The 56,333-nt window shown below is 73.3% G+C and carries 50 protein-coding genes and 1 pseudogene (2 of these 51 running past the window's edge); 24 read left to right on the forward strand and 27 right to left on the reverse strand.

What is annotated here, in order from left to right:
• Nucleotides 1-2,049 carry the 5' portion of a glycoside hydrolase family 127 protein gene (locus PV410_RS29755; RefSeq protein WP_500328854.1) on the reverse strand. 549 nt of this gene lie to the left of the window's left edge, so the window shows 2,049 of its 2,598 coding nt (coding positions 1-2,049); it begins with the start codon at nt 2,047-2,049; its stop codon lies beyond the left edge, outside the window.
• Nucleotides 2,050-2,502: 453 nt separating this feature from the next.
• Here PV410_RS29755 and PV410_RS29760 point away from each other — a divergent pair, with 453 nt between their 5' ends.
• Nucleotides 2,503-3,408, forward strand: coding sequence for an oxidoreductase (locus PV410_RS29760; RefSeq protein WP_500328855.1), 906 nt, complete (start codon nt 2,503-2,505; stop codon nt 3,406-3,408).
• A gap of 34 nt (nt 3,409-3,442) precedes the next feature.
• On the opposite strand, the gene PV410_RS29765 is transcribed toward PV410_RS29760, so the two are convergent.
• Nucleotides 3,443-4,369, reverse strand: a complete 927-nt coding sequence (locus PV410_RS29765) for a universal stress protein (protein ID WP_500328856.1) — start codon at nt 4,367-4,369, stop codon at nt 3,443-3,445.
• A gap of 320 nt (nt 4,370-4,689) precedes the next feature.
• Here PV410_RS29765 and PV410_RS29770 point away from each other — a divergent pair, with 320 nt between their 5' ends.
• Nucleotides 4,690-5,352 carry a helix-turn-helix domain-containing protein gene (locus PV410_RS29770; RefSeq protein ID WP_500328857.1) on the forward strand — a complete coding sequence of 221 codons (663 nt, stop codon included), beginning with the start codon at nt 4,690-4,692 and terminating at the stop codon, nt 5,350-5,352.
• A 230-nt stretch (nt 5,353-5,582) separates the two neighbouring features.
• Here the strand turns inward: PV410_RS29770 and PV410_RS29775 are convergent, their stop codons facing one another.
• Both PV410_RS29775 and PV410_RS29780 read right to left on the reverse strand, forming a co-directional pair.
• Complete coding sequence (locus PV410_RS29775; protein WP_500328858.1) at nt 5,583-6,470, reverse strand: universal stress protein; 888 nt, start codon at nt 6,468-6,470, stop codon at nt 5,583-5,585.
• Nucleotides 6,471-6,569: 99 nt separating this feature from the next.
• The gene (locus PV410_RS29780) at nt 6,570-7,142 is read right to left on the reverse strand and encodes an Rv1733c family protein (protein WP_500328859.1); all 573 of its coding nucleotides are present in this window, start codon (nt 7,140-7,142) and stop codon (nt 6,570-6,572) included.
• A 225-nt stretch (nt 7,143-7,367) separates the two neighbouring features.
• Between PV410_RS29780 and PV410_RS29785 the strand changes: the two genes are divergently transcribed.
• A complete protein-coding gene (locus PV410_RS29785; protein WP_500328860.1) occupies nt 7,368-8,276 on the forward strand; it encodes an alpha/beta fold hydrolase in 909 nt (302 codons plus the stop codon).
• 184 nt (nt 8,277-8,460) lie between these two features.
• Here PV410_RS29785 and PV410_RS29790 read toward each other — a convergent pair whose 3' ends face one another.
• The 3 genes from PV410_RS29790 to PV410_RS29800 all read right to left on the reverse strand — a co-directional run bounded on the left by PV410_RS29790 (nt 8,461) and on the right by PV410_RS29800 (nt 11,471).
• On the reverse strand, nt 8,461-9,567 hold the full coding sequence (locus PV410_RS29790) for a type III polyketide synthase (protein WP_499509193.1): 1,107 nt from the start codon (nt 9,565-9,567) through the stop codon (nt 8,461-8,463).
• 380 nt (nt 9,568-9,947) lie between these two features.
• Nucleotides 9,948-11,153: a cytochrome P450 gene (locus tag PV410_RS29795; RefSeq protein ID WP_500328861.1), complete on the reverse strand. Its 1,206-nt coding sequence runs from the start codon at nt 11,151-11,153 to the stop codon at nt 9,948-9,950.
• Between the two features lie 162 nt (nt 11,154-11,315).
• On the reverse strand, nt 11,316-11,471 hold the full coding sequence (locus PV410_RS29800; RefSeq protein WP_499509195.1) for a DUF6131 family protein: 156 nt from the start codon (nt 11,469-11,471) through the stop codon (nt 11,316-11,318).
• A gap of 634 nt (nt 11,472-12,105) precedes the next feature.
• On the opposite strand from PV410_RS29800, the gene PV410_RS29805 reads away from it, so the two are divergent.
• The 3 genes from PV410_RS29805 to PV410_RS29815 all read left to right on the forward strand — a co-directional run bounded on the left by PV410_RS29805 (nt 12,106) and on the right by PV410_RS29815 (nt 15,504).
• Nucleotides 12,106-13,467, forward strand: coding sequence for a glycoside hydrolase family 16 protein (locus PV410_RS29805; RefSeq protein ID WP_500328914.1), 1,362 nt, complete (start codon nt 12,106-12,108; stop codon nt 13,465-13,467).
• Nucleotides 13,468-13,885: 418 nt separating this feature from the next.
• Nucleotides 13,886-15,163: an MFS transporter gene (locus tag PV410_RS29810; protein ID WP_500328862.1), complete on the forward strand. Its 1,278-nt coding sequence runs from the start codon at nt 13,886-13,888 to the stop codon at nt 15,161-15,163.
• Nucleotides 15,164-15,279: 116 nt separating this feature from the next.
• On the forward strand, nt 15,280-15,504 hold the full coding sequence (locus PV410_RS29815) for a hypothetical protein (protein ID WP_500328863.1): 225 nt from the start codon (nt 15,280-15,282) through the stop codon (nt 15,502-15,504).
• A gap of 103 nt (nt 15,505-15,607) precedes the next feature.
• On the opposite strand, the gene PV410_RS29820 is transcribed toward PV410_RS29815, so the two are convergent.
• Both PV410_RS29820 and PV410_RS29825 read right to left on the reverse strand, forming a co-directional pair.
• Nucleotides 15,608-16,108 (reverse strand): DinB family protein, encoded by a 501-nt coding sequence (locus PV410_RS29820; protein WP_500328864.1) that lies wholly within the window; start codon nt 16,106-16,108, stop codon nt 15,608-15,610.
• A gap of 542 nt (nt 16,109-16,650) precedes the next feature.
• Complete coding sequence (locus PV410_RS29825) at nt 16,651-18,720, reverse strand: SpoIIE family protein phosphatase (RefSeq protein ID WP_500328865.1); 2,070 nt, start codon at nt 18,718-18,720, stop codon at nt 16,651-16,653.
• A 190-nt stretch (nt 18,721-18,910) separates the two neighbouring features.
• On the opposite strand from PV410_RS29825, the gene PV410_RS29830 reads away from it, so the two are divergent.
• Nucleotides 18,911-19,486, forward strand: a complete 576-nt coding sequence (locus PV410_RS29830) for a type 1 glutamine amidotransferase domain-containing protein (protein WP_500328866.1) — start codon at nt 18,911-18,913, stop codon at nt 19,484-19,486.
• A 12-nt stretch (nt 19,487-19,498) separates the two neighbouring features.
• Here the strand turns inward: PV410_RS29830 and PV410_RS29835 are convergent, their stop codons facing one another.
• Together PV410_RS29835 and PV410_RS29840 are read right to left on the reverse strand one after the other, a co-directional pair.
• A complete protein-coding gene (locus tag PV410_RS29835) occupies nt 19,499-20,158 on the reverse strand; it encodes a response regulator (protein WP_500328867.1) in 660 nt (219 codons plus the stop codon).
• Nucleotides 20,155-21,111: a HAMP domain-containing sensor histidine kinase gene (locus PV410_RS29840; protein ID WP_500328868.1), complete on the reverse strand. Its 957-nt coding sequence runs from the start codon at nt 21,109-21,111 to the stop codon at nt 20,155-20,157. The genes PV410_RS29835 and PV410_RS29840 overlap by 4 nt, the downstream gene beginning before the upstream one ends.
• 264 nt (nt 21,112-21,375) lie before the next feature.
• On the opposite strand from PV410_RS29840, the gene PV410_RS29845 reads away from it, so the two are divergent.
• Entirely contained in the window at nt 21,376-21,657 is a 282-nt protein-coding gene (locus tag PV410_RS29845; protein ID WP_500328869.1) for a DUF3040 domain-containing protein, read from the forward strand.
• Between the two features lie 160 nt (nt 21,658-21,817).
• Nucleotides 21,818-23,398 carry a multicopper oxidase family protein gene (locus tag PV410_RS29850; protein WP_500328870.1) on the forward strand — a complete coding sequence of 527 codons (1,581 nt, stop codon included), beginning with the start codon at nt 21,818-21,820 and terminating at the stop codon, nt 23,396-23,398.
• Between the two features lie 28 nt (nt 23,399-23,426).
• On the opposite strand, the gene PV410_RS29855 is transcribed toward PV410_RS29850, so the two are convergent.
• Nucleotides 23,427-24,686 (reverse strand): DUF6777 domain-containing protein, encoded by a 1,260-nt coding sequence (locus tag PV410_RS29855; RefSeq protein ID WP_500328871.1) that lies wholly within the window; start codon nt 24,684-24,686, stop codon nt 23,427-23,429.
• Nucleotides 24,687-24,959: 273 nt separating this feature from the next.
• Between PV410_RS29855 and PV410_RS29860 the strand changes: the two genes are divergently transcribed.
• The 4 genes from PV410_RS29860 (at nt 24,960) to PV410_RS29875 (ending at nt 29,893) form a co-directional block, all read left to right on the forward strand.
• Nucleotides 24,960-27,053 carry a SpoIIE family protein phosphatase gene (locus PV410_RS29860; protein ID WP_500328872.1) on the forward strand — a complete coding sequence of 698 codons (2,094 nt, stop codon included), beginning with the start codon at nt 24,960-24,962 and terminating at the stop codon, nt 27,051-27,053.
• A gap of 125 nt (nt 27,054-27,178) precedes the next feature.
• Nucleotides 27,179-27,739, forward strand: a complete 561-nt coding sequence (locus PV410_RS29865) for a hemerythrin domain-containing protein (protein WP_500328873.1) — start codon at nt 27,179-27,181, stop codon at nt 27,737-27,739.
• Nucleotides 27,740-27,918: 179 nt separating this feature from the next.
• Nucleotides 27,919-28,455 (forward strand): hypothetical protein, encoded by a 537-nt coding sequence (locus tag PV410_RS29870; RefSeq protein WP_500328874.1) that lies wholly within the window; start codon nt 27,919-27,921, stop codon nt 28,453-28,455.
• Nucleotides 28,456-28,546: 91 nt separating this feature from the next.
• Nucleotides 28,547-29,893: an FUSC family protein gene (locus PV410_RS29875; protein ID WP_500328875.1), complete on the forward strand. Its 1,347-nt coding sequence runs from the start codon at nt 28,547-28,549 to the stop codon at nt 29,891-29,893.
• A gap of 36 nt (nt 29,894-29,929) precedes the next feature.
• Here the strand turns inward: PV410_RS29875 and PV410_RS29880 are convergent, their stop codons facing one another.
• Together PV410_RS29880 and PV410_RS29885 are read right to left on the reverse strand one after the other, a co-directional pair.
• Nucleotides 29,930-30,757 (reverse strand): alpha/beta fold hydrolase, encoded by an 828-nt coding sequence (locus tag PV410_RS29880; protein ID WP_500328876.1) that lies wholly within the window; start codon nt 30,755-30,757, stop codon nt 29,930-29,932.
• 136 nt (nt 30,758-30,893) lie between these two features.
• On the reverse strand, nt 30,894-31,490 hold the full coding sequence (locus PV410_RS29885) for a TetR/AcrR family transcriptional regulator (protein ID WP_500328877.1): 597 nt from the start codon (nt 31,488-31,490) through the stop codon (nt 30,894-30,896).
• A gap of 205 nt (nt 31,491-31,695) precedes the next feature.
• Here PV410_RS29885 and PV410_RS29890 point away from each other — a divergent pair, with 205 nt between their 5' ends.
• Nucleotides 31,696-32,610 (forward strand): NAD(P)-dependent oxidoreductase, encoded by a 915-nt coding sequence (locus PV410_RS29890; RefSeq protein ID WP_500328878.1) that lies wholly within the window; start codon nt 31,696-31,698, stop codon nt 32,608-32,610.
• Nucleotides 32,607-33,473, forward strand: a complete 867-nt coding sequence (locus PV410_RS29895; protein ID WP_500328879.1) for an SCO6745 family protein — start codon at nt 32,607-32,609, stop codon at nt 33,471-33,473. The genes PV410_RS29890 and PV410_RS29895 overlap by 4 nt, the downstream gene beginning before the upstream one ends.
• Before the next feature lie 8 nt (nt 33,474-33,481).
• On the opposite strand, the gene PV410_RS29900 is transcribed toward PV410_RS29895, so the two are convergent.
• On the reverse strand, nt 33,482-33,883 hold the full coding sequence (locus PV410_RS29900; protein ID WP_500328880.1) for an SsgA family sporulation/cell division regulator: 402 nt from the start codon (nt 33,881-33,883) through the stop codon (nt 33,482-33,484).
• A gap of 473 nt (nt 33,884-34,356) precedes the next feature.
• Here PV410_RS29900 and PV410_RS29905 point away from each other — a divergent pair.
• A pseudogene (locus PV410_RS29905) lies at nt 34,357-34,428 on the forward strand (hypothetical protein); the annotation flags it as partial.
• A gap of 884 nt (nt 34,429-35,312) precedes the next feature.
• Here PV410_RS29905 and PV410_RS29910 read toward each other — a convergent pair.
• Complete coding sequence (locus PV410_RS29910; protein ID WP_500328881.1) at nt 35,313-35,900, reverse strand: TetR/AcrR family transcriptional regulator; 588 nt, start codon at nt 35,898-35,900, stop codon at nt 35,313-35,315.
• A 221-nt stretch (nt 35,901-36,121) separates the two neighbouring features.
• On the opposite strand from PV410_RS29910, the gene PV410_RS29915 reads away from it, so the two are divergent.
• Nucleotides 36,122-37,396 carry an MFS transporter gene (locus PV410_RS29915; RefSeq protein WP_500328882.1) on the forward strand — a complete coding sequence of 425 codons (1,275 nt, stop codon included), beginning with the start codon at nt 36,122-36,124 and terminating at the stop codon, nt 37,394-37,396.
• 66 nt (nt 37,397-37,462) lie between these two features.
• On the opposite strand, the gene PV410_RS29920 is transcribed toward PV410_RS29915, so the two are convergent.
• Entirely contained in the window at nt 37,463-37,915 is a 453-nt protein-coding gene (locus tag PV410_RS29920) for a lipocalin-like domain-containing protein (RefSeq protein WP_500328883.1), read from the reverse strand.
• A 121-nt stretch (nt 37,916-38,036) separates the two neighbouring features.
• Between PV410_RS29920 and PV410_RS29925 the strand changes: the two genes are divergently transcribed.
• Entirely contained in the window at nt 38,037-38,666 is a 630-nt protein-coding gene (locus PV410_RS29925; RefSeq protein ID WP_500328884.1) for a cysteine hydrolase family protein, read from the forward strand.
• Between the two features lies 1 nt (nt 38,667).
• Nucleotides 38,668-40,245 (forward strand): aldehyde dehydrogenase (NADP(+)), encoded by a 1,578-nt coding sequence (locus tag PV410_RS29930; protein WP_500328885.1) that lies wholly within the window; start codon nt 38,668-38,670, stop codon nt 40,243-40,245.
• 23 nt (nt 40,246-40,268) lie between these two features.
• On the opposite strand, the gene PV410_RS29935 is transcribed toward PV410_RS29930, so the two are convergent.
• The gene (locus PV410_RS29935; RefSeq protein WP_500328886.1) at nt 40,269-42,917 is read right to left on the reverse strand and encodes a tetratricopeptide repeat protein; all 2,649 of its coding nucleotides are present in this window, start codon (nt 42,915-42,917) and stop codon (nt 40,269-40,271) included.
• Nucleotides 42,918-42,980: 63 nt separating this feature from the next.
• On the reverse strand, nt 42,981-44,006 hold the full coding sequence (locus PV410_RS29940; RefSeq protein WP_500328887.1) for a terpene synthase family protein: 1,026 nt from the start codon (nt 44,004-44,006) through the stop codon (nt 42,981-42,983).
• A gap of 262 nt (nt 44,007-44,268) precedes the next feature.
• On the opposite strand from PV410_RS29940, the gene PV410_RS29945 reads away from it, so the two are divergent.
• The 3 genes from PV410_RS29945 (at nt 44,269) to PV410_RS29955 (ending at nt 46,648) form a co-directional block, all read left to right on the forward strand.
• Nucleotides 44,269-44,811 carry a hypothetical protein gene (locus PV410_RS29945; protein WP_500328888.1) on the forward strand — a complete coding sequence of 181 codons (543 nt, stop codon included), beginning with the start codon at nt 44,269-44,271 and terminating at the stop codon, nt 44,809-44,811.
• A 77-nt stretch (nt 44,812-44,888) separates the two neighbouring features.
• Nucleotides 44,889-45,668 (forward strand): class I SAM-dependent methyltransferase, encoded by a 780-nt coding sequence (locus PV410_RS29950; protein WP_500328889.1) that lies wholly within the window; start codon nt 44,889-44,891, stop codon nt 45,666-45,668.
• 20 nt (nt 45,669-45,688) lie between these two features.
• Nucleotides 45,689-46,648, forward strand: a complete 960-nt coding sequence (locus tag PV410_RS29955) for a GNAT family N-acetyltransferase (RefSeq protein ID WP_500328890.1) — start codon at nt 45,689-45,691, stop codon at nt 46,646-46,648.
• Between the two features lie 40 nt (nt 46,649-46,688).
• On the opposite strand, the gene PV410_RS29960 is transcribed toward PV410_RS29955, so the two are convergent.
• The gene (locus PV410_RS29960) at nt 46,689-46,955 is read right to left on the reverse strand and encodes a hypothetical protein (protein WP_499509228.1); all 267 of its coding nucleotides are present in this window, start codon (nt 46,953-46,955) and stop codon (nt 46,689-46,691) included.
• Complete coding sequence (locus PV410_RS29965) at nt 46,934-47,788, reverse strand: NAD-dependent epimerase/dehydratase family protein (RefSeq protein ID WP_500328891.1); 855 nt, start codon at nt 47,786-47,788, stop codon at nt 46,934-46,936. Before PV410_RS29965 ends, PV410_RS29960 begins: the two co-directional genes overlap by 22 nt.
• 305 nt (nt 47,789-48,093) lie before the next feature.
• Between PV410_RS29965 and PV410_RS29970 the strand changes: the two genes are divergently transcribed.
• On the forward strand, nt 48,094-49,224 hold the full coding sequence (locus tag PV410_RS29970) for a hypothetical protein (protein WP_500328892.1): 1,131 nt from the start codon (nt 48,094-48,096) through the stop codon (nt 49,222-49,224).
• 80 nt (nt 49,225-49,304) lie between these two features.
• Complete coding sequence (locus PV410_RS29975; RefSeq protein ID WP_500328893.1) at nt 49,305-51,377, forward strand: GNAT family N-acetyltransferase; 2,073 nt, start codon at nt 49,305-49,307, stop codon at nt 51,375-51,377.
• 49 nt (nt 51,378-51,426) lie between these two features.
• On the opposite strand, the gene PV410_RS29980 is transcribed toward PV410_RS29975, so the two are convergent.
• From PV410_RS29980 to PV410_RS30005, 6 genes are all read right to left on the reverse strand, one after another.
• Complete coding sequence (locus PV410_RS29980; protein WP_500328894.1) at nt 51,427-52,449, reverse strand: LLM class flavin-dependent oxidoreductase; 1,023 nt, start codon at nt 52,447-52,449, stop codon at nt 51,427-51,429.
• Nucleotides 52,450-52,539: 90 nt separating this feature from the next.
• Nucleotides 52,540-53,784, reverse strand: a complete 1,245-nt coding sequence (locus tag PV410_RS29985) for a cytochrome P450 family protein (RefSeq protein WP_500328895.1) — start codon at nt 53,782-53,784, stop codon at nt 52,540-52,542.
• Entirely contained in the window at nt 53,784-55,037 is a 1,254-nt protein-coding gene (locus PV410_RS29990) for a cytochrome P450 (protein WP_500328896.1), read from the reverse strand. The genes PV410_RS29985 and PV410_RS29990 overlap by 1 nt, the downstream gene beginning before the upstream one ends.
• Nucleotides 55,034-55,678 (reverse strand): GTP-binding protein, encoded by a 645-nt coding sequence (locus PV410_RS29995; protein ID WP_499509236.1) that lies wholly within the window; start codon nt 55,676-55,678, stop codon nt 55,034-55,036. Before PV410_RS29995 ends, PV410_RS29990 begins: the two co-directional genes overlap by 4 nt.
• Nucleotides 55,659-56,018 carry a DUF742 domain-containing protein gene (locus tag PV410_RS30000; RefSeq protein ID WP_499509237.1) on the reverse strand — a complete coding sequence of 120 codons (360 nt, stop codon included), beginning with the start codon at nt 56,016-56,018 and terminating at the stop codon, nt 55,659-55,661. The genes PV410_RS29995 and PV410_RS30000 overlap by 20 nt, the downstream gene beginning before the upstream one ends.
• Nucleotides 56,015-56,333, reverse strand: the 3' portion of a protein-coding gene (locus PV410_RS30005) for a roadblock/LC7 domain-containing protein (RefSeq protein ID WP_500328897.1). 125 nt of this gene lie beyond the right edge of the window; only the last 319 of its 444 coding nucleotides appear in the window; its start codon lies beyond the right edge, outside the window; the stop codon is at nt 56,015-56,017. Before PV410_RS30005 ends, PV410_RS30000 begins: the two co-directional genes overlap by 4 nt.

Below are 56,333 nucleotides of genomic sequence, written 5' to 3' on the forward strand. Positions count from 1 at the left end.
GAGCGTCGCGGGGGCGAACGTCCGGGTGGCGTCGGCGGCGCTGGTGCCCGTGCCCTCGTCGAGGGGGTAGCGGGCGACGTCGCGCTCGCGGCCGGCGCGGGGGGCGACCGCCCAGTAGACCGTGTAGTTCTCGTGGTGGACCTGGTGGAACGGCTTCAGGGTGACCGCGCCGCCGGCCGCCTCGGCGGTGAACGCGCCGTCGCCGCCGCGCACGGGCCGCAGGGACTCCGGCCGGATCCCGGGGATGGTGGTCAGTTCCTTCGGGCCGTAGGCGCCGGCCAGCACGAGCGGACCGTACGACACCGAGCGCACCTGCGGGTTGTCGGGCGCGGGGCGCCACACGGGTTCGCGGGGCAGGGTGAGTTCGACGGTGTCCCCGGCCCGCCAGCACCGGTCGAGGGTGAGGTGGGTGCCGGGCTCGACGCGGCCGGAGTAGGGGTGTCCGGCCACGCGTACCCGGGCCCGCCCCCGGCCGTCCGCCAGCCAGCCCGGTATCCGGACCTTGAGCGCGAAGCGGCCGCCGCCCTCGGCGACGGTGATGCGCACGGTGTCCTCGGAGACGGTGTGCTGCCGGATGGTCACCCCGTCCGGCGCCCCGTGGGGCCGCCAGTCCGCCTCGGAGGGGATGAAGAGGTTGACGTAGAGCGCGTCGCGGGACCGGAAGTAGATGCTGTCCGCGAACTTGGTGTGGGTCTCCAGACCGGTGCCGTGGTCGCAGGAGAAGTTGTCGTAGTCGCCGCTGTAGCTGCCGGGCTCCGCGCCGAGCCCGCCCTTGGGCTGCCGGTGGGAGCCGGCCCACAGCCCGGTGTAGTACGTGACGAATCCGTGCTCGGAGTCGGGGTCCTGCTCGCCCAGCATCTGGTTGTACAGGGTCCACTCGTAGTGGTCCATGTAGGCGGTGCGGGACGGCTCGTGCAGGAAGAGCTGCCGGCCGAGCTTGAGCATGTTGTAGCTGTTGCAGTTCTCGCAGGTGTTCTCCGACAGACGGCTGACGATCTCGTCCGGGGGCCCGAAGAACTCCAGGTTGGAGTTGCCGCCGATGGCGTAGGTGTGGTGCTCCACGACGGTGCGCCAGAAGGTGCGCGCGATGTCGAGGTAGCGGCGCTCCCCGGTGGCCTCGTAGCCGAACGGCGCGCCGACGACCTTGGCGATCTCGGTGTTGGCGTGACGACCGGCCAGTTCGTCGCGGCCGGCGGCGAGCGGCGCGTAGAGCTCCTCGTGGTCGAAGCGGCGGGCGGTGCGCAGATGTGCGGGGTCGCCGCTGACGAGGTGGAGACGGGTCAGCACGTCGTTCATCCCGCCGAACTCGACCTTGAGCACGGACTGCATGCGCTCGTGCGGCAGCGGCGCGGTCCGCGCGTCCGCCCAGGCGGCCATCCCCAGCAGCACGGTCATGGCCTGCCGGTTGCCGCTGAGGGTGTACTGGTCGAGCAGCCCGGCCATGATCTTGTGGAGGGTGTAGTACGGCGCCCAGGGCTTGCCGCCCGCCTCCAGGCTGTCGAAGACCGACTCGGGGAAGGCCGACAGGTAGCCGTCGTGGAACCCGGCGGCGGGCGCGGCCGCCTGGCACTCGGCGAGTGCGGCGACGAGGACGCGGGCCTTGTCGGCGTGGTCCGCCTCGCCGGTCTGGGCGTGGGCCTGGGCGAGCGCGGACAGCAGGTGCCCGGTGGTGTGGCCGCGCAGCTGGACGTCCGGGGCCTCCCAGCCGCCGCAGGGCTCGGCGGACGAGGGAAGTCCGACGTTGCGGCGGAAGGTGTGCAGGAGCCGGTCGACGTCGACGAAGCGCAGGTAGGCGCAGGTGCGCCGCATGTTGTCGAGGAACGGGCTGTCCAGCAGGCGCACGGCGGACAGCGGCAGCGGGTCGAGCTTCGGACGCGCCGCGGGCACCGGCCGGCTCCCGACGGCGCCCGTCGGCTCGGGGGCGCTCGGCGCGGCGGCGGCGGGGGTCGCCTGGACGGCCTGCGTGGCAGCCGTAAGGGTCGCGGCCGCTGCGACGCCGGCGGTCAGCACGTTCCGGCGGGACGGCCGTGACGGAGGTGGTGCGGACATTCTCGGAACTCCTTCCGGGCGCGGAGGAGTACCACCGGTCGGCGGTTGGCCGGCGGCATGCGGCCGTGGAACGCGGTTGCCGGGCAGCCCGATGCCCGGCCACTGGCCTGAGAGCGAATGAATCGTTTTTAGAGCCATCGGCAACCTAGGATGACTCCGCAGAGACCGTCAAGAGCGGCAGCCCAAACCATGGCCTGTGCGGGCCACGCTGTCGACGGACCGCCACAAACCCCTGCACAAGGGACGATAGTGCGATGACGAGCCGCCCCCCGGGAGCGGGAAAGCGGCTTCCGGTGTCTGGCGCCTTGTCGCGGTGCCCGCCGCCGCGTATCTTCCTGCCCGTCACATACTGAATCGTTCAAGTAATGGAGAGGGGCGGTGGCCATCCCGGCCGCTCACCGGCGACGGAAAGCGCTGGGGGATACTCCAGGCCGGCGAAAGGAAAAGTCACCCATGACCACTGGCAGGATCTCCGCGGCCGCCGCCGGCACCTGGCTCCTCGGCGACATGAAGGTGAACCGGATCGGCTTCGGCGCGATGCGGCTGACTGGCAGCGCCGCCTTCCACCTCGGCACGCCCAGCGACCGGGAGCGCGCGATCGGCGTGCTGCGCCGCGCCGTCGAGCTCGGCGTCGACCACATCGACACCGCCGCCTTCTACTTCTCACGGCTGCGTTCGGCCAACGAGCTCATCAACTCGGCCCTGGCGCCGTACCCGCAGGACCTGGTCATCGCCACCAAGGTGGGGCCCGCACGGGACGCCTCCGGGGAGTGGGCCACCGCCGCCCGCCCCGACCAGCTGCGCGGCCAGGTCGAGGAGAACCTGCGGCAGCTCGGCCGCGACCACCTCGACCTGGTCAACCTCCGCTTCATGGGCGGCACTTCCGTCGCCGAGCACTTCGGCGCCCTGGCCGAGCTGCGCGAGGCCGGGCTCGTCCGCCACCTGGGCCTCTCCAACGTCCGTCCCGAGCACCTGGCCGAGGCACGGGCCATCGCCCCCGTGGTGTGCGTCCAGAACCGCTACGGCGTCGACGCGCGCGAGAGCGACGACCTGCTGCGGGAGTGCGGCGCCCAGGGCATCGCCTTCGTGCCCTTCTTCTCCATCGCCGGCGGGGGCCGCGAGCAGGGGCCCGGCGCCGGCGGCGCCGAGAGCGACGCGGTGCTCGCCGTCGCGGCCGCCCACGGTGTCTCGCCCGCGCAGGTGCGGCTGGCGTGGACGCTCGCGCAGGGCGACCACGTGCTCGCCATCCCGGGGACCGGCGATCCGGAACACCTGGCCGACAACGTGGCGGCGGGCGCGCTGCGGCTGACGGACGAGGAGACGGCGCTCATCGACGCGGTGGGCCGCCCCGCCCGCTGACCCGGGACGGCCTTGGGCGTAACGACGGCGACCGTCAGTCGTGCGGGACGACCGCCACGGGCGCCTTGGCATGGTGCAGCACCGCATGGGTCACCGGGCCGATGTGCAGGCCGGCGGCCGCGCGCCGGACACGGCGGCCGACGACGACCAGTGAGGCGTCGGCCGCCGCCTCGATCAGGTGGTGCGCCGCCCCGCCGACCAGGGAGTGCTCCACGACCTCCACGGCGGGGTACTTGGCCCGCCACGGCGCCAGCGCCTGGGTGAGCGCCTTCGCCTGGGCGTCGGTCAGCTCGTGCTCCAGGTCCAGGGCGATCGCCGCGGGGTTGTAGCCGTAGGAACCCGGCAGGTTCCAGCCGTGGACGACGTGCAGGCCCGTCCCGCGCAGCACGGCGGCCTCGAAGGCGAAGGCCAGCAGATCGTCGTGGGGACGGGCCAGGTCGATGCCCAGCACCACCTCACGGAAGGGCGTGTACTCCGAGACCAGCCCGTCGAGGTCCGGGCGGTGCTCGTCCTCGCCCGTCTCACCGGCCCGTACGAGGACGACCGGGCGGACGGCCTGCGCGACGGTCGCGGAGGCCACGGAGCCGACGAGGAAACCGGCGAGGGCGCCGAGGCCCCGGGAGCCGAGCACCAGCAGCTCCGACTCCTCGGCGGCGGCCGCGAGGGCCGCCGCGGGCTGCCCGCTCACGACCCCGGCGGAGATCTCCAGGTCCGGGTGACGCCCGGCGAGTTCGTCCGCGGCGTCGCGCGGCACGGACTCGGCCCACTGCCGCTGGGCGTCGGGGTCCACCGCTGCCACCGCCCCGGCCAGCGGGGCGTAGGCGGACGCGTACGGCTGCCAGTCGTACACGTGCACGAGCCTCAGGGGCAGTCCGCGGCGCAGTGCCTCGCGGGCGGCCCAGTCCGCGGCGGCCCGGCTCTCGGGCGATCCGTCGAGACCGGCTGTGACCGTACGGGACATGACGTGCCTCCTGGCGAACGGGACGAAGGGCGGGGGCTGTTCGCCCCCAGCTTCCCGCCGGCGACGGGCCTCCGGCAGGGGCCCGCCGGGCCCGTACGGGGGCCGACCGGCCCATGGGCGAAGGATGCGCCGCCCGGGACGGTGGGAGCAGGTCACCGCTGTGATCAAGCGTACGGGTCGTCTACCGGCGCGGTGGCGGGGGGTGGCGGCCCTGCCTGTGCCGCCGGTCCGGCCCGGACGCCGTCCCGGCGGCGGCGCCGCGCCGACCGCGGGACCCTGGAGGGGACGCATCCGCGACGTACGGAAGGACGTGACCGGTCATGACGCAGCAGCACGCGGCCGCCGCGGCCGGGGACATCGGGCGCCGGATCGCGAGCCGCCGGGAGGAACTGGGCCTGTCCCTGGAGGAGACGGCGGAACGCGCCGGCATCGCCCCGGGCTATCTGCGGTACGTGGAGCAGGAGCCGACCGCGGCGCCGGGCAGCTCCACCCTGCACGGGCTGGCCACGGCGCTGGGGACGAGCGTGTCGGCGCTGAGCGGCGGCGAGGCGGAGCTGCCGCCCGGCCGGGGACGCGCGGCGGGCCGGGCGTCACTGGTGGAACTCGGCCCCGGGGAGTGCTGGGCGTTGCTGTCCACGCACGGGGTCGGCAGGATCGGGCTGGACACGCCCGACGGGCTGGCGATCCTGCCGGTCAACTACACGGTCACCGAGGGCGTGATCGCCTTCCGCACCCATCCCGGGGCCACGCCCGCGGCGGCCGCGGACACCAGGTGCGCCTTCGAGGTCGACCAGGTCGACGAGGCCCTCAGCCAGGGCTGGAGCGTGCTCGTCCGAGGTGTCGCCTCCGCCGTCACCGATCCGGGGACCGTGCGCCGGCTGGCGGAGCGCGAGTACGCCGGCCCCTGGGCGGGCGGCGACCGCGACCTGTGGATCCGCGTCGTCCCGGCCAGCGTGACCGGGCGACGCATCCTGGTCGGCTGAGGAGGTTCCTCACCGCCGACCGCCCGAGCACCCCCGGCCGCCGCCCGCCGAACGCACGTTCAGGGCTGCACGGCCGGGCGCAGGGCAGCGCGCCCGGTGCGGACGGCCAGGCCGCCCTGCGGGGTGCGCGTACGGCCGGCCCTGCGCGGGCCACCACCACGACCTGCCGGACCCGGGCGCCCCGGCGAAGCACCCCGGGCGCCCCAACATGCAGCGCCCGCGCACCGCCCTCACCGTCCGGCGGCGGAGCCGCGCACCACGGCGACCGGGCAGTGCGCGTGGTGCAGGACCGCCTGGCTGACGGAGCCGAGCACGAGCCCGGAGAAACCGCCGCGTCCGCGTGCGCCGACGACGAGCAGCTGCGCGGTCCGGCTCTCCTCGATGAGGGTCTCGCGGGTCGCGCCACGCACCGTTTTCGTGCGGACCGCGACCCCGGGGTGGCGCTCCCGCCGTCCCGCGATCGTCTCGGCCACCAGGCGTTCCTCGGTGCGGGCGAGTTCGCCCGGCTCGCTCGCGTAGGGCATCGCGGGGTCCTGGGGCGGCGGTACGGGCGTGTGCCACGGGGTCCACGCATGCAGGGCAAGGAGTTCGGCGCCCCGCAACGCGGCCTCGGCGAAGGCGAAGTCGACGGCGTCCGCGCCGGCCGGGGAACCGTCGACGCCCAGCAGGACCGGACCGCCGGCGGCCGGCTGCTCCCGGACCACCAGGACCGGGCACTGGCCGTGCGCGGCGAGGTGCACCGCCGTCGAACCCAGCATCAGACCGACGAAGCCGCCCATGCCGCGGGACCCCACGACGACCAGTTCCGCGGCGCGCGACTGGGCCTCCAGCACGGTGAGGGGTTCCCCGGTCACGACGGCGTGGGTGACGTCCACGTCCGGTGCCGTGCGCCCGGCGCGTTCCACGGCCTCCGCCACCACCCGCTGCGCGGCGTTACGCAGGCCGCCCTCGGACGGGCCCAGGGCCGGCGGTCCCAGCGGCACGTGCATGGCCGGCCACAGGAAGGCGTGCACCACCCTCAGTCCGGCGCCGCGCCATGCGGCCTCCCGGGCCGCCGTCTCCACCGCGGCAAGGCTCGAGGCCGAGCCGTCCGCTCCTACGACCACCAGACCGCTCACCGCGCCTCCTCGTCCTCCCCGCCCGTCGTCCGTCCCCTGCTTCCCCCGGCGCCGGCCGACGTCCGGGCCCCGTGCGCCGGTCAAGGGGGCCGTCGGGGATCAGGCCCTGCGGTGGCCCCATGAGGGGCCGCTTTCCTCCCACTCGCGGCCCCAGGCCGCGGCGCGCCGGCGGTCGATCCGCAGGCGGACGACCCAGCGCCCGGCGAGGACCAGCGCGCAGGCGCCCGCGGCGGCGACCGAGCCGAAGACGACGCCCTGGGCCTCGGCCTGCGCGGGGGTGAGCCGGTTCTGCTGCAGCCGGCCGTCCGCGTCCAGCCAGACGGACGTGGTGGAACCCGCCGGGCTGCCCGGTTCGACTCGGGCCTGACCGGTTCGGGCGGAGCCGTCGGACGCGGTCCACCGGACGGTGGTGAGGACCTTTCCGATGGAGCCGGTGTACGGGTTCTCCACGGCCTTCGCGGCGTCCTCGGTGAGGACGGCCGTCGCCAGGTGGGTGCCCTGGCTCCGCCGCAGTTCGGACTGCTCCACCGCGGCCGCCGTGGCCGCCCCGGCCGCCGGGGCCCCCAGGGCGATCAGCAGGGCCGCCGCCACGCCCGTCCAGGCCTCCAGGACATCCGACCGTCGCCGCAGCGGATTGCGGCGCCAGCGCCAGAACACCGCCCTGCCGCTCATGGCCGTGCTCCCTTCCCTGTCCGACGACCGTCGCACGCGCCGGCACTGCCGCAGCAGGGGCCACACGGATCATTTCCGCCGCAGGACGGGGCCGACCGGCCCCTGCGCGCACACGCGGCCGGCCCGCCGCCCGGCTGTGACGACCGTCACTCGCCGGCGATCGAACTTCCCGTGCCGCCCCGCGTCCTGTCGGTGTCCTCGACACCTCCCGGATACGGAGCACCGATGCCCACCCCCCTGATCGACCCCCTGTCCCCCGGCACCCACACCTTCGAGGTGGACGGGGTGGCCCAGCGTTACCACGTCCACGGCACCGGACCTGTGTGCATCGCGCACTCCGGCGGGCCGGGCGTGTTCTGGGAGTACCTGCGCATGCCCGAGGTCGAACGGCACCTGACGGTCGTCTACCCGGAGCCGGTCGGCACCGGCGGCTCGGGCCGTCTCCCCTCGCACCCGCACGGCTACACCCGTGAGCGCTACAGCCGGTTCCTGGACGCGCTCGTCGACCACCTGGGCGCCCCTCGCGTGCACCTCCTGGGGCATTCGCACGGCGGCTTCGTCGTCCAGTACCACGCGCTGCACCGGCCCGCGCGTGTCGCCGGGATCGTCCTGTACGACAGCGCGCCGGTCACCGGCCCCGAGCACGGCGCCGAGGCGATGCGCATGGTCGAGGAGTTCGCCGCCCGGCACGCCGGTCACCCCGGTCTGCCGGAGGTCCTGGAAGCCTTCCAGAAGGTGTCCGCCATCTCCGACGACGCGGGTATGACGGCGGTCCTCAAGGGGCTGCTGCCCGCCTACTTCGCGGACTACTGGGGCCGGGAGGAGGAGTTCGCGCCCCTGAGCGCCGCGGTGTCGGGCACGCACATCTCGGGGCTGGGCGAGGACCTGGTCCCCGATGCCGTCGACGACCGCGGGCGGTTGGGGGCGCTCACCGTGCCGGCGCTGGTCGTGGTGGGCCGGTACGACGTGGTCTGCGGGATGCGCTGGGCCGGTGAACTGCACGAGCTGATCCCCCAATCGGAGCTGCTGGTCCTGGAGAACAGCGGGCACTTCGGCCACATCGAGGAGCCCGGCCGCTTCGCGGAGGCCGTGGTGGGCTTCGTGACCGCCCGCGAGCGGGCGGTCCCCGCGTGACGGGCCCCGCGTGACAGCCCCCGCGTGACGGGCCCGGGGAAACGGGCGCGACGCGACGGCCGCGCGGCCGTCGCGTCGCAAGGCTGAACGGGCCTCACCCGGCCGGTGGGGCCGGGCCGGCGGATGGGGGGACGCCATGGCGACCCGGCCACCGCCGGCCCTGACCGTCACCGGGGCCGCGGCCTCAGGTGATGACGTCGTACTCCCCGTAGGAGTGCTGGGGCGTCATCGTGGCGTCGAGCCCGTTGGTGACCCAGGTCCCCAGGACCATCTCCGCGGTGATGCCCGGGCCGAAGCCCGCCAGCAGTCCGCGGTGCCCGTCGAGGGCGGAGCCCTCCTCGAACATCCGGTACAGGGCGTCGAGGACGACGGCGCTCGCGATGTTGCCGTACTCGGTCAGCGTGGCCCGGCTGAAGCGGAACGACTCCGGCGGGACCCCGAGGAAGCGGCAGAGGTCGTCCAGGATGCGGGGACCGCCGGCGTGGATGATGTAGTAGTCCAGCTTGGCGGCGTTCCACGCGTGGTCCTCCGCGACCTGGCGCAACACCGGTGCCAGGGGCTCCATGGTGCCGGGTACGCGCTTGTCGAGCTGGAAGTGGAAGCCCGTCTGGCGCACCGCGTAGGAGATCCACTCCTCGGTGTTCGGGATGAGGTAGGAGGCGTTGCGCTCCAGCCGCATCCCGGTGCCGCCGCTGCCCCGGACCACGGCGGCGGCGATGCCGTCGCCGAACAGCCCGTTGGACAGCAGCGTTCCGACGCTGAGGTCCGTGGGCTGGTAGCACAGCGAGCAGAACTCGCATGCCACGATCAGGGCGTTGGCCTCCGGGTACGCCGTGCAGAAGTCGTGGGCGCGGTTGATGGCCGCGCCTCCTGCCGCACAACCGAGCTGCGCGATGGGCAGCTGGCGGGTGTCGTGGCGGAATCCCATCTTGTTGATGAGCCACGCCGTCAGCGACGGCATCATGAAGCCCGTGCACGAGACGTACACGATGATGTCGATCTCGTCGGGCTCCAACTCGGCCTGGTCCAACGCCTGTCGTATGACGGCCGGTACCCGCGCCTTCGACTCCGCCTCGTAGATCTGGCTGCGTACGTCGAAACCCGGATGTTTGAGCACCTCTTCGATCGGCTGGATCAGGTGCCGCTTCTGAACACCCGTGTTCTCAATGAGCCTGAGGGTCAGGCCGAGTTGCGGGTGGTCCTTGTGCAGCCGTCGTGCCAGCTCAAGCGTTTGTTCGCAGGTGATAACGTTGTCGGGAACCGAGATCACCGGCTTGCACAGAACAGCCATGCGTGGCTCCATTTCCTGCCCCTCGGCGGGCTATGGTCCATGTGGCGCGCTGCTCCGGGATTTCCGGAGCAGGCCCGTACCTGTCACGAAAATGCGGTAGGGGGTACGAGCGCATTTCATGTGCGCGCCCACAGAAGGCCTGACGTTCACGAGGTCCCGGCAAAAGACGGTTCACAAAAGGGGACCGGCTGCTGTCGAAGTGGATTCATGGCCTGTTCAGATTTGCGTCCACCAGGAAAACGTACGTCACTTGGGCGGATTTCGCATGTCGGAGCGGCCCGCACCCGCCGTCACGAGGGAGAACGCGACGGAACCGGCCCCGCACCCGTGCGGGTGCGGGGCCGGGACGGAGGCCGGAGCGGGGCCGGAGCGGACACAGGTCACCAGGCGACGTGCAGGGCCACCGGGTAGCGCCAGATCGACGTGGCGCTCCAGCGGACCTCGTCGGCGGGCTTGGCCAGCCTCAGGTCCGGGAAGCGGCGCAACAGCTCCCTGAAGGCCACCTGGAGCTCCATGGTCGCCAGCGGCGCGCCGAGGCAGTGGTGACCGCCCCAGCCGAAGGTCATGTGGGGCGTACCGGCGCGGTCCAGGTCCAGCTCGTCGGGACGGTCGAACTTCTCCGGGTCGCGGTTCGCGGTCAGGTACGAGACGTGGACGACGTCGCCGGCCCGGATCAGCACGCCGCCCATCTCCACGTCCTCGACGGCGATCCGCGGGATGCCGACGCCCTTGCGGAACGGGATGTACCGCAGCATCTCCTCGATGGCCTGCGGGATGCGGTCCGGCTGCTCGCGCAGCATGGCCAGCTCGCGCGGGCGGGTGAGCAGGGTGTAGGCGATGTTGCCGATCTCGTTCGACGTGGTGTCCTGGCCCGTGATGAGCAGGACCATGGCCATGACGGCGAGTTCCTTGTCGTTGAGGATCTCGTCCCCGTCACGGGCGGTGGCCAGCACGCTGACCAGGTCGTCGCCCGGGCGGGCGCGCCGTTCGGCGGTGAGCTTGGTGAAGTACTCCCGCAGGTAGGCCTTGGAGTGGACGGCGTTGTCCCGGTTGTCGGGGCTGAAGTCCATCATGGTGCGGGCGTGGCCCCGCAGCTCCCAGCTGTCCTCGTCGGGGATGTCGAGCACCTCGCAGATGGCGGCCAGCGGGAGCGGCGCCGCGAGGTGCTCCACGAGGTCGGCCGGGGAGCCGCTCTCCTCCATGCCGTCGAGCAGTTCGGTGACGACCCGCTCGATGCTGGGGCGCATGTGCTCGACGTTCCGGGGCGTGAAGCCCTTGGAGACCAGCGAGCGCAGCCGGCTGCTGTCCGGCGGGTCCATCACGTTGATGGCCTCGTCCTGGACGATCGGCTCCGGCGTCATGCGGGGGAAGTCCTTGCCGACGACGGCGGCGCGGCTGAAACGCCGGTCGGTCGTCACCGTCCGCACGTCCTCGTACCGCGTGACGAGCCAGGCCTCACCCTCGCCGTGCGGCAGCTTGATGCGGGAGATCTGCTCGTTCTCCATGAAGCGCTTCAGCTGCGGATCGAACTCGAGGGCTTCGGCGAAGTCGAAGGGGCAGTTGTGCGCGGAGGAACCGGATTCCATGCGAATACTCCAGTGCACCTGGGCGTCGGGGGGACATATCACAACCAATCCCCCGCGCGCGCAGGTGACCACTGCAGGCAGCCCATCCGGGCGACCCATGCCCATGAGGGTGCCGCGCCCTCGGGGACACGGGGCGCGGCACGTGCTCGGGCTCACCGGCCGTCAGTAGTAGTGGCGGCGCCCCGCGACGGCGTGTCCCATGGCACCCAGGACCCAGAGCACGAGGCCGATGACCACGAGGATGGCTCCCAGGGTCCACAGGATGGAGATTCCGGCGAGGAATCCGATGATGAGCAGGATGATACCGAGGATGATCATGTTGTACTCCCTTACGCGGCCCTGGTCGCCGTTGCCCTGTGCCGGGCCGGTGGCACCGGGGGTGCGAGCCCCGGGGCGGTGACCGCACGGTGCGCGGTCACGCCGGGCCTCGCTCAGCCGGACCGGCCGTCGGCGTCGCCTGCCGTCCACGCCTCCGACGTGAACCTGCCGGCATCGCATTCACCCCCATTCCTCCATGGATCGGCTACCCAGGTCTTCGCGTTTCATGACCGCCGGATTCGGCCGGAGTGATGTCCACCGGGACCATCGCCCTCACGGTGAGAGCGCTCTCAGCAGCGCGAACGTGGTCGACAGGACCACCTGACCACGCCACTGGCGGCCCCCAACGCCCGCCCCCCGGCTGCCGTTTCCCGCCCGCAGCACAAGCCGGGCCGCCCGCGGCCGACGCCACTGACTCCAAGCAGTGAAGGCAGGAAACCGCGCGCGACTTCTTTTGTTCCCTGTATTGACCGCGGTTCACCCTGGCGGGAAGGTGTTCCCGCCATATGAGAGCGCTCTCAGCCGCTCTCCACCCGGAACCGCACCCTTCCCCGGCACCGATCCCGAGGAGGCATCACCCGTGACCGCGCGTACGACCACCGGCAGGCGCCACGCCGCCGGACCGCTCACCCTGATGGTGGCCGCTGCAGCCACCGTGGCCGCGCTCTGCCTGGGCCTGCTCGGCTCGGCCAGGGCCGCCGTCCCGCCGGCACCGTCCGGCTGGACCACCGTCTGGAGCGACGACTTCAGCGGGGCCGCCAACACCCTCCCGTCCGGCGACAACTGGATCATCGACACCGGCACCAGCTACCCCGGCGGCGCCGCCAACTGGGGCACCGGCGAGGTGCAGACCTACACCTCCAACACCGCCAACCTCCGCCAGGACGGCTCGGGCAACCTGCGCATCACCCCGATCCGGGACTCCGCGGGGAACTGGACCTCCGGGCGCGTCGAGACCCGCCGCAGCGACTTCGAGCCCCCGTCGGGCGGCAAGCTCCGCATCGAGTCCCGCATCCAGATGCCGAACGTCACCGGCGCGGCCGCGGCCGGCTACTGGCCGGCCTTCTGGACGCTGGGCGCGCCGTACCGGGGCAACTACTGGAACTGGCCGTCCATCGGCGAGTTCGACCTGATGGAGAACGTGAACGGCGTCAACCAGGTCTGGGGCACGCTGCACTGCGGCACCAACCCGGGCGGCCCCTGCAACGAGACCAGCGGCCTCGGCACCACCCGCGCCTGCCCCGGCAGCGCCTGCCAGGGCAACTTCCACACCTTCGCCTTCGAGTGGGACCGCAGCGTCAGCCCCCAGCAGCTGCGCTGGTACGTCGACGGGGTCCAGTTCCACTCGGTGAGCGCGAGCCAGATGGACGCGTCCACCTGGAACGCGGCCACGGGCCACGGCCACTTCATCCTGCTGAACATCGCGATGGGCGGGGCCTTCCCCGACCCGGTGGCGGGGTACAAGACTCCGACGGCCTCCACGGTCTCGGGCGTACCCATGCTGGTCGACTACGTCGCGGTCTACAGCTCCGGCGGCGGTAGCACCCAGCCCCCGACCTCTCCCCCGCCGACCGGGGGCACGGGCAGCGCCTACGGCACCCTCCAGGCCGAGTCGTACTCGCAGCAGTCCGGCACGACCGTCGAGACGACGGCGGACAGCGGCGGCGGCCAGAACCTCGCCTCGCTCGCGAACGGCGACTGGGCGCTCTACCCGGGCGTCGACTTCGGGACGACCACGGCCCGGCAGTTCAAGGCCCGGGTCGCCTCCGGGGCCGCGGGCGGCGTGAGCGGCCTGGTCGAGGTCCGGCTGGACAGCCGGAGCAACGCCCCGATCGGCAGCTTCTCCGTCGCCAACACCGGCGGCTGGCAGAGCTGGACGACGATCCCCGCGAACATCTCGGGCATCACCGGCAAGCACGACGTGTACCTGACGTTCAGCAGCGGCCAGCCGGCCGACTTCGTGAACGTCAACTGGTTCACCTTCAGCACCACCTGACACCCCACGCCGCCCGTGGCGTCCCCGGCCCGACCGGGGACGCCACGGGCGGCGCCCTGCGCCGCGACATGCGCGCCTGGAAGACCCGGTCCCTGGGACACAGCGGCGAGGACATCTCCTGGAAGGAGGGGCGTGCCTGACCCGCGGCCCCGGCTGCGCGTCCGCGCCTTCCGAGCGGGCCGCGGGCCGCGGGCCTGAGCCTCAGGCCAGGAACGCCGCGGAAACGAGGGCCAGGGCCCCACCGGCGGCTCCGGCACTCACGAGCAGGGCGAGCACGGCGTACGCCCTGAGGCAATCACCGGCGGGCCGCTCAAGGGAGGGCCCGGGCCGCCGGCCCTACCCGCCGACGGCTCCAGCGTGTCGTGGGGCGACCGCAAAGCCTCCGTGACGGCACGAGGGGCTCCTCTAAGCTCTGCGCATGACGGCCCGTCACGATGCCCTGGTCCAGCAGGAATCCGCACCCCCGTCGAACGCGCTGTGGCGCAACCGGGACTACGTGGGGTGGTGGGTCGGTGAGACGGTGTCGGGATTCGGTACCGCTCTGTCGGCCTTTGCGTATCCGCTTCTGATCCTCACAGCGACCGGATCCGCAGCCAGTGCGGGTATCGTCGGCTCGACCGTGAGCATCGGCGCCCTCACGACGATGCTGGTCGGCGGCTCGCTCGCCGACCGCCGTTCACGGCGCATGCTTCTCCTGGCAGGTTCCCTGATGCAGGCTGTCGCGGTCGGCTCCGTCTGCTGGGCTGTGGCCTTCGACCAGGTCAATGTCGCGTATGTCGCTGCGATCGGGCTGTTCCAGGGCTTTGTCGGGGGATTGACCTCCGGTGCGTCTCGTCCGGCCCTTCGGCGAATTGTGCCGCCAGAGCAGCTTCCGACGGCCTTCTCGCAGATGCAGGGTCGCGACATGGCGGTCAGACTGGCTGCGCCTCCTACCGGGGGCTTCCTGTTTTCCCTTGCGCGTTGGGTGCCGTTCCTCGGGGACGCCGTCTCCTTCCTTGTGAGTGCCCTGGGTGTGCTGTTGATCCGTCAGCCGCTGGGGCCGGACGTCAGGGAAGCGCGGAGGGAGTCCGTCGTGGCGAGCATCCGCACGGGACTCGCATACGTTCGCCGTGATGCCTATCTGCGGTTCCTGACGATCTACACCGCCACGTTCAACGCAGCGGTGGCCGGCATGTTCCTCCTGGTGATCGTGCTGGTCCGTGGTCACGGTGGCGGCCCGATGCTTGTGGGCTGGGTGAATTCGATCGGTGCTGTCGGAGGTCTCGCCGGAGCCGTCTTCGCAGGCCGTGTCACCAGGCGCTTCCACGGCCGTGCCATCGTGGTCCTGCTCTCGTGGGTCACCGTGGTGGTTTTCGCGGCGATCGGGGTCGTCCCGCTGCCGTGGCTGATAGGTGTGCTGGTGGCCGTGCTGCTGTTCCTGGTGTCGCCGATCAACGTCATCTTCGCCACGTACGAGACCCGGATGATCCCGGACGAACTCATGGGCCGGGTCAGCAGCGCGATCGACTTCGGCGCCTCCTCACTGCGATGGCTGGGCCCCCTCTCCGCGGGAATCCTGTCATCCGCGTTCGGCCCGACCACCGCGATGCTGCTCCTGACGGCAGTGGTCGCCCTTGTGGCCGTGGGTACTCAAGTCGCCCGCGGACTGCGCGTGCTGGACGTTCCCATCGGTGATGTACGACCCGGCAGCGTCTGACGGCGGGCCCGTCCACCGATGAACGCACCTGCGACGAGCCGTCACCGTCATGGCTAGGGTGGGCGGCTCCACGGCGACCGACCGGGCGTCCGCGGAACCGGAGGAGGGGATCCGCGATGAGTGCTGGGTTCAGGGCGGCCTACGACCTCGGGTTGGGGGTGGCCCTGCTGCTGGTGGCGCTCAACGTGGGCGGTGCGGCGGGCCGGCTTCACCGCTGTGCGGCGCGTCATCCGAGGGCCGGCGCCGTCCTCGCTCCCGTGGTGCTGAGGGCCGTGGGTGCCGTCTTCGGTGTGATCGGCACGACGATCGGCGCGGTCCGGCTGGTTCATGCCGCGGCATAGGTGCTGACCGCGACGCCCGTCACGCATGCTTCGGGCGCGCGATGAAGAGGGCCACGTCGTCGCGGTCGGCGTACCGCCCTGTGAACGGTCCGGAGCTCCGGCGCTACTCGCCGACGGCTCCGTCGATCGCCTCGCGCAGCAGATCGGCGTGGCCGTTGTGCCGTGCGTACTCCTCGATCATGTGGGTGAGCACGTAGCGAAGTGAGATCGTCTCCCCCCGAAACTCCACCGTGTCGTCGAGCGACCGGAAGGCGTCCGCAACAGCACGCGAGCGTTCGCACGCCTCACGCCACCATGCGAACGCCTCGTCGACGTCGGCGCCGTCCACATGGAATTCCCCGAAGACGCCATCGACCGCGGGCCACAGTGCCGCACGCCGCTCGTCGCTCAACACCGCGAACCAACTGCGTTCGACCTCCGCTGCATGCCTGACAAGGCCCAGCAGGGACAGGCCTGAAGTCGGCACCGCCTTCTCCTTCAGCTGGGCGCCGGTCAGCCCCTCGCACTTCATGGCCAGCGTGGCGCGTTGATAGTCGAGGAACGAGGTCAGCGACGAACGGTCGTCGCCCACCTTGGAAGGTGCCCTGCGCTGGTCATGACTCATTCGGCGATCATGACAAGGGATGGGTCCACCGAGCCACCTCGGTCCGGAGGACGGACATCACGCCCTCATCCCCCGTCCGCCGGGAGCAGGGCATTCGCAGCTCGCAGAGCGAAGCGGCCTCGAGGCGGAGTGGATCGAGGTCACGGACCCCACCGCGATGCGGGCCACCGCCACGCCCACACGCTCCGGGTCCGTGGTTGTCCTCGCCGTCACATCTGCGTGGTCTTGGTCGGGCACCGGCAGCCGAACGAGGTTGCTGAACACGTACTCGCCGTGCGCCTCAGAGAATCCATCGGCCCACAACTCGACGACGGGCCTGCGACGAGTTCCACATGCCACCGGCTCGGTGGACCAGCGACCAGCTCCATGCCCGCAGGGTACGGACACACCTGACTCGGACCGCCGGCGCTCCGCGCGGTGGAGGCCGGGCCCGTCCGTGGTGAACCTGCCGTCGAGGTGGTGGACGCCGTCCGCACGGTCGGGGCGCTGCTCGCCCATGTCCGTGGCCGTCAGCGCGAGCCACCGTGAGGAGATGGCGCCCGTCACGCATCCTTCGGGCGCGCGATGAGGAGGGCCACGTCGTCGCGGTCGGCGGGGTGGCGCAGCGCGGCGAGGAGGCGGTCGCAGGTTTGCTCGACCGGTTCGTCGGGGGCGTCCAGGAGGCGGAGGAGGTCGTCGAGGCGCTCGTCGATGGCGCGGTCGCGGGTCTCGACCAGACCGTCGGTGTAGAGGACGAGGCGGTCGCCAGGGACGAGGTCGACGGTGGTGCTCTCGAAGGGCACGCCGCCGACCCCCAGGGGGGTGCCGGTGGGCAGTTCGAGCAGTTCCGGGCGCTTGCCGGCGCGGACGACGACCGGGGGCAGGTGGCCGGCGTTGGCGAGGTGGCAGACTCCGCGACCGGGGTCGTGGATCGCGTAGACGCAGGTCGCGATGTAGGGGTCCAGCCCGTGGGTGATCCGGTCGAGGTGGCCGAGGACCTGGGCGGGGTCGAGGTCGAGGCCCGCGAGGGTGGAGGTCGCGGTGCGCAGGCGTCCCATGGTGGTCGCCGCGGGGACGCCGCTGCCCATGACGTCGCCGATGACGAGGGCGACCCTGCCGTCGTCGAAGGGGATCACGTCGTACCAGTCGCCGCCCACCTCGCTGCTGGCCTGCGCCGCGCAGTAGCGGGCGGCGAGTTCGAGGCGGGGGTGGGCCGAGGGAAGTCGCGGGAGGAGGCTGCGCTGAAGGGTCTCGGCGGTGCTGCGCAGTTGCTGGTGGAGGCGGGCGTTGTCGATGGACACGGCGGCGCGGGAGGCCAGTTCGCAGGCGAGGGTCTGGTCGTCCTCGTCGAAGGGCTGCGGGGTGCGGGCCCGGGCCAGGCCGAGGACGCCGAGGATCCGGCCGCGGGCGATGAGCGGTACCGCCATGGCCGTGTGGACGCCCGCCCGGGCCAGCAGCGCGGCGGCGTCGGGGTCGCGGGCGATGTGCACCAGGCTCCGCTCGTCGGCGTGGGTGATCAGGCCGGGGCGGCCGGTGTCCAGGCACCGGGCGGCCAGGTGGTCGGGGCCGTAGGAGACGAGGCGGCCGGGCCGGCCGAAGGCCCCTGCCGCCTCACTGGCCTCGGTGCACTTGGAGGACAGTGCGCGGAAGCGGGGGCGGTCGTGGCCGGGCTCGCCGCCGTCGTCGCGCAGCGCGGAGTCGAGGACGTCGACGGCGGCGAAGTCGGCGAGTTCGGGGACGACGACGTCGGCGAGTTCCCGGGCGGTGTCCTCCACGTCCAGGGACGTGCCGATCCGGGCGGAGCTGTCGGCGATCACGGCGAGTCGCGCCCGGGCGCGGTCGGCCTCCTGGGCGGAACGGTGCCGGTCGGTGACGTCCACCACGGAGGTGGCGATGCCCAGGACGTGCCCGTTCCCGTCCTCCAGCCGGAAGTACGAAACCGACCAGGCGCGGTCGGTGGCGGGGTCCGCGGGCGTATGGCCGACGACGTACCGGTCGACGATCGGTGTGCCCGTCCGCAGGACCTGCCGGATCGCGTCCTCCGCCATGCGGAACCTGGCCCCGGGGAGCACCTCGCGGAAGGGGCGCCCGATGTGGTCGCCCTCGGCGAGGCCGTGCATCTCGGCGAGGGCGGGGTTGACGGAGAGGTAGCGCAGGTCGGTGTCGAGCACGGCGAGCCCGATCGGGGACTGGGAGACCAGCTGGAGGGAGAGGGCCAGGCCGCGTTCCAGGCGCTGCAGTACGGGCCGGTCGGTGGCGATCCCCAGCGCGTAGACGCGGCCGCGGCTGTCCGTGAGGCGGACGTTGCGGAACTCCGCCAGCCGGGTGCTGCCGTCCTTGTGGCGCACGGGGAACGCTCCCGACCAGCTGCGGCCGGTCTCCAGCACCTCCGCGAACAGCCTCATGGCGTCGCCGCGGTGCTCGGGCCGGACGAGCAGCGGCGCGGCGTACTGGCCGACGGCCTCGCCCGCGGTGTAGCCGAACAGTTGTTCCGCCTGCGGGCTCCACATGTCGATGCGCCCGTCCGACTCGAGCAGCACCGCGGCGACTCCCAGGAGGTCCATGAGTCCGCTGGGGCCGAGTGCCCTGGCCTCGAGCTGATCGGTCCCGAGCGGTGTCCGCGCTTCGCTCATCGCAGGCTCCCTCTTCGCCCGCCCCTGGCCGATCCCTTCCGCTTTCCCGTCCGTCCGCCTACCCCGGCTCCGGCGAGTGAGTCCTGCTCGTGGACGCCTCCGGCGGCCCTTGGACGGCCAGGTTTCCCGGGCCCGCTCCCCGGGCAGGCGCCCATATCGCACAAGAAGCCCACAGAAGAGGGAAAAACCCATGGCTGCAGATTTCCCGGGCGGCCGCCGCGTCCTGGCGGTCGTCTCCAACTACGGGGTCGAGCAGGACGAGCTGGTCGTCCCCGTCGAGCACCTCCGTGACAAGGGCGCCGAGGTCACCGTCGCCGCGACGCGCCGCGACGCCGTACGCACCCTGGTCGGGGACAAGGATCCCGGCAAGGTCGTGGAGCCGGACACCACCCTCGACGAGGTGGACCCCACCGGTTTCGACCTGCTGCTCATCCCGGGCGGCACGATCAACGCCGACAACCTCCGCCTCCAGGGGAAGGCGATGGACGTCGTGCGCGCGTTCGCCTCGTCGGGGCGTCCGATCGCGGCGATCTGCCACGGCCCGTGGGCGCTCGTGGAGGCGGGCGTCGCGAAGGGGAAGACGCTGACCTCGTACGCCTCGGTGCGGACCGACCTGCTCAACGCGGGCGTCGCGTCCTGGGTCGACGAACCCGTGGTGAGCGACGCCTCCGCGGGGTACCCGCTGGTCACCTCGCGCACACCGGAGGACCTGGACGCATTCCTGGGCGAGGTCGACAAGCTCCTCGTGGGCTCCGCCGGCTCCTGAGCGCTGTCGCGGTCAGGGCTCGATGAGCCCGGCCCGGATCGCGTAGCGCGTGAGTTCCAGTCGGTCGCGCAGGCCGAGCTTCTGCAGGAGGTTGGCGCGGTGGCGCTCGACCGTCTTGACGCTGATGAACAGCAGGCCGGCGATCTCCTGGGACGTGTGGCCCTCGGCGACGAGCTTGAGGATCTCCTCCTCGCGTTCGGTGATGGCGCGGGCGGGCAGGGGCTCGCCCTGGCGGGCACGTTCGAGGTAGGTGCGGATCAGGGTGGTGACGGCGCCGGGGTAGATGAAGGGCTCGTCGCGCACGGCGGCCCTGCAGGCCTCGACCAGGTCGCGGTCGGCGACGGACTTCAGGACGTATCCGCTGGCCCCGGCCTTGAGGGCCTCGAAGAAGTACTGCTCGTTGTCGTACATGGTCAGGATCAGGATGCGCAGGTCCGGGCGGAGCCTGCTCAGTTCCCGCGCGGCCTGCAGGCCGGTCATGCGGGGCATGGCGATGTCCAGGACGGCCAGGTCGACCTGCTCCCCGCGGGCCTTGGCGACGGCCTCGGCGCCGTCACCGGCCTCGGCGACGACGGTCAGGTCGGGTTCGCCGTCGAGGATCAGCCGGACGCCCCGCCGAACCAGCGCGTGGTCGTCGGCGAGGAGGATCCGGGTGCGCGGCGGGGCGGTCATCGCGGGCCGTCCGCCGCCGGAGCGGGTACGTCCAGGCGGACGTCGGTGCCGCCGCCGGGGGCGGCACCGACCGCCAGGCGGGCGCCGATGAGCAGCGCGCGTTCGCGCATGCCGCGCATCCCGGAGCCCTCGGGGACCTCGCCGATGCCTTTGCCGTTGTCCCTGACCAGGAGCTCGGCCCCGCCTCCGGGAACGGCGCCCAGGTGGATCTCCACCCGGTCCGCGCCGGAGTGGCGGGCCGCGTTGGTGACCGCCTCCTGGGCGACCCGGTAGAGCACCAGCTCGGTCTCGTGGCCGAACGGGGGGAGCGCGGGCCCGAAGCGGTCCACGACCGTGAGCCCGGGGGCGGTGAACTCGCCGGCCAGGGCGCGCAGGGCACTGTGCAGGCCGAGTTCCTCCAGGACGCCGGGGCGCAGGCGGCGCGCGATGCGGCGGATCTCGTCGAGTCCGGCGCGGGTGGTCTCCTGCACCTGCCGCAGGTCGTCCTTGAGGGGATCGGGGGCCAGGTCGGCGCTGTGTCCCAGTTGCAGCACGACGGCGGTGAGGGTCTGGCCGACCTCGTCGTGGAGTTCCTGGGCGATGCGCTGCCGTTCGTCCTCCTGGGCGGTCAGCACGCGGGCGCTGGTGGTGGCGCGCTCGGACTCCAGGCGGTCGAGCATGGTGTTGAAGGTCGTGATCAGGGCGGCCATCTCCCCCGATCCGGTGACGGCGGGGCGACCCCCAGGACGGAGCAGGTCGGCGGAGTTCATCGCCCGGCTCAGCCGCTGCAGCGGTGCGAGCCCGACCCGGAGCAGCAGGGCGTTGGCGACGAGCATGGCGACCAGTCCCACGCCCAGCACCAGCGCTTCGCCCAGCAGCACGGGGGTGGAGACCGTGACGGGGCCGAGCAGGAGCACCGTGGCGACGACCAGCACCGCGCCGTTCAGCAGGAAGATCCGCCAGTACAGCGACATGGTCCCGCCTTCCTCGGGGGCTTTCCTCCACTGTCCGCCGCCATCGCCGTGCCGTCCTGCGCGTGCCCTGCCGCGCTCCTCGTGCCGTGGGTGGTGGGTACCCGGGTCCCGCTTCCAGCCTGCGCCGGGCCGGGGGGCCGCCGCCATCGGGGCCGGCACCCATTTCCGCGCCCCGGGATTGGGTGCCGGCCCCGATGGTTCCGCGGGCGGGCGCGGGCGACGGTGGAGGGGACAGGGCCCACCCGGCTCCGGGAGGAGGACACCATGCCGTACCGACACAAGGCCATCGAGGACATCGAGGCCGAGACCCGGCGCACCGACCCCCGCTTCGCCGAGGGGTTGCGCACCGGGCGCCCGTGCGCGCCGCGCGAGTACCGGCGGCGGCTGGGCTGGTTCCTGCTGGCGGTGGCGCTCGCCTGGATCCTCGTCGGCATCGTGCTCCCGCAGGGGTTGGTGATGGCGGCCGGACTGGTCCTGGCCGGAATCGCCGCGGGTGTCCTGGACCCCCGCCACGACACCGTGGGACGGGGGCGCAGGCGGACGTGATCCGGGCGCGGGGCGGACCGGACCGGGGGCCGGACGGGTGGCGGGCGGCTCCGAAGGTTGTTCGCGGGGCCCGCGTGTGGCGCCATCGCGCGCGGCTCCGGCGGGCTATTGTGACGCCGACCAATAAATTGCGCAAATCGTCACATTTTGGGAGCCCTACGTGATCGAAGGCATCGGCAGGCGCCGCTTTCTCGCCGCGGGGGCGGCCGTCGTCGGGGCGGGCGCGACGAGCAGGGCCTGGGCGGGTACACCGCTGGCCGATGTACCACCGGGCGGGATCCTGCGGAGCAAGGCTCGGCTCCCGCGCCCGTACCAGGTACCCCTGCCGGTCCCGCCGGTCCTGGAGCCCATGTTGCGGACCGCGACGACCGACTACTACCAGATGACCCAGCGCGCGGCGAAACTGGAGATCCTCCCGGGACTGCGCACCAACTGCTGGACGTACGACGGCCTCTTCCCCGGGCCCACGGTCGTCTCCCGCTCGGGGCGCCGCACTATCGTCACGCACCGCAACGAACTGCCCCAGCCGACCGTGGTCCACCTGCACGGCGGCCACACGCCCTCCGACAGCGACGGCTACCCGATCGACCTGACGATGCCCGTCGGCAGCAGCATGTCGTACGCCGACGCGATGGAGGGCATGCCGGAGATGCACGGCTCCGCCGGCCAGCTCAGCCACGGCCAGCGCAGCTACACGTATCCGATGCTGCAGCGCGCGGCGACGCTCTGGTACCACGACCACCGCATGGGCTACACCGGCCCGGCGGTGTACCGCGGACTGGCCGGGTTCCACCTCGTGACCGACGACGAGGAGGACCAGCTCGACCTGCCGCGCGGTTCCCGCGACATCCCGCTGCTGCTCGCGGACCGGGCGTTCGCCGAGAACGGGGCGCTGATGTACCCCGCGGTCGACTCCGGCATGCACAAGCCCGGCGTCGTGCACGCACATCACTTCGGCATGATGGGCGACGTCATCCTGGTCAACGGCGCCCCGTGGCCCGTGCACCGGGTCAAGCGGCAGCGCTACCGGCTGCGGTTCCTCAACGGCTGCAACGTACGGGACTTCCGCCTGGAGCTGGACCCTCCGCCGCCGGGCGGCAAGGGCCTGCTGCAGATCGGCAGCGACGGCGGACTGCTGGGCAGCCCGCTGGCCCACGACAGCCTGCGCATCGCCCCCGCCGAACGCTTCGACGTCATCGTGGACTTCGCCCGCTACCGGCCCGGTACCAAGGTGCGCCTGGTCAACCGGTTCGGCAGCGGCAGCACCGCGCAGGTCATGCGTTTCGACGTCTCGCCGTCGTCCCGGAAGCCGCACGACGACACCCACATCCCCAAGCGGCTGTCACGCCGCCCCGCCACCATCCTCGACCCCCGCAAGGCCGTGGCGCACCGGACCTTCGCGTTCCGGCACTCGCGCGACGGCTGGACGATCAACGGCCTGCCGTACAAGCCCGGCCGCTCGCTGGCCGACGTCAAGCTCGGCACGATCGAGATCTGGAAGTTCACCTCGGTGTTCTTCCATTCGGTGCACGTGCACCTGGACGCCTTCCGCGTGCTGTCCCGCAACGGCAAGAAGGCGGGCGCGTTCGACGCGGGCTGGAAGGACACGGTGGCGACGGGCCCGGGCGAGACCGTCGAGGTGGCGGTCCGCTTCACCGACTACGCGGGCAAGTTCATGATCCACTGCCACAACCTCGAGCACGAGGACATGGCGATGATGGCCGACTTCACCACGCGCTGAGGCACGGCGGCCCCGGCCCGGCGGTGTCCTAGGACGCGGCCGGGCCGGACGGCTGTCCGGGGGCGGTACCGCCGGGCGGGGGGCTCTCCCCTCCCGGCGGCCCGGGGGTGCCGGGGACCGGGCTCTGCGGAACGGGGCCCGTGCCGGGCGGCGGGGACTGCGGGGCGGTCCCGCCCTGTTCCCCCGTCGGTGCGGAGGGGCCCGTCGAACCGCCGCCCTCCTCCGGGGCGGCCGGTGAGCCACCCTGCGGCGACCCGGACGGGCCGCCGGAAGGCGCGTTCTGCGGGGGTGTGGTCCGCGTGTCGCCGGATGCCTTGCCGTCGCCGCTCTCGCGGGTGAACCACTCGCCGGTACCCGGGTCGCGGACCACGAACCTCTTCACCCGCTCGGTCGCCGGGGCCACCACCACCGTCCTCGACGGCTGGTAACCGGGCCACGCCCGGCCGACGGTCCTGGCGCCGTCCCTCTGCTCGACCGGCCCGGTCAGCGGATTGCCGCAGGCGCAGCGCACCCGGGGCATCCCCCGGTCGTCCACCAGGACCGCGGTCCCGGCCTGCAGCACCGACTGGAAGGCGGTGGGCCGGCGGTCGCGGTAGCCGTGGTTGGTGACCCGCGTGTCCGCGCGGAGCTGAAGCGGGGTCAGGCCGCGCAGGTACGCCGGGACGCCCGCGGGCGCGAGGCCCAGCACCGAGGCGAACGCCCTGCTCTTCGACGGGTCCGACGACAGGGCGCTGATCTGCTTCTCCACGTCGCAGCTGGCGGCGTCGCGCGTGCCGCCGTACAGACCGGGCATGCCGCCGCTGTAGACCTGCCGTACGGTGCCCCCCGTCGTCGAGGGGGTCGGCAGCGCCGGTGTCGCCGAGGGCGCGGCGGTCTCCTCGGCCGTCGACCCCGTGAACGGGTTCGGTCCCGCGCTGCCCGCCGTCTGCAGGAACAGCTCGCCCTGCTTCCCGCCCGAGACGCCGCCGGGCCGGGTGAACACCACGGCCAGTGCCACCGCCGCCACCACCACCGCGGTGATCGCGGCCACCTTGGGCACCGAGCGCCACCAGGGCCGTTCGTGTCCTCCGCCGTCCCCGCCGCCGTCGCCCCCTCCGCCGCCGTCGTCCGGTGGTCCACCCGGTGGCGGGGGCGGTCCGCCCACGACGACCGTCGGCGTCCGGCGCCGCCGTCCGGGCGAGTCCCGGTCCTGGCCGGACGGCCTCGCCTCGTCGGTCCCGTCCGGTCCGGACAGCGGGCCCGAGGGCGGGCCCTCGGGGCGGGCGAGCGAGGGCGGTAGAACGCTCACAGGGCTTTCCTCCACTCGTCCCGGGCCGGTACCCCGGCCGGACGCGTCGCCGGTCGCTTCAGAAGCCCCACCTGTTGACCATTGTGTGCGTCCCCCTCGCAGTCCCCGCAAGCCGACGCCCGCCGGGGACGGCGCGTCCGGACGCGCCCCGGGACGGGCCCTTGCGAGGGGTGCGCCGCCGCGTCTTCGGGGGGACCATGGAATCGCGTCGGCACGGGCGAGAGGGGACGGCGGACCGACCGGCCGGAACGGCAGGCGGAAGAGGCGCCCACCATGAGCGACACGGATCGGTACACGACCGGCCCGGAGCGGCTGGACGGGGTCTCGACGAGCCCGAGCGGGCTGATGGACCTCCTGGGTGTGGCCGCGGTGCTCCTGGAGGGCGACGGCCGGGTGGACATGTGGAGCCCGCAGGCCGAGGCGCTGTTCGGCTACACCGCGGAGGAGGCGGTCGGCCAGTACGCCGCCCACCTGCTGGTCCACGACACGCACCGCAAGCTCGTCATCGGGCTGTTCTCCGAGATCATGAAGACCGGCGAGAGCTGGGCGGGGTCCTTCCCGGTGCGCCGCAAGGACGGCAGCCGGCGGCTGGTGGAGTTCCGCAACATGCGGCTGATGGACAGCCTCGGCGACTACTACATCCTCGGGCTCGCCACCGACCAGTCCACCATGCGCGAGGTGGAGCAGGAGGTCGCCCTGTCCACGCGGCTGATCTCGCAGTCGCCGATCGGCATCGCCGTGCTGGACACCGACTTGCGGTACCTCAGCCTCAACCCCGCGCTCGCGCGGTTCCACGGCACCTCGGTCCAGGACCACCTGGGGCGCCCGTTCCGCAGCGTCCTCCCGGGCCCCGACTACCAGGCGGTGGAGGCGGAGATGCGGCAGGTGCTGGCGTCGGGGGTACCGATGGTCGACCGCTACACCGTCGGCCGTACCCCGTCCGACCCGCGCAGCGAGCACGCCTGGGCGGTGTCCCTCTACCGGCTGGAGGACCACCGCGGGCACGTGCTGGGCCTCGCCGAGGTCGTCGTCGACATCACCGAGCGGCACCGCGCGGCCGCGGAGGCCGACCGGGCCCGGCGGCGGCTGGCGGTGATCGCCGACGGCTCGGCCCGCATCGGCACCGCCCTGGAGGTCGAGCCGACGGTACGGGAACTCGTCGAGGTCGTCGTGCCCGACCTGGCGGACCTGGCGGCGGTCGACATCCTCGACAGCGTCCTGGACCAGCGCGCCCCCGCCGCCCGGCGGGACGCGCCCGTGTTCCGCTCCCTGGCGATCCGGGCCGCCTACGCCACGGAGGCGGCCCGTGCCGTCCCGGCCCCGGGCGAGGTCGTCACGTACCACGCGGACCACCTCTCCGCCCAGTGCGTGCGCACGCTCCGCCCGCACATGATCGCGCACGCGGGCCAGCACGACCTCGAGCGCATCACCCCCGACCCCGAGTCGGCGCGGCTCCTCGCCGACGCCGGTGTGCACTCGTGCATGGCGATCCCGCTCATCGCCCGCGGCGAGGTCCTGGGCGTGCTGGGCATGAGCCGGGCCCGTACGCACGCGTCCTTCGACGAGGACGACCTCACCCTCGCCTGCGAGCTGGCCGCGCGTGCGGCCGTGTGCATCGACAACGCCCGCTGGTACCAGCAGGTGCGCAACACCGCCGAGACCCTGCAGCGCAGCCTCCTCCCGGAGCCGCAGCCGTACCATCCCGGCCTGGAGGTCGCCGCCCGCTACCGGCCCGCGCAGGCCAGGAGCAAGGTGGGCGGCGACTGGTACGACGTCATCCCGCTCGACGACGAGCGGACCGCGCTGGTCGTCGGCGACGTCATGGGCAGCGGCATCGACGCCGCGACGACCATGGGCCGGCTGCGCACCGCCACCTCGACCCTGGCCGAGCTCGACCTGGACCCGGCCACGGTGCTGGGCCACCTCGACAAGATCACGCGCGGCCTCGACCCGTACATCGCGACGTGCGTGTACGCCCTGTACGACGCGCGCACGGCCGAGTGCCACCTGGCGACCGCCGGGCACCTGCCCCCGGTCCTGGTGCACGGCGACGGCTCCCCCGAACTGCTCGACCTGCCGACGGGGACGCCCCTGGGCGTCGGCGGCGTGCCGTTCGAGAGCACGAGCATCACGCTCGCGCCCGGGGACCGTCTCGTGCTGTACACCGACGGGCTCGTGGAGACCCGCGACGACCCGATCGACGAGCGCCTCGAACTGCTCCTGACCCTGCTCGGCACACCGGACGCCTCGGTGGAGGAGACCTGCGACCGGCTCCTGCGGGAGCTGAGGGGCGCCGACGACCACGACGACGTCGCCCTCCTCATCGCCCGCGCCGACCCGCACCGCCGGCCGCGGGGGCGCCTGTGATCAGGTGCCGCCGGGCGGGTGGTGACCGCGTCCCCGGGTGGGCTCGGCACCGGCAGGGTGGAATGCATGGGGTTCGGCCCCGGCGCACGCCCGGGCCGTACTGCCGCACGGAAAGGCGTGAGGGAATGGGACACGGCGGAAACGTGATCGCTGAGCTGCTGGCCGACCACCGCGAGGTCGAGGAGATCTTCGACCGCATGCAGTCGATGTCGACCGGCGACCCGGCGCTGCGGGAGCTGGTGGACGAGGTGACCATCGAGCTGGTGCGGCACTCGGTGGCGGAGGAGCAGTACCTCTACCCTGCCGTCCGCGAGCACGTCGAGGGTGGGGACCGCATCGCGGACAAGGAGATCGCGGACCACGCCAGGATCGAGGAACTGCTGAAGGAGCTGGAGCAGCTGCCACCGAACGACGGCCGGTTCCACCCCCTGCTGATGCGGCTGATGGACGAGGTCACCGCGCACGTCCAGGACGAGGAGGGCACGCTCTTCCCCGGACTCAGCAGCGCCTGCTCCCCCGAGGCCCTCGACGACCTGGGCGACAAGGTGCGCCGCGCCAAGTCCCTCGCCCCCACCCGGCCCCACCCGGCGGCACCGCACACCCCTCTCGCCAACAAGCTCCTCGCCCCGGGCGCGGGCCTCGTCGACCGGGCCCGCGACTTCGTGAGCGGCCGCGGCCGGTCCTGACCCCCGGCCGCAGGGGGGCGGCGCAGGGTCCCCGTTCCTCCGGGGGACCCTGCGCCGGGTCCTCGCCGGGAGCGGGCGTGATGCGGCTCATGTCGCAAAAGCACGGCTTTGCGTACGCTGGGCGCGCCGCGCGCCGGACGGGCGCGGCACCCACGCGCACGGAGGACGGTTCGTTCGGCATGCACAGTGAGTTCTCGTCGGTCATCGCCGCGGCCACCCGGTGGCTGCTGGCCGCCTATCCGGCGAACGGCGGAGCCCTCAGCCGTGCCCTCGCCGAAGCTCAGGCCCGCCAGGCCGCCATGGTCGCCGCCGCCCTGCGCTACCCGACGGCCGTGGACGCCGCCCTGCTCGGACTGCTGCCGCCCGGCGGCGCCGACCGCCTGGACCGGGTCGCCGGCGCCGGGGTCCTCGACGAGGACGCCGGGGACACCGAGGCCGGCTGGCGCACCTGGGTGGACGAGGTCGTCGTGAGCTGGGCGGCCTGCCTGCTCGCCGACCCGGAGCTGGCCGCCTCCGCGGTGACGGCCCTCGCGGCCACCGAACACGGCGCCTCCCTCGCCGGTGACGCCCTCCGGCTCACCCTTCCCGGCGCCCACGACCGCGCGGCTGCCGCCCTCCTGCGCCACCCGGACCTGGTGGCCCCGATAGCGGACCTGCACCGCGCGGAACTGACGGCACTGCTGGAGGCGGCGCCTCTCGACAGCTTCCCGGCGTAGCCACCGGTTCCCGCGGCCCCCGGCCCGACGCCCACGGACCGGGAGCGACATCCGCAGGTGTACGCGGTGTTTGTTCGGGAAAAGGCAGAAGATGCCTATACGTGATGCCGTGACCTGGTTGGCCCGCCGCAGCCGGGACCCGGTGGTCACCTTGACGGCGCGGGCCACCGTCGCCGCGACCATCTCGTACGTGATCGCCGTGCACGTCAGTAGCGAGTCTGCCCCGCTGACGGCGCCGCTCACCGCCCTGCTCGTCGTGCAGGTGACGCTCTACTCCACGCTCACCACCGGCATCCGCCGGGTGAACTCCGTGGTGGTCGGTGTCCTGATCGCCGTCGGGTTCAGCGCGCTGGTCGGCCTGACGTGGTGGAGCCTGGGGCTGATCATCCTCGCGGCGCTGGTCATCGGGCAGTTCGTGCGGGTCGAGGAGTTCGTCAACGAGGTGGCCATCAGCGCGATGCTGGTGCTCGGGGTGAGCCAGTTGACGGAGCAGGCATGGGACCGCGTGCTGGAGACACTCATCGGGGCAGGGGTGGGCCTGCTGCTCAACGTCCTGTTCGCACCGCCCGTGTGGGTGGGGACCGCCGGGGCGTCGATCGAGGACCTCGCCCGCCGTATGCGTCATCTCCTGCTGTGCTGCGCCGAGGAACTGGACTCCCCCGCCGCGGTGGAGCGTGCCGCGGCACGGCTGCACGAGGCGCGGCGACTGGACCAGGACGTCGCCGAGGTCGACACCGCGCTGCGCCGGGCCGAGGACAGCCTGCGGCTCAATCCCCGGGTCAGGGAAGCGCTGTTGTCCCGGGTGGTGCTGAGGACCGGTCTCGACACCCTGGAGATCTGCGTGGTGGTCCTGCGCGTCCTGGCGCGGTCGCTGACGGATCTCGCGAAGCGGCGCGGCGCGGACGAGCCGCTGTTCGACCGCGACGTGGCGGTCGCCCTGGAGGAGCTCTTCGCCCACCTCGGCGGGGCGCTCGTCAGCTTCGCCGTCCTGGTGACCACGCAGGTGAGCAGCAACGCCGAGGAGGCCGAGGGCCGGCTGGCCGCGGAGCTCGCGGCGGCCCGCGCGAGCCGCGAGAAGGCCGCGGACATGCTGCTCGACCGGGTGCGGCAGCATCCGGGGGCCTGGCAACTGCACGGGTCCCTGCTCGCCGAGGTGGACCGCATCCTGGACGAGCTGGCCCTGGAGCACCGTTCCCACCGGCTGATGGAGGAGCTGGACGAGGCCGCCCGGGCGCAGCAGGACCGCTTCGCCGTGCTGGCCAGGCTCCGGCTCGTGGCCCGCGGTGAACGCGTCCGGCGCCGTCGTCACGGGCGGGGCGCGTCCGGCGGGGAGACACGGACCGGTCCGCCGCCCGTGCCCTCGGCCCGGGCGGACCGGCCGGGCCGGGCGCCGGGGGACCGGCGTCGTGCGGCGCGCGACCGGTCGCGCTCGGGGTGACGCGCATCAGGGCGCGGTCGCGGCGCCGCGGACGGCTCAGCCGCGCGCGAAGTCCAGCAGGTCGGCGTTGAACCGCTCGGCGAACCTGGGCACCATCGCCAGCCCGTGCGGGGCTCCCTCGTACACCTTGTAGACCGCTCCCTTGACCAGCTTCGAGCTCTTGGCACCGGCAGCCACGATGGGCACGATCTGGTCGTCGTCCCCGTGCACGATCAGCGTCGGGACGTCGATCTTCTTGAGGTCCTCGGTGGTGTCCGTCTCGGAGAACGCCTTGACGCAGTCGTAGGCGCCCTTGATGCCCACCGTCATGCTCCACAGCCAGAACTCGTCGCGGGTGCCCTGGCTGACGGTCGACCCTTCGCGGTTCGCGCCGTAGAACGGGCCGCTGAGGTCCCTGTAGAACTGGGACCTGTCCTGGGCCACGCCCTCGCGGATCTCGTCGAAGACCTCGATCGGAAGGCCCTCGGGATTGGCCTGCGTCTTCAGCATCAGCGGGGGGATCGCGCCCACCAGCACCGCTTTGGCGACCCTGCCCGTGCCGTGCCGCCCCATGTAGCGCGTGACCTCGCCGCCACCGGTCGAGTGCCCGACCAGGATGACGTCGCGCAGGTCGAGTTCCTCGATCACGGCCGCCAGGTCGTCGGCGTAGGTGTCGAGGTCGTTGCCCTCCCAGGGCTGACCGGAACGCCCACCGCCACGACGGTCGTGGGCGACGCCCCGGAAACCGTGGTCCACCATCCACTTCAACTGCGGGTCCCAGGCGTCCGCGGTCAGCGGCCAGCCGTGGGAGAACACGACGGGTTGGCCAGTCCCCCAGTCCTTGAAGAAGATCTGGGTCCCGTCCTTCGCTGTTGCATACGGCATGATCCTGAGTCCTTCTCGCTCCAGGGGGAACGCAGGGTTCCGGGGTTGCCCATACCCAAGCCCGGCCCCGACCGGGATGAGTACGCCGTTGGTCAAACCGTAGTGCCGGGGCGGAGTCCCGGCGCGTCGAGACGGCTCAGCGCTCCGGCGCCACGGAAGCGTCCAGCAGCGGGCCGAGCTCGCGTGCCACGGCCGTCAGGGCGCGTACGTCGCGCTCCGCCCGGGCGATGACGACGGCGCCCTCGATGGCGCTGACCATCAGCGTCGCCAGCGACGGTGCCCGCCCGGCCGGCACGCCCATCTCCTCCAGTGCCCCGGCAACAGGCCCGGTCCAGGTCGCGAAGGCGGCGGCCGCCGCCGTACGGGTGGCCTCGGAGGTCCCGGCGCAGTCGACCGTGGCGGCCGCGACGGGGCAGCCGGCGTCGTAGCCGGAGGTCAGGAACTCGTCCGTCCACTGGCCGACCATGGCGGCGAACAGCCCGCCGGGAGTCGGCTCTGGCAGGGCGGCGAGGAAGCGGGCCACGCGGTTGCCGGCGTAGCGGCCGGCCCAGCCGACGGCTTCGTTGACCATCTGCTCCTTGCCGCCCGGGAAGTAGTACTGCAGCGATCCCCGGGGCGCCTGCGCGTGGGCGGCGACCTCGCGCATGCCCGTCGCCGTGACGCCGCCGCGGCGGATCAGCTGTGCGGCGCTGAAGACCATGCGCTCGCGGGGACCCCGCTCGGAACCGGTCATCGCCGACCTCCCACCGTCTGCCCTTCCGCCCGCCCGCGTAAGGCGCGGCGGCCCTGCCCGGTGCGCGTCAGCTCGGCGGCGCAGTTCGCGCGCGCGGGCCGGCGGCCGGCGCCCCGGGGTCTATTATGACGCCTGTCATAGCGCGTATGACAGGCGTCATAACGCGCGGGTCGAGCGGTCGGACGGCCGGGACGGGCGGTGGGCAGTGGACGTGGGTTTCATCGGCCTGGGGATCATGGGGCAGCCCATGGCGCTCCGTCTGGCCGGTTCGGGAACACGGCTGGTGGTCTGGAACCGCACCGCCGCCCGGTGCGCTCCGCTGCGCGCGGCCGGGGCCGAGGTGGCGGAGGGGCCCGGCGAGGTCTTCGACCGGGCCCGCGTGGTGGTCCTGATGCTCGCCGACGGCGCCGCCGTCGACGACGTCCTGGGCCGCGGCACCCCGGACTTCGCCGCGCGTGTGGCCGGGCACGTCGTCGTCCACATGGGCACCACCTCGCCCGCGTACTCGCGCGGGCTGGAGGCCGCCGTCCGCGCGGCGGGCGGCCGCTACGTGGAGGCCCCCGTCTCCGGCTCCCGCAAGCCCGCCGAGGCGGGGCAGCTCGTGGCGATGCTCGCCGGGGATCCCGCGGCGGTGGAGGAGGTGCGGCCGCTGCTCGCGCCGATGTGCCGGGAGTCCTTCGCCTGCGGGCCGGTGCCCGGCGCGCTGCTGATGAAGCTGTCGGTCAACCTCTTCCTGATCACGATGGTCACCGGGCTCACCGAGGCCTTCCACTTCGCGGAACGGCAGGGCCTGGACACCGGGCAGTTCCTCTCCGTCCTGGACGCCGGGCCCATGGCCAGCGCCGTGTCGCGGATGAAGGCGCCCAAGCTGAGGGAGCGCGACTTCTCCGCGCAGGCCGCCGCGGCGGACGTGCTGCACAACAACCGCCTCATCGCCGAGGCGGCGCGCGCGTCCGGCCTGGCCTCGCCGCTGCTGGACGTCTGCCACGCCCTCTTCGACGAGACCGTGGAACAGGGCGACGGACGCGCGGACATGGTGGCCGTCTTGCGGGCGATCGAAGCCCGCACGGACGTCGCCGGCGACCTGGTCGCCGAGGTACGGGGCGGAGGCGTCCGGTGAGCCGGACCGTGACGCCCTCGGAGGCCGCCGTCACCGCCCGGCGCATGTGGCGGCTCGCCGAACCGGTGCACGCCGTCACCTACTTCACGCCCGAGGCACGTGCCGCGTACGAGGAGGCGGGGCTGCGCGGTTACTGGCGCGGTTACTTCGCCGGTCGCGCGGCCCCCCTCGGCCCGGTGGGCCCGGAGCCCGTCGTGGCCGCCTTCTTCGGCTTCGCGCCCGCCATGGTGGCCCGCGCGCTGCCCGGCGTGTGGGCTCTCGCCCCGCCCGAGCGCGCCCTTGACGCGCGGCGGCGCGGCGCGGGCGCCGCACTGCGGCGGCTGCTGGCGGGGCAGGAGACGGCGGTGGCGGAGGCGGTGGACCTGCTGGCTCCCGTCGTCGCCGGCCTCGACGTCGCGGGACGGGTGCTCGCCGCCGCGAATACGGCGCTCCCCTCCCCCGGCGACCCGGTCGACGCGCTCTGGCACCAGGCCACGCTGCTGCGCGAGCACCGCGGGGACGGTCATGTGGCGGCGCTCGTCGCGGCCGGTCTGAGTGGATGCGAGGCGCTGGTGCTGCGCACGGGCATCGACCTGCCGCGATCGGAGCTGCAGCCGCACCGCGGATGGACCGACGAGCAGTGGGCCGGTGCAGCGGCTCGTCTCGCCGACCGCGGCCTGCTCGGCGCGGACGGCTCCGCGACCGCAGCGGGGCGGGAGGCCTACCGCGCGCTGGAGGAGGCCACCGACCGCGCCGCCGGTCGGCCCTGGGAGCTCTTGGCACCCGGGGCCGTCGAGCGCCTGGTCACCGTGCTGTCCGCTGCGGCGCGGGCCTGCGCGGGGGCGCTGCCGTACCCGAACCCGATGGGCGTGCCCACCCCCTGAGGAACGCCTCAGGCCGAGAGGAGTCCTGCGATGCAGGCGTCCCAGTCGATGTGGCCGCCCTCGGTGCCGAGCGGGACGAGTTCCGCGGTCGCGGCCAGGAACCGGGCGAGTTCACCCGTGGCGACCTGCAGGACGGCCGTGCCGCCGGGGGCGGCGAGCGTGATCAGGGTGTGGGCGTGGTCGCCGGGTTCGACGTGCACGTCGCCGTCCCCGGCGGAGGCCGCGAGCCCGGCGAGCAGCAGCTCGCGGGAGAGCACCCACTCCGCCTCGCCGGCACCGTCGTCGAGGCCGAAGCGCATCCGCACGATGTAGGGGTCGTCGGAACGGTACCGGCAGTCCGCCGACAGATCGAGGAACCGCCGGGTCCCGGTGATCAGCCGCAGGGACAGGTGTTCCGTGAGTGCTCGCATGGACGCCCCCTCGTGGGCCCGGTTCGGCCGCGTTCGCCGTTCAGCAGCATGTCGTTGCCGTGCGTTTGCCCCGTGACGCATGGTCCGGGCCGGGGCGACGGGAAAGATTTCGTGAAGGCTCGCCCTGGACGACCGATCTGCGGGGTGCCCGGTCAGAAGCGCCGGTCCTGCGCCATGACGTCGGCGGGTCCGGGGAGTTCACCGCCGATCGCGGGGACCGGGTCCGGGGCTCCGACCGTCGGGCACAACGACAGCGGTACGCATGCCACTCATAAGTGATGCAACGGACACCTTCCGTCGTCACCCATGGGCCGCGACCGGGGCACCGGGCACGGCGGTACGCATGACCGGGCACACGGCGGACCGCCGTTACGTAGCTTGACGGACGCCTTTCGTCAGCTTTCGCCCTAGTTTTTGCTGTGTCCGCGGCCGGGGGCCGGGCGACCGCGGACGGGTCGGCTCGGAGGTCTGGGATGACGGCATACGACTACATCGTCGTCGGTGGCGGGACCGCGGGGTGCGTGCTCGCCGCGCGGCTCTCGGAGGACGGGCGGGCCCGGGTGCTGCTCCTCGAGGCGGGGCCGGCCCGGGCGGCGAAGCGCTCGGCCGCTCCGCCGCGGTGGATGCGGTGGATCGGCAGCGGGATGGACTGGGGCGACCGGAGCGTGGAGCAGCGCGGAGCCGGCAGTGCCGTGCTGCCCTATCCGCGGGGAAGTGAGCCGGTCGGCGGCCCGGGGCGACCGCTGACGGGTGGTCTCGCCGGTGGCCTCCAGTTCCTGCCGCGCGCGGCGGCTCCACGCCGCGGCTCCCAGGTCGTCGAAGGTGTCGCGGGCGGCCCTGAGCGGTGCGCGGGACTCCAGGACGCGGCGCTGCCTGCGCAGCCACTCGCCGTACGCGAGCCGCAGGCGCGCCCGCTCCAGGGACCAGCCCGTGAGGTCCGCCCCCAAGGCGGCCGCGAAGGCGGCCTCACCCTCCTCCTCACCGGCCAGGACCGCCCGGGCGTGGCGCGCGGCCAGGCGCACGCGGGCCGCGGGCGTCCGGCGGGCCAGCGGTGCGAACCGATCCAGGACCCCTTGCGCGTCGTCCTTCTCGCCGCAGTGCGCGGCCGCCTCGGCGAGGTCGCCCACGGTCCACAGGGCGGTCATCACGTGGTGCCCGGCGTCGGCCGGATCGATCAGCCGCCTCAGCTGGGCGTACGCCTGCGCGTGGTCCCCGCTGCAGGACAGCGCCGTGCCGCGCGCCATGCGCACCGTCGCGTGCAGCAGCGGGGGGTTCAGCCGGACGGCGATGGCCCGCGCCTGCCCGATCAGCCGGTGGGCGGTCGACGCGTCGTCGCGCAGGGCGGCGAGGCAGCCGAGCACGCTGAGCGCGGTCGCCTCCCACTCGGGCTGCCCGGTCTCCCGGGCGAGCCTGCGGGCCGCCGGTTCGGTCAGGCCTCCGCGGGTACGTACGCGTCCTTCAGGCGCCCGGCGACCGTCGCCAGGAACTCGTCGGACAGCTCCGGGTCGGCGACCGCGCGCGAGATCAACAAGGCACCGACCAGGGCGCTGAGAGTGAGCATCGCGTCGGCCCGCGCCTCACCGGGGTCGTCGCCCTGCGCCGCCTCACCGATGAGCGCGAGGTAGCTGAGGACCTGCTTCTCGTACGCCTCCCGCAACTCCGCATCGCCGCGACCGGCTGCGGCGCCCAAGGTCACCAGGGCGCAGCCGGTGCCGGGAGCGTCCCGGTGGCGGGCGCTGAGGTAGGCGTCGATCAGGCCCGAGCGGGGCTCATCCGGGTCCCGGCGGGCGGCCTCGGCCATCTTGGCCTCGCCGTCGGCCAGGGCCAGCGCCGCCGCCTGACCCATCAGGTCCTCGCGCGAGGCGAAGTGCTTGTAGAACCCGCCGTGGGTCAGTCCGGCCTCGTTCATGAGGTCCGCGACGCCGGGTCGGGTCATGCCCTCCTCGCGGATCCGGCGGGCGGCGATCCGCAGGACCTTCTCGCGCGACTCGGCCTTCGCTGCCTGCGAGTGACCCATCGCATGACCTCCCGGGTGTGCGTCGGGCTGACCCGACCCCAATGTGGATGACGGACATCATACATCGCTGCCGGAATCCCATCCCGGGCTTTGACATGCAGGATGACACGCATCATCCTGCATATGTGGATGACATAAATCATCCAGACCTCGGCACGAGCCTCCACCGGAGCAGGCCCGCCGCCCCGCCCCTCCCGCCCGCGAACCCTCCGCGAGGACCCATGACCACCGCAGCAACCCGCCCGGACGTCAAACGGGGAACCCTCCCCGTCTTCGCCACGGCGACGGCGATCACGGTCGCCAACATCTACTTCACCCAGCCCCTCCTCGACCAGATCGCCCGCGGCTTCGGCATCTCCGCCTCCGCCGCCGGCCTCGTGGCCACGGCAGGACAGATCGGCTACGCGCTGGGGATCGTGGCCGTCGTCCCGCTCGCGGACCGGGCCCGGCTGCGCCGGCTGTCCAGGGTCCTGCTGGCGGTGACCGCCGTCGCGCTCCTGGGGGGCGCCCTGGCTCCGTCCGTCGCCCTGCTGGGGATGGCGACCCTCGTGCTCTCGGCGAGCACCGTGCTCCCACAGGTGATCATGCCCACGGTCGCGTCCATGGCCGCCCCCGGCCAGGCCGGGCGGGTCCTGGGGGCGGTCGGCACGGGGCTGACGATGGGCGCCCTGCTCTCGCGCACCGCCTCCGGGCTCATCGCCGAGGCCGCGGGCACCTGGCGGGCCGGCTTCCTCGTCGCCGCGGCGGCCACGGGGGCGCTGCTGCTGGTCCTCCCCCGCTACATGCCGGCCGGGCGCCCGCCGGGGGCGGCGGCCTCCGGCGGCTACGGGAGCTTGCTCGCCTCGCTCCCCCGACTGCTCGTGGTCCACGCCCCGTTGCGCCTGTCGGCCGCGCTGGGGGCGACGGCGTTCGCCTCCTTCTCGGCCTTCTGGTCCACGCTCGCCTTCCACCTCACCGCGCCGCCGATCGGCCTGGGCCCCGCCGTGGTCGGCCTCTTCGGCCTGTGCAGCGTGCCGGGCGCCCTGGCCGCCCGCTACTCGGGGCGGCTCACCGACCGGTGGGGGCCGCTGGGGGTCAACGCCCTCGCCGTCGCCTCGGCACTGGCCGCCTTCGTGCTCTTCGGGGTCGCGGGGCGGTCGCTCGTCGTCCTCGCCGTCGGCTGCAACCTCCTCGGCTACGGGGTGACGAGCGGCCAGATAGCGAACCAGGCCCGCATCTTCACCGCCGGGCCGGAGATCCGGGGGCGGCTCAACACGGTGTACATGTTCGCGGTCTTCGGTGGCGGCGCCACCGGTTCCGCCGTCGCCGGGGTGCTCTTCTCCGCCTTCGGCTGGCGCGGCGTGGTGGCGGGCGGCCTGGGCTTCCTGCTCCTCGCGGGCCTCACTCTCGCCTGGCACGGCCTCCGCGCCCGCCACACCGGCCCCCGGCACGGCGACGACGCCGAGCCCGGACAGGCCGACGCGGACACCGCCACCGCTCCCGCCCTGCGGCGATAGCCACACCCCCTCGGAGCGCGGGCCCCACCGCCCGCGCTCCGCACCCCCGCTTCCCGGGGGCCGCCACTACCGTCCGTCGCGCTCCCAGGTCAGGACGCCGGTGCGCAGCGCCCCCCAGATCCTGGCGGCACCGGGCAGGCTCAGCCGGAGCCTGCGCCCGTCCAGGTCGGCGATCCGCGTCTGGGAACCGCCCACCCAGTTGGGGAACAGGCTCAGCTCGACGTGGTGGACGACCGTGTCCCCCGCCGGGACCTCGAAGGTGCCGGCGTACGCGAGGTAGCCCGCGGCCGCCGCGGCCAGCTCCTCCGGCAGCCCTTCCTCGAGCCGCCCGTGGCGGAAGCCCGGCCGCCCGACCCGCATGATCTGGGCCGCCATGTGGCCCTCCGGCCCGTACGTGATCAGTCCCCGGGGCCGCGGCCCGAAGGGCTCGACGACCTCCCCGGTCCCGACGTCGGTGGCCTCGTAGGACATCAGGCGCCAGGCGCCGATCAGGGATGTGCGCAGTTCATCGGGGGTCATCGCCGTACCTCGCTCACGTGCCGGGCGCCCGGGGCGCCGTCCTTGACTTTCAGGATGACGAGAGTAATCCTGAATGAGGAATGAGGATGATGCAAGTAATCCAGATTGGAAAGGGCCCGTCATGACCGACACCTACGACCCCACGCGCACCGCGATACTGCTGGTCGACCCCTACAACGACTTCCTGTCGGAGGGCGGCAAGGTCTGGCCCGCGCTGGAGGGCGTCGCCACCGAGGTCGGCCTGCTCGACAACCTCCGCGCCGTCGTCGGCGCGGGGCGCGCGGCGGGCCAGAAGGTCTTCTTCGTCCCCCACCGCCGCTGGCAGGAGGGTGACTACGAGGACTGGGAGCACCCCAACCCCACGCACCGCATCATCCAGGAGCGGCACACCTTCGCCCTCGGCACCTGGGGAGGCGAGTTCCACCCCGACTTCCGGCCCGCCGACGGCGAGGTGGTCATCCAGGAGCACTGGTCGCAGAGCGGGTTCGCCAACACCGACCTGGACTTCCGGCTCAAGCAGCACGGCATCACGCACGTGATCGTCATCGGCCTGCTCGCCAACACCTGCATCGAGTCCACCGGCCGCTTCGCCATGGAGCTCGGCTACCACGTGACGCTCGTCCGTGACGCCACCGCGGCCTACCGCCCGGAGATGATGCACGCCGCCCACGAACTCAACGGCCCCACCTACGCCCACTCCATCACCACCACCGCCGACCTGCTCAAGACCCTGGAGAACGGAGACCACTGACATGCGACTGACCGGAGAGATGCTGATAGGCGCGTCGTCCATCCCCGCGTCCGAAGGCACGATGAAGGCCCTCGACCCGGCCACCGGCGAACTGGTCGGACCGGAGTTCGCGCTCGGCGGGGCGGCCGAGGTCGACCGCGCCGCCCGCCTGGCCGACGAGGCCTACGACACCTACAACCGCACCGGCCTCGCGGAGCGCGCCGCGTTCCTCGAACTGATCGCGGACCGGCTCGAGGGGATCAAGGGCGAACTGGCCGAGCGGGCAGCCCTGGAAACGGGCCTTCCGGCCGCGCAGCTGGAAGCCGAGGCGGTCAAGTCCGCAGGGCAGTTCCGGCAGTTCGCCGACGTCGTCCGGCAGGGCCGGTTCCGGCAGGCCGCCGTCGACCCGGCCCAGCCGGAGCGGCAGCCCCGGCCGCGCATGGACCACCGCATGCAGAAGATCGGTATCGGCCCGGTGGCCGTCTTCGGCGCCAGCAACTTCCCGATCTCGTACTCGGTCGCGGGCGGCGACACCGCCGCCGCTCTCGCGGCGGGCTGCCCGGTGATCCTCAAGGCCCACAACGCCCACCCCGGCGCCTCGGAGCTGCAGGGGCGCGTCATCCAGGGCGCCGTCGCCGATTCCGGGCTGCACGAGGGCGTGTTCTCGATGGTCCGGGGGGCCGGCAACGCGATCGGCGAGGCCCTGGTGGACCATCCGCTGGTCAAGGCCGTCACCTTCACCGGCTCCGAAGGCGGTGGCATGGCCCTGTACCGGCGGGCCCAGCTGCGACCCGACCCGATCCCGGTCTTCGCGGAGATGACCAGCGTCAACCCGACCTTCGTCCTGCCAGCGGCGCTGGCGGCGCGCGGCGGCGAGATCGGCGACGGCTTCGCCGAGCGCATGCTCGTCAACGTCGGCCAGGCCTGCCTGAAGCCGGCCGTGCTGCTCGCCGTCGACGGCCCGGGTTACGCCGCGATGCGCGAGGCAGCCGCGGCACGGGTGGGCGCGATGGGCGCACGGACGATGCTCACCCCCGGCATCCACGACGCGTACGGCCGCGGGGCGCGGCGCCTGCGCGACTCCGGGGCCACGACCGTGACGGTGGGCCCGGAGCCCGAGGGCGCCTTCGAGGGCCGCGCGCAGCTCCTCGAGGTCGACGGCGACCGGTTCCTGGCCGAAACCGCCCTGGCCGAGGAGGTCTTCGGACCGGCAGCGCTGCTGGTCCGGCTGTCCGGCGTCGAGCAGATGACCGAGGTGGCCCGGAGCTTCCGCGGCCAGCTGTCGGCGACGATGCACCTCGAGGAGGAGGACCACCCGCAGGCCGCGCGCCTGCTGCCGGTCCTGGAGCGCCGCACCGGCCGGATCGTGGTGAACGCCTTCGCCCACCCGCAGGAGGTCGGCCACGCCACCATCCACGGAGGCCCGTTCCCGGCCACCACCGACAGCCGCTTCACCTCGGTCGGCATGAGCGCGATCGACCGCTTCCTGCGGCCCGTCACCTACCAGGGCTTCCCGGACGCGCTGCTCCCCGAGGCGCTGGTCCCGGCCAACCCGCTGGGGCTGTGGCGGCTGGTAGACGGGCACGTCACCCGCGACTGACCCGCCGGGAGCGGCAGGCCCGGTCACGGGAAGCGGGCGAGTTCCTCCCGGGTACGGGCGATCCAGGGGTGGTCCTCGCCGAGGTGGCGCACACGGTCCTGGAGGACCTGGCGCAGCAGCCGGGCGGCGCGTGGGGCGTCGCCCGCCGCGCCGACCGAACAGGCGTGGGCGTTACGGCTGTTGAGGGTGGAGGGATGGTCGTCACCGAGGACGCGGGTGCGGTCCTGGACGAGGATCTCCAGCAGGTCCGCGGCCTCGCCGTGACGGCCGGTGGCGGCCAGGCAGCGGGCACGCCCGCCGCGTGCGGTGAGCGTCTGGGGGTGGTCGTCGCCCAGGCGCTCGCGGCAGTCGTCGACGAGCTGTTCGTACCGGGCCGTCGCCTCGGCCGCCCGGCCCGCCCTCAGGACACAACGGGCGTGGGCGGCACGGACAGCGAACAGCTGGGGGTGCCCGTCGTCGAGGATCTCGGCGCTCTCGGTCAACAGCGCGCCGAGGAGCCGTACGGCCTCCTCGGCCGCCCCGGCCTCGCTGAGGAAGAGCGCCTGGTAGCGCCGCCACAGCAGCGGGATCGGGCTGTCCGGCCCGTGCACGGCGCCTCCGCGGCCGTCCTCGATCAGGTCGCTGAGCAGTGCCGATGCGCGGCCGGGGTCGCCGGCCTCGCCCAGGAAACGGGCGTGGCCGTGGCGGGAGGCGAGGGTGTCCGGGTGGAGCGGGTCGAGGACCTTCAGGCAGTCCTGGAGGAGTTCCCCGAACAGCCCGGCGGCGCGGGCGGCATGCCCCGCCTCGCCGAGGAAGTGGGCGTGGTGGCGGCGGTTGTTGAGGGTGTAGGGGTGGTACGGGCCCTGGGTGCGTGACCGGTCGGCGACCAGGCTGTCGAAGAGCCGGGCGGCCTGTCCGGGGCGGCCGGCGTCGCCGAGCAGGTAGGCGTAGCCGTACCGGCTGCTGAGGGTGTGCGGGTGGTCGGCGCCCAGCAGGCGGGTCCGGTCGGCCAGCACGGACTGGTACTCGGCGACCGCTTCCTCGAGCCGTCCGGTCTCGCCGAGGAACACCGCCAGGTTGTTGCGGCTGTTGAGGGTGTGGGAGTGCTCGCGGCCGAGGACGCGCGTGCGGTCCTGGATGACGCCGCGCAGCAGGTCGACGGCCTCGGCGGGGTGGCCGGCCATGCCGACGTAGCGGGCGTGGGAGTTGCGGTTCTCCAGCGTCTCCTTGACGTCGGGGCCGCCGCGCCGCTCGGCCTCCGCGACCAGCTCGCGGTACAGGTCCGCCGCGCGCCGGGGGTCGCCGGCCTCCCCCACGCACGTGGCGTACCACTGCCGGGGCAACTGCCCGGGGTCGGCACCGGCCTTGTCGAAGGCGGCCATGGCGTGGTGCAGGTCGCCGCGCTGGTAGGCGGTCGCGCCGATGTCCAGGGCGCGCACCGGGTCGGCGTGGTCGATGAGGATCTCCCACACGGCGTCCGGGATGCGCGGCGGCGGCACCTGCTCGTCCAGGGTCTGGTGCAGGTAGTCGAAGGCCAGGTAGGCGCCGTCGTCGCGGGGCAGCAGCAGGCTGGAGGTGGCGTGCAGGGGGGCGGTGGCCCAGCGCAGCGCCTCTTCCCACGCCTCCGGCCGCAGGCTGGTGCCGCCGCGCAGGTCCAGGTGGATCTCGTGCAGGCGGCGCAGCACGTCCTCGGGCAGCGGCTGGTGGTAACCCGCGCGCCGGGCGTCCACGGCCCCTGCGACGAGGGCGGCTGCCCGCGGACGGGCACCGGCCGCCCACGCGTTGCTGAAGTCGTCGAGCAACTGGGGAGCCGCGGCGAGGTACTCGGCCACCCCGCGGCTGCCGGACCGGGCGTCGTTGACGGCGGCCCTGATCCTCGGGTCGTCGGTGTGGTGCCGGGCCCGCGCCAGCTCCGCCTCGCTCCAGGTACGGTCCACCCGCACGACCGAGGCCAGCCGCAGCACCTCGCGCCCCGAGCGCAGCACGTCACCGCCGGGCTCGTCGTCGGCGGCCGAGCGGGCGCCGAAGCGGATGTGCTGACGTGCGCTCATGGTCGCCACGACGGCGACCCGCGCCGGCCCGGCCTCCAGCAGCCGCTGTACGTGACCTGCCGTCAGCCCGCCCGCGCCGAGGTAGTTCTCCAGGTCGTCCAGCCACACCACGGCCTGCTTCAGCCGTGGCACGGTGTCCGCGAGGGCGACCATCGCCTCACGACTGTCCGGAACGACCAGCCGGTAGCGCGGGAAGTGCTTGCGCACCACCTCGTAGGCCAGGCGCGTCTTGCCCGCCGTGGAGTCCCCCACCAGCAGCAGGAATCCCTGTCCCCCGCTGAGCACCGCCTCCGCCTGCGGCATGGCGTCCCGCCCGACGAACACCGGGACACGGCCGAAGCCGGCCGTCCCGCCGCCGCCCGGTGCGGCCGGGTGGACGCCGAGACCGATGGGGTCGTCGACGTCCGCCACCAGCGGCGCCGTGCCGCGCCGGGAGATCCGCAGCAGGCCCGGCAGCGCCCGTCTGCGGCCCGCCGACTGCTCCAGCGCCCTGCCTCCCGAGGCGGCCACGGTCTCCGTCGCCGCCCCGGCGACCGCTCCCGCCGGGCCGAACAGCAGGGTCAGGGCGGGCCGGGCCAGACCGGAGAACACCCTGAGCAGGTAACCGGCCGCGCCTGTGGCGCGGTCCCTCCCGGCAGCCATCGCGTACTCTCCCGTTCCCCCCGGTGCTCCCCTGCCGTGGTGCATTCCCGGTGGCGCCGCCGGCTACCCACCGGGGGCACGGTAGCGGGCGGAGGCCAGGGAGAAGTCGAGGAAGCCGCGGGCCCAGGCGTGGATGCCGTCCGCGTACTGGCAGACCGCGGCCAGCTGCCCCGGGGTGAGGTCGGTCGCGAGGGCGGTGGCGTACAGGTCGCGTGTCGCGGTGCGCAGGGAGGCGACGCGGCGGGCGTGCCACAGCCGTGTCTCGTCGATCGCCTCGTCCAGCGTCAGGCCGTGGTGGTGGCGCAGGACGAGGACCAGGTTGGTGGTCTCCCCCGAGCGCAGCTCCTTCTCCACCGAGAACAGGTCGTTGGTCCAGCCGATGACGTCGGCGGCGGCCTCGCGCAGCACGCGGCAGGCCGGCGAGAACCAGATCGCCGGGGGCAGTTCCGCCTCCTGGGCGTACTCGATGAGGTCGAAGCACCAGCCGGTCGCGCCGGAGACCCGCCGCCAGGCGATGTAGGCCTCGGGGGTGGGCACCTCGTCGCCGGCGCGGATCCTGATCATGTCCTGGTTGGTACGGATCCACCCGAGCAGGTGACGGCGGAAACGGTCGCCCCAGGCGGGCCCCATGGCACCGGTCACCCGCGGCAGGAGTTCGCCCAGGACGCGGACGGCCGGCGGCGCCGACGCGGGGACCTCCCACCCGCAGCCGCCGACGGCGCGTGCCATGGCCTCCAGTTCCGCGCCGGTCCCCGTGGACGGGCCCACGTCGCTGCCGTCGTCGACGGCGAACATCCACAGCGTCAGCCGGGCCAGCTCCGTCAGACGGGCCGGGGTCGCCCATGGCCACACGTGCGCGGCCATGGCGGCCTGCCGTTCCCGGCCGGCCTGCCCCGAGGCCGGCGCGGACAGCAACCCGGCCCGCCGCGCCCAGGCCATGACGTGCGGCTCCACCTGCCGCAGGCCGGGGTTGAGGAGCGACGGGCCCGGTACGCGGACGGGCCCCCCGGCCCGGCCCCGTGCGGTCCCGCTGTGCGCGGCCCGTCCCCCCGGGCCGTCGATACGAACGAACGCAGATGTCTTCCCCACCGGATTCCCCCCTTCCCGGGCCGTCGGCGACCCGGGCAAGGACTATGACTTCCAGCCATCCCCGTCCCGGTTCCTACCCAGCGTTCGACTTCCGGACGCCCGGAACGGGCAGCCGGCGTCAGAGCTCCGTCGAAACCGGGCTGACGGGAACCCGGGCCGTCCACGATGCGTCATGATCCGGGCGGGCACCGACCGCCCGCACCGTTCGCGTTCGCCTTCGCGTTCGCCTTCGTGTCCACGTTCACGTTCATCGAGGAGAGAAGTGCACAGACACCGCCGTCCGTACTCCGCCGCCGTGGCCGCCGTGCTCCTGGCCGCCCTGCTGGGTGCCTGCGGGAGCCCGGACTCCGGCGCCGTGGCCGGATCCGGAGCGTCGGCCGCCGCTTCCGCCGGCACCCGCACCCCAGTGGCGAAGGCGGACCCGCCCGTCACCGGGGCGCTGGACGACCACCGGCACGTGGCGCGCAGGACGGCCCCCGCGCGGCGCCCCCACATGGTGCAGCGGTGCACCGACCGCACCCGGCGGGTGAAGCACACCTCCTCGAAGGGTTCAGGCAAGCGCAAGTCGACCCGGACCTGGTACACCACCGAGCACTACCAGGACTGCCGCAAGGTCCAGCAGGGCACCGAGTCCTACACCCGTGTGGTGTCCGCGGAACGCTGGTGCGTCGAACTGGACGACGTCGGCGGCGACCGCATCCGCGACGACGTCTGGTACAAGGTGGACGCCACGACCTACGGCACGGCCGTCGGCGCCGAGGAGGGCACCCCGATGTCCTTCACCCCCCTGGCGTCCGGCTGCTGACGGCGCACCGCCGGGCGGCGCCGGGCCCGGCGTAATCCGGATGCGTTCCGCCCGGTGCTTCTGCCATCCTCGCGCCCATGTCCACGTTCCAAGATCTCCTCGCCGAAGGGGAGGCCGTCCCGACCGAGGGATGGGACTTCGCCTGGTTCACCGGCCGCGCCACCGAGGAGCGCCCGTCCTGGGGCTACAGCGGGCTCCTCGCCGAGCGGACGGCGCGGGCCGAGGCCGTGCTCGACATCCAGACCGGCGGCGGGGAGGTCCTGGCGACCGTGCCCACCGCCCCGCCGGTGGTCGCGGCGACGGAGTCCTGGGCGCCCAACCTGGAGATCGCCCGCCGCAACCTGGCGCCCTTCGGCGCCACCGTCGTCGAGGCCGACGACACGGCCGACCTGCCCTTCCCCGACGGCCACTTCGACCTGGTCGTCAGCCGGCATCCGGTGGTGACCCGCTGGGACGAGGTGCGCCGGGTACTGCGTCCCCGGGGCACCTACCTGTCCCAGCAGGTCGGCGCCGGCTCGGTGCGGGAGCTGACGGACTACCTGATGGGGCCCCGGCCGGTCGCCACGCACACACGGGACCCCTTCACGACCACGGCCGGCTCCAGCGGGGTCGAGGCCACCGCACGCGCCGAAGCGGCGGGCCTGGAGGTCGTGGACCTGCGCCAGGAGGCGCTGCGCATGGAGTTCCACGACATCGCCGCCGTGGTCCACTTCCTGCGCAAGGTCATCTGGATCGTGCCCGGCTTCACGGTGGACGCCTATCGCGAGCAGCTGGCGCGGCTGCACGACTTCATGGAGCGGCACGGGCCCTTCGTGGCGTACTCGCAGCGCTATCTGATCGAGGCCCGCAAGGGCTGACCACCGGAAGGAGCACACCCGTGATCGCGCCGACCACCAGGCCGTTCGCGGAGTCCGACGTCGATGCCGCGGCCGGCCTGCTCGCCGCCCGCCACCGCCGCGACCTCGCCCGGGACGCCGCGCTCGACCCGGGTTTCACCGAACCGGCCGCCTGCGCGGCCCTGCTGCGGGACGCCTGGGAGCAGGGCGCGCGGGGCGCGGTCGCGGAGACGGCGGACGGCACGCCCGCCGGGTACCTCCTCGCCGTACCCGGCGACGACGGCCGGGGACGGCACGTCTGGACGGGCCCCGGGCACTACGCGGCACGCGACGGGGACGTACTGCGCGGGCTCTACGCGGACCTGTCGGGTCCATGGCTCGCCGACGGGCGGCTGCACCACTACGCCGTCGCGGCCGCCGGCGACCTGCCGGTCTGGCTGTCGCAGTGCTTCGCGTACGAGCAGGTCCACGCCGTGACGGACCTGGCGACGGAGGCGGCCGTCCGCCACGACGACGTGCGCGCCGCGGGGCCGTCGGACCTCGCCGCGCTGGAGCCGCTGTTCCGCCTGGTCGCCGACGCGCACGCGGGGCCGCCGGTCTTCGCCTTCATCGAGCCGTCCTTCTACGAGGGTCTGCGCCCGGGCCACTTGGAGCTGCTGGAGGACCCGGCCGTGTCGTACTGGCTCGCCGAGGGGCCGGAAGGGGTCCGTGGCTTCTGCGTCATGCGGCCGGTGCCCGACGACGAGGTCTCGCTGACGACGCCGCGCGGCTCGGTCGAACTGCTCCTCGCCGCGACCGTTCCGGAGCACCGCGGCAGCGGTGTGGGGCGCCGGCTCACCGAGCACGCCTTCGCGGACGCCGCCCGGCGCGGGTTCCGCGTGTGCGTGACGGACTGGCGGGCGGCGAACCCGCTGTCCTCGGTGTTCTGGCCGCGTCGCGGATTCCGTCCCGTCGCCCACCGGCTGCACCGCCTCCTCGACCCGCGGCTGCCGCGGGGCTGACCTCGCACGGCGGCCCGCGCCGAGGAGGCGCCCGGGGTGGTCACTCGACGACGCCGAAGTCCTCCGGGAACGTCTCCAGGAACGCGCGGCGCCGGGGGTCGGCCTCGGCTGCCGCCATCGCCTCGAGCACGTCGAGCAACTCGGCCCGCTGTGCTTCCGACATGCGGTCCACCACGGCCGCGACGCCCTCCAGTGCCGTCACGGCGTCGTCCTCGTCCATCTGTTCGTCGTCCGTGCCGTCGATGAACCAGGTGACGTCCACGAGCGCCTCCGCCAGGGCGTGGGTCAGCGAAGGGTACTGAGGCATGGGCGTGTTCTCCCCGGGGATGGTGGCTGCGGTGTTCCCCGGTATCCCATCACAGGCCTCTGACAACATTCTTCCGGGTCGGCGCCGAAGGTGCGCGAGCGTGACCTCGGGCAGGGCGTACGGGCCGCCCTGGGGCACGGCGGGGTCCGGTACGGCGTCGCCGTCCGCGGCGGTGAGGCGCGAGGCGTGCTGCTCGGGGTCGTCGACGGGGGTGCAGTCGAGCACCGACGGGGCCGGGAGTTCCCAGAAGCGGCGGGTGTTGGCGGAGACGCGCCGTGGCGTAGCGCACGCCGGGCGGCGCGGTGAGCGCGGCCCGGGTCCAGCCGACGGCGTCGCGGTGGCTGAGCCAGGTCGCCAGGTGGCGGCGCTCGCCGGGTTCCGCCTCGAAGCTGCCGATGCTGCAGGCAGATGACGCAGAGCCCGAACTTGTCGGCGTAGAGCCGTCCCAGCGCCTCGACGGCCGCCTTGCTGACCCCGTACAGGCCGTCGGGGCGCACCGGTTCGTCCGGGGCGGTGCGTTGCCCGGCGGGGTGGAAACCGGTGACGCGGTTGCTCCCGGTCGGCACGACGCGGCGGATGCCACCCCGCCGGGCGGCTTCCAGGACGTGGTGGGTGCCGAGGACGTTGACCTCCAGGAGGTCGGCCAACGGGGCCTCGTCGGGGATGCCGCCGAGGTGCAGGACCCGGTCGACGCCCACCAAGTCGGACCGCACGGCGTCGGCGTCCTGCAGGTCGACGGTGTGCACCTCCTCGTTCGCGGCTTCCGCGACCAGCGGGACCCGGTCGAGCAGGACCAGCCGTGCCGTCTCCCCGCGCAGTCCGGCGCGCACCACGGAGCCGATGGTGCCCGCCGCGCGGTGATCGCCAGCGCTCCCGCCTCATGGCCAACTCCCCGTCACACAAGGCCCGTTCCGTCGCGCACCAGCTCATCCATGAGCCGGTGACGGACTGCCCTGACGAGGTGTCATTCACTTTCCGTTGGCGTGACGTTCCCGTGCGGTTCCGCAAGGCGGGCACGCCGGGGGCGGATTGGCGCGGGCCCATGGGGGACCGTTTATGCTCTGCTCCGTCATTGGGTAGTTGTGAACTCAACCACGTTTGGCCGTCGAGGGGACAGCGCGCCGTGAACCGTCCGGGGATGTCGATCAATCAAGTGCGGATAGCCGTGGCCTTGCTCAGCCTCGCGCTGTTCGCCCAGACGGCGTTCTGGCTGCTCTACGACATCGTTGTCCGCGGCCTGCCGGGCGCCTGGTCGCTGTGGACCACCGGGTGGGTGCCGGGGCTGTCGGCGACCTCCTCGCTCGACCTCGGCCTGGCGGCGCTGCAGCTCTGCGCCGGTCTGGCGGCGCTGTTCCGCACCCGCGGCGCGGGCGGCCTGCTGGTGACCGCGTGCACCGTGACGCTCGGCTTCCGCCTCCCCGCGGTCTGGTACCTGCTGCTCGACTCGCCGTCCGACCCGTGGTTCGGCACCCTGAAGGGTGCCTCGCTGAATGCCGTGGGCAGCACCGCCGTCCTCGCCGTGGTGCTCACGCTCATCCTGGGAGGGCTCCTCCTGCTCGCCCGGCACATGGAGTACGAGGCCGCCGCCGCCGCGGACTCGGTGACGGGCGGCATCCGCCCGGTGAAGGTGACGGCCACCGCCTCCGGGCTGCTGCTCGCGGTGCTCAACGTCTTCTACATCGGCCGGAACGCGGTGACGGCCGTTCAGGTCGGGCCGGGCGTGCTCAGCGACCTGATCGTCGGCAAGGGCAGCGGGCGGGCGATCCTCGCGGTGCCGTCGCCGTACCAGTGGGTGTGCCTGACCGTGCTGTGCGGGGCCGGCATGCTGCTCGCGGCCCGGCGGCGGCCCACCGCCCCGGGCTTCTCGGTGGGCCTGTCGCTCTTCATGATGCCGTCGGCCTTCACGGAGCTGTGGGGCTACGCGGTCGGCACGATGCCCGTGACCGCCGTGGACACCTCGCAGAGCCTGCTGGAGTTCGTCGGTTCCGCGGCGGTGGTGGCCCTGATCGTCGGCGACGTCCGCCGCGACCGCCGGCCCGACGACGCCGACCTCGACGTCATGGCGCCCGCCGTGCCGACGGGGATCGCGGTGGCCGCAACGGCCGTACGGACCGTACCGGCCACGCCGTCCGTGCCCACCGCCGAGGACGCCGACGCGGCGGAGGAGACCGGCGGGGCCGTGGACGTCAGCGTCCCCGCCCAGCGCAACGCAGATGCCGAGCCCGACGCCGAAGCCGGCCGTCCGGCGACCGAGGCCGCCGACGCCTGACGCGGGCACCGTCCCCGCCGGACCGGCTCCGCCGCGAAAAACATTTGCGCGGGGCCGGCACCGGTACCGACAGTTGCGGCATGCCCCTCACCGTGCGCCCCGCCGTCCCCGAGGACGCCTCCGTCATCTGCGAGTTGCTCAACGCCGTCGACGTCGTGGAGCTCGGGCAGCCCGAGACCGACCTGGGGACCGTCGAGTCGTCACTGGTCCACCCCGAGGCCGACCTGGAACGCAACTCCTGGCTGGTCTTCGAGGACGGCGCGCCCGTCGCGTTCGGGCTCCTGTGGGACGACTCCGGTGCCGAACGCATCGACGTCGACCACTACGTCCTGCCCGCGCACCAGGAGGCCGGGGAGCGGCTGCTGGACCTCCTGCAGAACCGGGCCGCCGGGCGCGCCGCGGAGAACGGCGTGGCCCGGGCCGTCGTCCATCTCGCCCTGAACACCGCGCCCACCATGGACACGTCCCGTCTGACGCGGCGCGGCTGGAAGGCCGTACGGCGCTACCACGTGCTGACCCGCCCGCTGTCCGCCGCCGCGGACACCGTCCCCGAGCCGCCGCCCGGGCTGACGCTGCGCGACTGCACGGAGGAGGTCGACCGACGCCGCGCACACGAACTCCTTCAGGAGACCTTCGCGGAACACTTCGACCACCAGCGGCGCACCTACCCGCAGTGGCTGGACGACCTCGGCTCTGGCATCGACTGGTCCCTGGTGTGGATCGCCTCGCTGGAGGGCGCGGGGGACGTCGGCGTGGCACTGACCCGTGACGACCGCGCGGCCATGGCGTGGATCCGCAGCCTCGGGGTGCGCAAGGAGGCGCGGGGCCGGGGCATCGCCGGCCACCTGCTGCGCCACGCCTTCGGGGTCTACGCCGCCCGCGGCCGCGGCGGCACCACCCCGTGGGGCACCGTGCTCTCGGGCGAGGAGAACTTCAACCAGTACTTCGGCAACGCGGCCTCGGTCACCGACCCGGTCACCGCGGAGCGGCTGAAGCGCTACGGCGTCGCCGGCGCGGCCAGCGAGCGCAAGTGGGAGCGGTTCGACGACCGCTTCGACCTGGCGAAGGAGCCCAACGAGGTCAACCGCTTCGGCTGGATCGTGGAGCTCGACCCCTTCGACCCGGACTCGACGCCGCGCAAGCACACCGCGCTCGGCCGCTTCAAGCACGAGGCCGCGCAGCCCCGGCTCACCGATGACGGCCGCCCCGTCGTCTACATGGGCGACGACGAGCGCTTTGACTACATGTACAAGTTCGTGGCGAGCAAGGCGATGCGGCACGGCAGCGGCCGGGCCGTCCGCGAGCACAACCTGTCGCTGCTCGACGAGGGCACGCTCTACGTCGCCAGGCTCACCGGCGACAGCCCTGCCGCGGAGTTCGACGGCAGCGGGAAGCTGCCCTCGGACGGCGAGTTCGACGGCTCGGGCGAGTGGATCAGGCTGGCGAGCGGCACCACCTCCTTCGTGGAGGGCATGACCGCCGAGGAGGTCTACCTCTTCACCCGGATGGCGGCGGACAAGGCCGGTGCCACGAAGATGGACCGCCCCGAGGACGTCGAGCCCAGCCCGCGCACCGGTCGCGTCTACGTGGCGCTGACCAACAACACCAACCGCGGCAAGGCCGGCTCCGCCGGCCCCGACGAGGCCAACCCGCGGAGCAACAACAAGCACGGGCACGTGCTGGAGCTGGCCGAGTTCTTCGACGACCCTGCCGCCGACCGCTTCGCGTGGCGGCTGTTCCTGGTCGCCGGAGACCCCTCGGACCCCGCCACCTACTTCGCGGGCTTCCCGAAGGACGACGTCAGCCCGATCTCGTGCCCGGACAACGTGGCCTTCGACCCGCACGGCAACCTGTGGATCTCCACCGACGGCGCGCCCGGCACCCTCGGCACCCACGACGCCCTCTTCGGCGTCGCGGTCAGGGGTGACAAGCGCGGTCAGGTCCGGCAGTTCCTGAGCGTGCCCAAGGGCGCCGAGACCTGCGGCCCGATCGTCCAGGACCAGCGCGTCCTGGTCGCGGTGCAGCACCCCGGCGAGACCGACGGCTCCACGTACGAGAACCCGTCCTCGCGCTGGCCGGACGGCGGCAAGCGGATCCCCCGCCCCTCCGTCGTCGTGGTGTGGCGCAAGGACGGCCGCGACATCGGCGTGTGACGCCACGGCCCCGCCCGGCGTGCCGGGCGGGGCCGCTCCACGGCGGCCGTCAGGCGGCCGGGGCCGGACGGCCGAGGGCCGGTCCGAGCCGGGTGGCGATGTCGGTGAGGATCTGCACGTAGTCCTCGGGCTCGAAGGCGAACGGCAGCGCGAAGGCGACCTCGTCGACCTCGCGGAAGGCCGCGTGCGCGGAGAGCCGCTCCGCGATCTCCTCGGAGGTGCCGACCAGGTCGGGGGCGAACAGCAGCCGCCCGGGGCCCTGCGGGCCGGCGGTGCGCGGCAGCCGCCGGCGGGCGTACTCCCGGTACTTCTCGCGCTGGCCGGCCGAGGCGCTGTCGGTGGGGACGACGACCAGTCCCTGCGAGACCCGGGCCCGTTCGCCGTCGGGGTGTGCGGCACGGAAGGCACGGACGTGGGACAGCTGGATCGCCGCGAAGTCCTCGGACTCCTCCGCCTTGACCACGCTGCTCGTCAGGAAGTTCATCCCGTGCTCCCCGGCCCACCGCGCCGAGCGCAGGCTCCCTCCGCCGTACCACATGCGGTCGCCGAGCCCCGGGGAGTGCGGCTGGACGCGGTCGGAGAAGACCTCGAAGCCCTCGGTGCCGCTGAAGGCGGTGGCCGGCTCGCCCCGGACGAAGCCCAGCAGGCGTTCCACCCGGGTGTAGGAGAAGTCCTCGTGGCCCGCGGTGTCCGGGTAGAGGGCGCCGCGGACCTCGTCGAAGTGCATCGGCGGGCCGACGCTGACGCCCGGGTTGAGGCGGCCGCCGGACAGCAGGTCCACCGTCGCCAGGTCCTCGGCCAGTCGCAGCGGGTTCTCCCATCCCAGCGGGATGACGGCCGTGCCGAGTTCGATGCGGCTGGTGCGCTGCGAGGCGGCGGCGAGGACGGCCACGGGCGAGGAGATGCCGAACTGCAGGTGGCGGTGGCGCACCCACGCACTGTCGAAGCCCAGTCGCTCGCCCAACTGGATCATCTCGAGCGTCGCCTCGTGCCCGCGCCGCGGGTCGGCCTCGTCGAACAGCCCGATCGTCAGGAAGCCCAGTTTGCGCAGCGGCCTGCCGTACGACGGCACGGCGCCCTCCTCGTCGCGGGGTCGGGCGGGACCGGCACCGCCCCGCTCCGGCTCGAGCGGGGCGGGACGGTGCCGGACACCGACGGTAGGTCAGTTCACGGTGACCGGCAGCTCGTACAGGTCGTTCTGGGTGACCACGGGCTTGTTCCGCAGCTCCGTCGCCGGCACCGCCAGGTCGAGCTTGGGGAAGCGCTCGAACAGGGCGGGCAGCGCCACCGAGGCCTCCAGCCGGGACAGCGCGGCGCCCGGGCACACGTGCGGGCCGTGGCCGAAGGCGATGTGCCGGATGGGGTGCTCGCGGGTGATGTCGAAGACGCCGGCGCTCGGACCGTGCTGCTTCTCGTCGCCGCCGATCGCCGCGTAGGAGACGATCAGCGCCTCGCCCTTGGCGATGACCTTGTCGCCGACGGGGACGTCCTCGGTGGCGAAGCGGATCAGCACGTGGGAGGTGGGCGTGGAGTGGCGCAGCGTCTCCTCCACCACCGACTCCCAGCTCGCCTTGCCCTCCCGCACCAGCGCGAGCTGGTCGGGGTGGGTGAGCAGGTTGACGACCGCGTTCACGATGAGGGAGATCGTGGTCTCGTGGCCCGCGGCGATCATCAGCTGCAGGGTGCTCTGGATCTCCGCGTCGGTGAGGTGGTCACCGTCCTCGGAGGCCGCGATGAGCGCGCTGGTCAGGTCGTCGCCGGGCTCGGCGCGCCGGTCGGCGACGGTCTTGGCCATCAGGGTCGCGAGCTCGCCGAGGGTGGCGATGACCTCGTCGGGCGGGGTCTGGGTGGAGAAGAACTTCTCGAACAGCACCTTCAGGCGGGGCAGGTGGGCCTCGTCGATGCCCATCAGCTCCTGCACGACGTACATCGGCAGCGGGTAGGCGAAGGTGGCCTTCAGGTCCAGCACCTCGCCCTCACGTGCCGCCTCCTCGACGCGCTCCAGGAGACCGGCCGTCAGCTCCTCGATGCGGGCCCGCATCTGCTCGACGCGGCGGGGGGTGAGCGCCTGGGCGACCAGGGCGCGCAGCCGGCGGTGGTCGGCGCCGTCCACGGTGAGCATCGAGCGGCCGGGGTTGGCCAGGCCGATCAGCGCCCAGTCGGCGGGTATCTCACCGCGGGTGAAGGCGTCCCAGTGGGCGATGTCCTTCACCAGCCGCGGGTCGGTCAGCAGCGCGCGGGCCTCGGCATGGTGCGTCACGGCCCACACCGGCACCCCGCCGGGCAGGACGACCGCGGCCAGCGGGCCCTCCTCGCGCAGCGCGGCGCTCTCGGCGACCAGGTCGCCCACCAGCGGGTCCAGCACGATCGGGGAGGCCGCGCGGTGGCCGGTGACCGGGCATTCCATCAGAGTTCTCCTAGCACGGGGGTGGGTGTGAAACGCACGGGGAGCTTGGTCATGCCCCGCAGCCACGGGGACGGACGGCGCACCAGTTCGGCGGGGTCGACCGCCAGTTCGAGGTCGGGCAGCCGGTCCAGCAGCACCTCGATGCCGGTGCGGGCGATGGCCTCGGCGATCTCCTGCGCCGGGAACGGGCAGCGGTGCTCACCGTGGCCGAAGGAGAACCAGGCGTTGTTGCCGTTGGTGGATGCCCCGGCCTCCAGGTGCACCTGCGGGTCGGCGTTGGCCGCGGCGAAGCCGAGGATGAGCAGGTCGCCGGAGGCGATCTGGCGCCCGCCGAGCCGGGTGTCGCGGCTGGCCCACCGCCCGGCGATGTTCTGGCTGGGGGTGTCCTCCCACAGGACCTCGTTCATGGCCTGTCCGACGCTGTTCCGGCCACCGGTGAACGAGGCGGCGAAGCGGTCGTCGGTGAGCATCAGCCGCAGCGAGTTGCCGATCCAGTCCGCGGTGGGCTGGTGCCCGGCCACGGTCATCACCATCAGGTCCTGCACGATCTCCTCGTCGGAGAAGTCGTACCGGTCGGCGAGCATCCGCGAGACCACGTCCGCGCCCGGCTGCTCCTTCTTCGCCTCGAGCAGCTCGGTCATCGCGGAGTAGACGTACATCTGGCCGGCGATGGCGTCCGCGCCGCCGTCGACCAGGTCCTTGACCGCCTTCACCAGGCGGGGGCCCTGCTCCTCGGGGAAGCCGTAAAGCCGGGCCAGCACACGGACCGGGAGCAGCATCGCGAACTCGTCGAGGATGTCCGCCCTGCCGCTGCCGCAGAAGGTGTCGACCAGCCCGTCGGCGTAGCGCTCGGCGTGACGGCGCAGTTCGACCGCGTCGATGGCCTCCATGGCGTTGCCCATCATCGCGGCGCGCTGCCGGTGCCGCTCGCCCACGGTGTAGAGGATCGACGGCTGCTTGCGCCCGATCATGGGCAGCAGCGGCCAGTCGTCGGGGATGCGGTCCCACTGGTTCCACAGGTCCGAGTCGCGGCTGAAGAGCACCGGGTCGCCGGTGACGTGCAGCAGTTCCCGGTAGCCCAGCACGAGCCAGGCCGGTATGCCGCCGTCGAGCTCCACGGGGGCCAGGGCCCCGTGCTCGCGGCGCAACTCCCGGTACAGGGCGGCCGGTTCGACGTGGAAGCGCGGACCGCTGAACGGCACCGCCCCGGCGAACGGGCAGGCGCCGGCGGCCGCGGAGGGCTGACTGGTCACGGGGCGGTCCTCTCCCGGGGGCGCGGGCGGGCGCCGGACAGGGTCTGCAGGTGCTGGACGAGGGTGATGAGGACGTCCTTGGAGGACTGCCGGGACCGCGCGTCGCAGTCCACCAGCGGCACCCCGTCCGCCAGTGACAGCGCGTCGCGGACCTGTTCCTCGGTGTGCTTCGGCCCGCCGAAGTCGTTGCGGGCCACCACGAACGGGGTGCCGTGGTGCTCCAGGCGGTCGATGGCGTACCAGGAGTCGTCCAGCCGGCGGGTGTCGACCAGCACCACCGCGCCGAGCGTGCCGGAGAACAGCCGGTCCCACAGGAACCAGAACCGTTCCTGCCCGGGCGCGCCGAACAGGTAGAGCACGGTGCGCGCGTTGACGCTGATCCGGCCGAAGTCGAAGGCCACGGTGGTGGAGGTCTTCGCCCCCACACCGGCGAGGTCGTCGACCCCGGCTCCGGCCTGGGTCATCGTCTCCTCGGTGTTCAGCGGACGGATCTCGCTGACCGAGCGGACCATGGTCGTCTTCCCGACGCCGAACCCACCGGTGATGACGATCTTCAGCCCGTTGTCGGCGCTCGCGTCGAGCGGCGCCCGCGGCCCCGGCGGGCCGGGAACGAGGCCGGGGTCAGAGGTTGCGTAGTCCAACGAGCACCTGCTCCAGGATCTCGGGGTCCGGCAGTTGAGCCGCCGTCCGGGCGGTACGGGGGTGCCGGGCGCTGATCCGGCCGGTGTCCAGCAGGTCGCACAGCAGCACCTGGGTGATGCCGACCGGGAGTCCCAGGTCGGCGGCGAGCTCCACGACGGCGGTGGGCCGGCGGCAGATCCGCAGGATCGCCGCGTGCTCGGACTGCATCCCCGGGACCGGATCGCACTCGGCGACCACCAGGGTCACCAGGTCGAACGCGTCGGACGCGGGCCGGCTGCGGCCCGACGTCAGGGTGTACAGCCGGTCCGGATCCTCCTCCCGGCCCGGGCGGGGTGTCATGCGCCGTCGCCGTCCTCACCGGGCACCTCGCGCGGGGGAGCGCTCAGGTGCTCACCGAGCTGCTCGACCAGCTCGTGCATGTTGTGGCCGATCAGGCCGACCTCGGCGTCGTCGTCGGCGACGACCGCGAGGTGGGCGCCGTCACCGGCCTCGACGATGAACAGGATCCCGCCGTAGAACTCGGCCATGGCCTGCCGCACGCCGCCGCTGCCGTCGCCGAACTCCATGGACGCGCCCTGCGACAGGCTCTGGATGCCGGCGGAGATGGCCGCGAGCTGGTCCGCCTGGTCCACCGAGAGCTCGGGGGTGCGGCAC

Source organism: Streptomyces sp. PA03-5A (assembly GCF_033792725.1).
GTDB lineage: Bacteria > Actinomycetota > Actinomycetes > Streptomycetales > Streptomycetaceae > Actinacidiphila.

Coding starts and splice junctions, on each gene's coding strand:
- PV410_RS29760 (WP_500328855.1), top strand. CDS start 2,503: ATGACCACTGGCAGGATCTCCGCGGCCGCCGCCGGCACCTGGCTCCTC.
- PV410_RS29765 (WP_500328856.1), bottom strand. CDS start 4,369: ATGTCCCGTACGGTCACAGCCGGTCTCGACGGATCGCCCGAGAGCCGG.
- PV410_RS29770 (WP_500328857.1), top strand. CDS start 4,690: ATGACGCAGCAGCACGCGGCCGCCGCGGCCGGGGACATCGGGCGCCGG.
- PV410_RS29780 (WP_500328859.1), bottom strand. CDS start 7,142: ATGAGCGGCAGGGCGGTGTTCTGGCGCTGGCGCCGCAATCCGCTGCGG.
- PV410_RS29785 (WP_500328860.1), top strand. CDS start 7,368: ATGCCCACCCCCCTGATCGACCCCCTGTCCCCCGGCACCCACACCTTC.
- PV410_RS29790 (WP_499509193.1), bottom strand. CDS start 9,567: ATGGCTGTTCTGTGCAAGCCGGTGATCTCGGTTCCCGACAACGTTATC.
- PV410_RS29795 (WP_500328861.1), bottom strand. CDS start 11,153: ATGGAATCCGGTTCCTCCGCGCACAACTGCCCCTTCGACTTCGCCGAA.
- PV410_RS29800 (WP_499509195.1), bottom strand. CDS start 11,471: ATGATCATCCTCGGTATCATCCTGCTCATCATCGGATTCCTCGCCGGA.
- PV410_RS29805 (WP_500328914.1), top strand. CDS start 12,106: ATGGTGGCCGCTGCAGCCACCGTGGCCGCGCTCTGCCTGGGCCTGCTC.
- PV410_RS29810 (WP_500328862.1), top strand. CDS start 13,886: ATGACGGCCCGTCACGATGCCCTGGTCCAGCAGGAATCCGCACCCCCG.
- PV410_RS29815 (WP_500328863.1), top strand. CDS start 15,280: ATGAGTGCTGGGTTCAGGGCGGCCTACGACCTCGGGTTGGGGGTGGCC.
- PV410_RS29820 (WP_500328864.1), bottom strand. CDS start 16,108: ATGAGTCATGACCAGCGCAGGGCACCTTCCAAGGTGGGCGACGACCGT.
- PV410_RS29825 (WP_500328865.1), bottom strand. CDS start 18,720: ATGAGCGAAGCGCGGACACCGCTCGGGACCGATCAGCTCGAGGCCAGG.
- PV410_RS29830 (WP_500328866.1), top strand. CDS start 18,911: ATGGCTGCAGATTTCCCGGGCGGCCGCCGCGTCCTGGCGGTCGTCTCC.
- PV410_RS29835 (WP_500328867.1), bottom strand. CDS start 20,158: ATGACCGCCCCGCCGCGCACCCGGATCCTCCTCGCCGACGACCACGCG.
- PV410_RS29840 (WP_500328868.1), bottom strand. CDS start 21,111: ATGTCGCTGTACTGGCGGATCTTCCTGCTGAACGGCGCGGTGCTGGTC.
- PV410_RS29845 (WP_500328869.1), top strand. CDS start 21,376: ATGCCGTACCGACACAAGGCCATCGAGGACATCGAGGCCGAGACCCGG.
- PV410_RS29860 (WP_500328872.1), top strand. CDS start 24,960: ATGAGCGACACGGATCGGTACACGACCGGCCCGGAGCGGCTGGACGGG.
- PV410_RS29865 (WP_500328873.1), top strand. CDS start 27,179: ATGGGACACGGCGGAAACGTGATCGCTGAGCTGCTGGCCGACCACCGC.
- PV410_RS29870 (WP_500328874.1), top strand. CDS start 27,919: ATGCACAGTGAGTTCTCGTCGGTCATCGCCGCGGCCACCCGGTGGCTG.
- PV410_RS29875 (WP_500328875.1), top strand. CDS start 28,547: ATGCCTATACGTGATGCCGTGACCTGGTTGGCCCGCCGCAGCCGGGAC.
- PV410_RS29880 (WP_500328876.1), bottom strand. CDS start 30,757: ATGCCGTATGCAACAGCGAAGGACGGGACCCAGATCTTCTTCAAGGAC.
- PV410_RS29885 (WP_500328877.1), bottom strand. CDS start 31,490: ATGACCGGTTCCGAGCGGGGTCCCCGCGAGCGCATGGTCTTCAGCGCC.
- PV410_RS29900 (WP_500328880.1), bottom strand. CDS start 33,883: ATGCGAGCACTCACGGAACACCTGTCCCTGCGGCTGATCACCGGGACC.
- PV410_RS29910 (WP_500328881.1), bottom strand. CDS start 35,900: ATGGGTCACTCGCAGGCAGCGAAGGCCGAGTCGCGCGAGAAGGTCCTG.
- PV410_RS29915 (WP_500328882.1), top strand. CDS start 36,122: ATGACCACCGCAGCAACCCGCCCGGACGTCAAACGGGGAACCCTCCCC.
- PV410_RS29920 (WP_500328883.1), bottom strand. CDS start 37,915: ATGACCCCCGATGAACTGCGCACATCCCTGATCGGCGCCTGGCGCCTG.
- PV410_RS29925 (WP_500328884.1), top strand. CDS start 38,037: ATGACCGACACCTACGACCCCACGCGCACCGCGATACTGCTGGTCGAC.
- PV410_RS29930 (WP_500328885.1), top strand. CDS start 38,668: ATGCGACTGACCGGAGAGATGCTGATAGGCGCGTCGTCCATCCCCGCG.
- PV410_RS29935 (WP_500328886.1), bottom strand. CDS start 42,917: ATGGCTGCCGGGAGGGACCGCGCCACAGGCGCGGCCGGTTACCTGCTC.
- PV410_RS29950 (WP_500328889.1), top strand. CDS start 44,889: ATGTCCACGTTCCAAGATCTCCTCGCCGAAGGGGAGGCCGTCCCGACC.
- PV410_RS29960 (WP_499509228.1), bottom strand. CDS start 46,955: ATGCCTCAGTACCCTTCGCTGACCCACGCCCTGGCGGAGGCGCTCGTG.
- PV410_RS29970 (WP_500328892.1), top strand. CDS start 48,094: ATGTCGATCAATCAAGTGCGGATAGCCGTGGCCTTGCTCAGCCTCGCG.
- PV410_RS29975 (WP_500328893.1), top strand. CDS start 49,305: ATGCCCCTCACCGTGCGCCCCGCCGTCCCCGAGGACGCCTCCGTCATC.
- PV410_RS29985 (WP_500328895.1), bottom strand. CDS start 53,784: ATGGAATGCCCGGTCACCGGCCACCGCGCGGCCTCCCCGATCGTGCTG.
- PV410_RS30000 (WP_499509237.1), bottom strand. CDS start 56,018: ATGACACCCCGCCCGGGCCGGGAGGAGGATCCGGACCGGCTGTACACC.